Origin of the sequence: Yinghuangia sp. YIM S10712 (assembly GCF_051388935.1) — a bacterium.
Taxonomy (GTDB): Bacteria; Actinomycetota; Actinomycetes; order Streptomycetales; family Streptomycetaceae; genus Yinghuangia.
This window is the reverse complement of the sequence record NZ_JBPKBI010000027.1, coordinates 1-50451: the sequence shown is the minus strand read 5'-3', so window position 1 is coordinate 50451 and position 50451 is coordinate 1. Positions and strand designations below refer to the sequence as shown.

38 protein-coding genes and 3 pseudogenes are annotated in these 50451 nt (G+C 68.2%); 22 read left to right on the top strand and 19 right to left on the bottom strand.

Features of this window, described 5'->3' with window-relative positions; translation table 11 throughout:
- The 3 genes and pseudogenes from ACRX5W_RS30625 to ACRX5W_RS30615 form a co-directional block, all read right to left on the bottom strand.
- A pseudogene (locus tag ACRX5W_RS30625) lies at positions 1-580 on the bottom strand (hypothetical protein); the annotation flags it as partial.
- A 300-nt stretch (positions 581-880) separates the two neighbouring features.
- A complete protein-coding gene (locus ACRX5W_RS30620) occupies positions 881-2677 on the bottom strand; it encodes a hypothetical protein (protein WP_436791635.1) in 1797 nt (598 codons plus the stop codon).
- A gap of 154 nt (positions 2678-2831) precedes the next feature.
- Positions 2832-3458, bottom strand: coding sequence for a TIGR00730 family Rossman fold protein (locus ACRX5W_RS30615; RefSeq protein ID WP_436791637.1), 627 nt, complete (start codon positions 3456-3458; stop codon positions 2832-2834).
- A gap of 455 nt (positions 3459-3913) precedes the next feature.
- On the opposite strand from ACRX5W_RS30615, the gene ACRX5W_RS30610 reads away from it, so the two are divergent.
- The 3 genes from ACRX5W_RS30610 to ACRX5W_RS30600 all read left to right on the top strand — a co-directional run bounded on the left by ACRX5W_RS30610 (position 3914) and on the right by ACRX5W_RS30600 (position 6993).
- Positions 3914-4303, top strand: coding sequence for a VOC family protein (locus ACRX5W_RS30610; RefSeq protein WP_436791634.1), 390 nt, complete (start codon positions 3914-3916; stop codon positions 4301-4303).
- A gap of 614 nt (positions 4304-4917) precedes the next feature.
- Positions 4918-6111, top strand: coding sequence for a helix-turn-helix domain-containing protein (locus tag ACRX5W_RS30605; RefSeq protein WP_436791633.1), 1194 nt, complete (start codon positions 4918-4920; stop codon positions 6109-6111).
- A gap of 417 nt (positions 6112-6528) precedes the next feature.
- On the top strand, positions 6529-6993 hold the full coding sequence (locus ACRX5W_RS30600) for a very short patch repair endonuclease (protein ID WP_436791632.1): 465 nt from the start codon (positions 6529-6531) through the stop codon (positions 6991-6993).
- Between the two features lie 54 nt (positions 6994-7047).
- Here the strand turns inward: ACRX5W_RS30600 and drmB are convergent, their stop codons facing one another.
- Genes drmB through ACRX5W_RS30580 form a run of 4 tightly spaced genes read right to left on the bottom strand, consistent with a single transcriptional unit; the run spans position 7048 to position 18824 of the window.
- Positions 7048-8880 carry a DrmB family protein gene (gene drmB / locus ACRX5W_RS30595; RefSeq protein WP_436791631.1) on the bottom strand — a complete coding sequence of 611 codons (1833 nt, stop codon included), beginning with the start codon at positions 8878-8880 and terminating at the stop codon, positions 7048-7050.
- A gap of 10 nt (positions 8881-8890) precedes the next feature.
- A complete protein-coding gene (locus ACRX5W_RS30590; RefSeq protein WP_436791630.1) occupies positions 8891-12124 on the bottom strand; it encodes a helicase-related protein in 3234 nt (1077 codons plus the stop codon).
- Positions 12121-13995 (bottom strand): UvrD-helicase domain-containing protein, encoded by a 1875-nt coding sequence (locus ACRX5W_RS30585; RefSeq protein ID WP_436791629.1) that lies wholly within the window; start codon positions 13993-13995, stop codon positions 12121-12123. Before ACRX5W_RS30585 ends, ACRX5W_RS30590 begins: the two co-directional genes overlap by 4 nt.
- 29 nt (positions 13996-14024) lie before the next feature.
- Positions 14025-18824 carry a sacsin N-terminal ATP-binding-like domain-containing protein gene (locus tag ACRX5W_RS30580; RefSeq protein ID WP_436791628.1) on the bottom strand — a complete coding sequence of 1600 codons (4800 nt, stop codon included), beginning with the start codon at positions 18822-18824 and terminating at the stop codon, positions 14025-14027.
- 536 nt (positions 18825-19360) lie between these two features.
- On the opposite strand from ACRX5W_RS30580, the gene ACRX5W_RS30575 reads away from it, so the two are divergent.
- From ACRX5W_RS30575 to ACRX5W_RS30565, 3 genes are read left to right on the top strand one after another with little or no spacing between them, the layout of a single operon-like run.
- Positions 19361-21490: a helix-turn-helix transcriptional regulator gene (locus tag ACRX5W_RS30575; RefSeq protein WP_436791627.1), complete on the top strand. Its 2130-nt coding sequence runs from the start codon at positions 19361-19363 to the stop codon at positions 21488-21490.
- Complete coding sequence (locus ACRX5W_RS30570; RefSeq protein WP_436791626.1) at positions 21487-22467, top strand: hypothetical protein; 981 nt, start codon at positions 21487-21489, stop codon at positions 22465-22467. Before ACRX5W_RS30575 ends, ACRX5W_RS30570 begins: the two co-directional genes overlap by 4 nt.
- The gene (locus tag ACRX5W_RS30565; protein ID WP_436791625.1) at positions 22464-23339 is read left to right on the top strand and encodes a DUF6339 family protein; all 876 of its coding nucleotides are present in this window, start codon (positions 22464-22466) and stop codon (positions 23337-23339) included. Before ACRX5W_RS30570 ends, ACRX5W_RS30565 begins: the two co-directional genes overlap by 4 nt.
- A gap of 34 nt (positions 23340-23373) precedes the next feature.
- Here the strand turns inward: ACRX5W_RS30565 and ACRX5W_RS30560 are convergent, their stop codons facing one another.
- From ACRX5W_RS30560 to ACRX5W_RS30510, 11 genes and pseudogenes are all read right to left on the bottom strand, one after another.
- Positions 23374-24561: a DNA cytosine methyltransferase gene (locus tag ACRX5W_RS30560; RefSeq protein ID WP_436791624.1), complete on the bottom strand. Its 1188-nt coding sequence runs from the start codon at positions 24559-24561 to the stop codon at positions 23374-23376.
- Between the two features lie 17 nt (positions 24562-24578).
- The gene (locus ACRX5W_RS30555) at positions 24579-25559 is read right to left on the bottom strand and encodes a DNA cytosine methyltransferase (RefSeq protein WP_436791636.1); all 981 of its coding nucleotides are present in this window, start codon (positions 25557-25559) and stop codon (positions 24579-24581) included.
- 431 nt (positions 25560-25990) lie between these two features.
- Positions 25991-26242, bottom strand: coding sequence for a hypothetical protein (locus tag ACRX5W_RS30550; protein WP_436791623.1), 252 nt, complete (start codon positions 26240-26242; stop codon positions 25991-25993).
- Positions 26239-26589: a hypothetical protein gene (locus ACRX5W_RS30545; protein WP_436791622.1), complete on the bottom strand. Its 351-nt coding sequence runs from the start codon at positions 26587-26589 to the stop codon at positions 26239-26241. Before ACRX5W_RS30545 ends, ACRX5W_RS30550 begins: the two co-directional genes overlap by 4 nt.
- On the bottom strand, positions 26586-27017 hold the full coding sequence (locus ACRX5W_RS30540) for a hypothetical protein (protein ID WP_436791621.1): 432 nt from the start codon (positions 27015-27017) through the stop codon (positions 26586-26588). Before ACRX5W_RS30540 ends, ACRX5W_RS30545 begins: the two co-directional genes overlap by 4 nt.
- Before the next feature lie 309 nt (positions 27018-27326).
- A complete protein-coding gene (locus tag ACRX5W_RS30535; protein ID WP_436791620.1) occupies positions 27327-28391 on the bottom strand; it encodes a phosphotransferase family protein in 1065 nt (354 codons plus the stop codon).
- A gap of 77 nt (positions 28392-28468) precedes the next feature.
- Entirely contained in the window at positions 28469-30016 is a 1548-nt protein-coding gene (locus ACRX5W_RS30530; protein WP_436791619.1) for an acyl-CoA synthetase, read from the bottom strand.
- A gap of 225 nt (positions 30017-30241) precedes the next feature.
- The gene (locus ACRX5W_RS30525) at positions 30242-31333 is read right to left on the bottom strand and encodes a PucR family transcriptional regulator (protein ID WP_436791618.1); all 1092 of its coding nucleotides are present in this window, start codon (positions 31331-31333) and stop codon (positions 30242-30244) included.
- Between the two features lie 337 nt (positions 31334-31670).
- On the bottom strand, positions 31671-32873 hold the full coding sequence (locus ACRX5W_RS30520) for a cytochrome P450 (RefSeq protein WP_436791617.1): 1203 nt from the start codon (positions 32871-32873) through the stop codon (positions 31671-31673).
- 305 nt (positions 32874-33178) lie between these two features.
- Positions 33179-33478 carry an alpha/beta fold hydrolase gene (locus ACRX5W_RS30515; RefSeq protein ID WP_436791638.1) on the bottom strand — a complete coding sequence of 100 codons (300 nt, stop codon included), beginning with the start codon at positions 33476-33478 and terminating at the stop codon, positions 33179-33181.
- A gap of 1 nt (position 33479) precedes the next feature.
- Positions 33480-34067 (bottom strand): annotated as a pseudogene (locus tag ACRX5W_RS30510) (alpha/beta fold hydrolase); the annotation flags it as partial.
- A gap of 89 nt (positions 34068-34156) precedes the next feature.
- Here ACRX5W_RS30510 and ACRX5W_RS30505 point away from each other — a divergent pair.
- The 8 genes and pseudogenes from ACRX5W_RS30505 (at position 34157) to mftR (ending at position 40358) form a co-directional block, all read left to right on the top strand.
- Positions 34157-34768 (top strand): TetR/AcrR family transcriptional regulator, encoded by a 612-nt coding sequence (locus ACRX5W_RS30505; RefSeq protein ID WP_436791616.1) that lies wholly within the window; start codon positions 34157-34159, stop codon positions 34766-34768.
- Positions 34769-34849: 81 nt separating this feature from the next.
- Positions 34850-35326, top strand: a complete 477-nt coding sequence (locus ACRX5W_RS30500; protein WP_436791615.1) for a F0F1 ATP synthase subunit A — start codon at positions 34850-34852, stop codon at positions 35324-35326.
- Positions 35327-35329: 3 nt separating this feature from the next.
- Positions 35330-36598, top strand: a pseudogene (locus ACRX5W_RS30495) (RNA-guided endonuclease InsQ/TnpB family protein).
- A gap of 13 nt (positions 36599-36611) precedes the next feature.
- On the top strand, positions 36612-37070 hold the full coding sequence (locus ACRX5W_RS30490; RefSeq protein ID WP_436791614.1) for a F0F1 ATP synthase subunit A: 459 nt from the start codon (positions 36612-36614) through the stop codon (positions 37068-37070).
- 168 nt (positions 37071-37238) lie between these two features.
- Positions 37239-37631: an SCO5389 family protein gene (locus ACRX5W_RS30485; protein WP_436791613.1), complete on the top strand. Its 393-nt coding sequence runs from the start codon at positions 37239-37241 to the stop codon at positions 37629-37631.
- 204 nt (positions 37632-37835) lie between these two features.
- Entirely contained in the window at positions 37836-38657 is an 822-nt protein-coding gene (locus ACRX5W_RS30480; protein WP_436791612.1) for a nucleotidyltransferase domain-containing protein, read from the top strand.
- Positions 38658-38975: 318 nt separating this feature from the next.
- A complete protein-coding gene (thpR, locus tag ACRX5W_RS30475; protein WP_436791611.1) occupies positions 38976-39545 on the top strand; it encodes an RNA 2',3'-cyclic phosphodiesterase in 570 nt (189 codons plus the stop codon).
- Between the two features lie 168 nt (positions 39546-39713).
- Positions 39714-40358: a mycofactocin system transcriptional regulator gene (mftR, locus tag ACRX5W_RS30470; RefSeq protein WP_436791610.1), complete on the top strand. Its 645-nt coding sequence runs from the start codon at positions 39714-39716 to the stop codon at positions 40356-40358.
- Here the strand turns inward: mftR and mftG are convergent.
- The gene (gene mftG / locus ACRX5W_RS30465) at positions 40318-41865 is read right to left on the bottom strand and encodes a mycofactocin dehydrogenase MftG (RefSeq protein ID WP_436791609.1); all 1548 of its coding nucleotides are present in this window, start codon (positions 41863-41865) and stop codon (positions 40318-40320) included. The two genes, mftR and mftG, sit on opposite strands and share 41 nt — an antisense overlap.
- A gap of 96 nt (positions 41866-41961) precedes the next feature.
- Here mftG and mftA point away from each other — a divergent pair, with 96 nt between their 5' ends.
- From mftA to ACRX5W_RS30425, 8 genes are all read left to right on the top strand, one after another.
- Positions 41962-42135: a mycofactocin precursor MftA gene (gene mftA, locus ACRX5W_RS30460; RefSeq protein ID WP_436791608.1), complete on the top strand. Its 174-nt coding sequence runs from the start codon at positions 41962-41964 to the stop codon at positions 42133-42135.
- Positions 42135-42620 carry a mycofactocin biosynthesis chaperone MftB gene (gene mftB / locus ACRX5W_RS30455; RefSeq protein WP_436791607.1) on the top strand — a complete coding sequence of 162 codons (486 nt, stop codon included), beginning with the start codon at positions 42135-42137 and terminating at the stop codon, positions 42618-42620. The genes mftA and mftB overlap by 1 nt, the downstream gene beginning before the upstream one ends.
- A gap of 12 nt (positions 42621-42632) precedes the next feature.
- Positions 42633-43727, top strand: a complete 1095-nt coding sequence (locus ACRX5W_RS30450; protein WP_436791606.1) for an XdhC family protein — start codon at positions 42633-42635, stop codon at positions 43725-43727.
- A complete protein-coding gene (gene mftC / locus ACRX5W_RS30445) occupies positions 43724-44911 on the top strand; it encodes a mycofactocin radical SAM maturase (protein WP_436791605.1) in 1188 nt (395 codons plus the stop codon). Before ACRX5W_RS30450 ends, mftC begins: the two co-directional genes overlap by 4 nt.
- A 40-nt stretch (positions 44912-44951) precedes the next feature.
- A complete protein-coding gene (gene mftD / locus ACRX5W_RS30440) occupies positions 44952-46151 on the top strand; it encodes a pre-mycofactocin synthase MftD (RefSeq protein WP_436791604.1) in 1200 nt (399 codons plus the stop codon).
- A gap of 1 nt (position 46152) precedes the next feature.
- Positions 46153-46881 carry a mycofactocin biosynthesis peptidyl-dipeptidase MftE gene (gene mftE / locus ACRX5W_RS30435; RefSeq protein ID WP_436791603.1) on the top strand — a complete coding sequence of 243 codons (729 nt, stop codon included), beginning with the start codon at positions 46153-46155 and terminating at the stop codon, positions 46879-46881.
- Complete coding sequence (gene mftF, locus ACRX5W_RS30430; RefSeq protein ID WP_436791602.1) at positions 46878-48353, top strand: mycofactocin biosynthesis glycosyltransferase MftF; 1476 nt, start codon at positions 46878-46880, stop codon at positions 48351-48353. The genes mftE and mftF overlap by 4 nt, the downstream gene beginning before the upstream one ends.
- Positions 48354-48752: 399 nt before the next feature.
- Positions 48753-50045, top strand: coding sequence for an ABC transporter substrate-binding protein (locus ACRX5W_RS30425; RefSeq protein ID WP_436791601.1), 1293 nt, complete (start codon positions 48753-48755; stop codon positions 50043-50045).
- Positions 50046-50451 lie beyond the last annotated feature (406 nt).

The window sequence follows — 50451 nt, the reverse complement described above, 5'->3', positions numbered from 1 at the left end:
AATTACCTGTCCTTCCGAGTACCCCCAATTGTAGTTGGGGGCACTGTCCGGAAAGTCTTGGGCACCTCAGGCCGCCGGTTTGATGCCGCTCGGGAGGCATTGGGGGCATGGGTGGCTGCGGTGGTGATGGCCGAGCCATCAGTGCGGAGGCACCGGTGCTCGTACTCACCTCCACGTACATCTGCGGCGCTACTCCGGCTTCCGGGGCGGGCGGCGGATCCAGCTGCGGCCATATCTCCACCGCGCGCAGCGACGCCGCGCGCACGGTGGCGGCATCCAGTTCCGTCCACGTCTCCTCGACGCCCTGCTCCGGCCACTCGGTGACCAGCCGAAGCCTCCTGTCCGGCGGCAGGTGCGAAAGGTGCAGGTTGACCTTGTAGTGGTGGCCGCCGCCCATGCCGGGAAGCAGGGTGAGGGTCGGGCGCTTGGTGTGTCCCGGCGGCCAGGGCTCTGCGTCGAGTGTGGTGACACGCCGTCCGTCCGCGAACAGCAGCCCGAAGCGCAGGCCTTGGTATTGCGGGACAGGATGGAACGAATGCGTACTCGCCTTGCGGCGACTCAGATGAACACTCAGGCGCATCGTCGCCGAGTGACGCCACACTTTCCACCCGTTGAGCACGATTCGCGTTTCCGGCCCCCGCCCCACCTCGGCCGAACACTCCACCCACGCCGGCGCGAACCATTGTTCCGGCGCGAACTGTTCCCCGTACCCGTCGCCGGGCGGTGTGTACCGGGGCAAAAGCCGGTCCTGAGGCGGCGGTTCGGGCTCAGACTCCGGATGGGGGGTGACGAGTCCGTCGAAGAATCCCATGCCCCTAGCGTTCCAGGCGTCACCGACAACCATTTGGCTTACGGGACACCGGAATTGACACATTCGACTTCAGTCGGCAACGGCCGAGCAGACGACCAGGAGTTCATGGAGCGATCCGCCGAACTCCGGGAGAAGCTGGAAGAGTACGGCCCAGGCGTCCGCTCGGTGCCGACCGTTCAGGTACTTGTCGACCTGAGCGGCCAATGCTTCGTCCACGGCGTGGGCCCCTGCCAGGTGGGCGAGTTGATGCAACGCATGGACCGCGTGGTGTGCCGGGTTGACGTCATGGATGACCAGCTCGGGTGTCAGCTGTCCGGACTCCAGAGAAGCGGTGACGGCCATCTGTCGTTCCCAGTCCTGTTCCGATGCGTGGTACCCAGGCGCTGGTGCAGGCACCGTGGACGACGCCCGGACCGCCTTGCGTGAGTGCCGGTCCCGGGCCCCGTACAACGCCTGCGGGGAGTCCTCCGCGAGTGCAGTCTCGACAAGCCTCGCGACGGTCGTCCGGAACGCGTCCACCGGTACGCGACACAGGAGTTCCCCTCCACCGCGCTCCCAGACGGCGATCGCCACCGCGATGCGGTCGGCGACGCGGAGCCTCGGTCGGCCGGTAAGAGCACCCAATGCCAGGACAGGATCCCCACAGGCGATCAGCGTCTCCGGCTCGGCATACGCGTCGAGTTCCCGGAGGCCGGGGTCAATCGGCAGCCGTCCGTCGTCCGAACCATGCGGTATGCCGCAGAAGATTCGGTGCCGTACCGCAGCCGCGACGCGCCGATTGCCGGCCAACGCCCGATTGACGGCCGCGTCGTCGAGTCCGACGAGCCGCGCTGTCGCCTCCGGAGTGAGGGACGGGCGCTCCGCCAACCCGCACAGCAGATCCAAATCCCGTGTGGCAAAGGCGACGTCGGTCAGCAACTCGGCATCGTCGGCGACCGCGTCCCGCCCGAGCCGCCGTCGCACGCTTTGCGGCAAGGCGGGGAGCAGCGACGTGAGTTGGTCCCCAGGGAGGCGCAACAGCAGGAAACTCATCTCTCCCACGCGCTCGTCCGGAACGACCACCTGCTCTGCCGCCGAGTCCTTGTCGCCCAAGACGCCGATCAGTTCGGCGATCGTCCCGTCGAAAGACCCCAGTCGTGCCGCCAGTTCGCTCCATAGCCCGGGGTCGCTCCCGATCGCCTCCGTCAATCTTGGCGCAAGCAACACACGCAACTCGGCACTCAACCACGGCCTCCGGGCGACAACACCGGACAGGGCCGACAACGCGGAAGCTGCCGGGCGCATGTGCCCCACGATTTCGGCGAGCCCCAACCCGCCATCGGCAAGACCGAGACAGGAGATCTCTCCGGCTGTGAGAGAGCTGATCGGCCGACGGTCGCCCCGCAGGAAACGGACATACCCCGGATGTTGGTTGCGCACAACATAAGCCAAATGGGGAAAGCGCTCCAGCAACGCGTCGGCGAGATCATCGGGACACCGCTCGTCGAGCAGCGCCGCCTCCGCGGCTGCCGGGCCGGTGAGGGCCGAGAGCGACGGCAGCGGACGTGCCGGCGTGAAGGCGGAGTCCGCCCGACGGTTGGGGAAGAGCGCGTCAGCCACCTCGACATCGGGACCGCCGTGCCGAAGCACGCGACGAACCTGATCGGGTGTCAATTGACGACAACCGGCAAGAGCCCGACGCAACTTCGACTCTCCGGCAGCCAGCACACCGGCAACGAAGGCCTCCCCGGGCGCGGGGGCGTTGCGGACAACCTCCGCAACGGCATCGACGCCTTCGCTCGACACCAACCTGGCCAGCACCTCGGAGACCCCGTCCGCATCGAGGTGACGCAGCATCAGCGCTGTGCCGATGATGCCGTTGTCCACGGTGTATCTCCCCAAAGGCCGACGCCATGTCCGGCGGCAAGCGTCGATCCGAGGGGCAGAAACTGTCCGAATCAGCGAATGCCGTTGCCTGCAACTGAGGTTCGGACTGTAGGGGACGTGGACGACAACAACTGGAGGCGCCCGTCTGCTCGTTCTACTCCGACCGATCCCCGCCGGCACCCGCCTTACGCAGCCGACGCTCCGCCAAAATCTCGCTTACATGTTCGCGCGGATCAGGTGCGGGAGCATCACGCGCGACCCGAGCAAGGACCTCGTCGACCAACTGCCGCGGATCATCGCCCACAACCACCAGGTCTCCCGACCGCGCCGGCACAAAGCCAGCGTCGACAGCATCCCCGACGAACCGCAACAGCGGGTCGAAATACCCGCCAACGTTCAGCAACCCCATGGGTCTTCGGTGGATGCCGAGGTGCGCCCACGTCCATACCTCGAACATCTCCTCCAATGTCCCCAACCCACCGGGCAGAACCACGAACGCGTCCGACAACTCCGCCATCCGCGCCTTGCGTTCGTGCATCGTCGCCACCAACTCCAGGCGGGACAACCCGGGGTGCGCAACCTCCGCCACCGCCAACGCCTCGGGCAGCACGCCGACCACTTCGCCCCCCGCCGCCAGCGCCGTGTCCGCCACGACCCCCATCAATCCGACCGACGCACCTCCGTACACAACCCCCGCCCCCCGCCCCGCGATCGCCTCCGCCGTACGCCGCGCTGCCTCGACGTCGACCTCCCCACGACCGGTCGACGACCCGCAGAACACACACAACCGCAGCCGCCCGTCCCCAACCTCCCCATACACGGCCCGGGGCCCCCGCTCGTCAGCGGGGGAGGCGATCAACTCGACGGGCAGCGAAGGCTCACCTGCGATGTCGGACAAAATCCGGCCGTCCCTTCGTACACCTCGGTAGATGCATCACCAACCATGCCGAGAATACGTCCCCGCGAACATCTCCAATCGTCGCAAGGAGACAACGCGCGCCGCGTCCCGCCACGACAGAAGCCGACCGGGGGACTGGCTGACCCGCACCACAACCGCGTCGGCCCCGCGCACAAGCGCAGGGCCGACGGGAGAGGACGGCCGGTGAGCGGGTCGCCTCTCCGGGAGCACACCCGGCGACCTTTCGGGGGCCCACCCGAAACAACATTCCACTAGCAGAGAACGATATTCTCACCGGAATTGCCCCGCTGCCCGCCGACTCAGCTCAGGGAGCCCCCATGACCTTGCACCGCATCGAAATCGGCCTGGTCAGCGCCGACAAAACCCTCGCCGACTACTACGCCGCAGTCTTCGAGCTCGAAGAGCTCCCGGCCCTGGAATCCAGCTCCGGCACGGTCCACCGCCTCCAGGGCCCCGGCGCCGTCATCAAGGTCATGGTCCCCGCCCAGCCCCCCACCCCCGCCCAACCGGTCACCCCCTTCATCGCCGCCACCGGCCTCCGCTACCTCACCCTCGCCGTCACCGACCTCGACGCCACCCTCACCCGCGTCAAGTCCCACAACGGCACCGTCGACCTCGGCCCCCTCGAAATAGCCCCCGGCCTCCGCATAGCCATAACAAAGGACCCCGACGGCAACACCATCGAGATCGTCCACGAACCCGTCTGACCAGCAAGGCAAGTCGGCGTTGGCATCGTCGCTGCCTTGCTCCTGCCGAAGCAAGCGCAGTTACTTCGTCTGCTCTCATCGACGCCGTAAGCCGCAAGGAGCCGCTCAGGCAACTCCTCGCCGCAAACACCCGGTGGCGTTCTCCACAAGCGTGATCTGCGGTCGTGAGCATCCGACTTCGAGCCTGGCCTGCTTTGTCGTCAGGCCGGCATCAACCCGAAGTGCCGTCCTCACGCCCCAGTTCTCGCCGTGCGGCCGGTACGGGCATGCGGATACTCCGGCGTCGGACGTTCATCCGTACGGGGAATCATTGTGGCGATTCCTGGAATGCAACCACCTCTGCTGTCTTCGTACTGGCTGTGAGCCAGGGGATGCGCCCGCACCCCCGGCGGCAAACGCGTCTGGTGCGACATCGCGGTCGACAACGCGATCGGCGAGGACCCCTCGCCGGGGCGTCACCTGCCCCATCGCTTCGAGCGCAACCGACGATCGTTGGTGACCACCTCAGGAGCCCGCCGGCCGGCGCCTGCCGTGTACGCCGAGTACACGATAGGCGTTCCTGAAGCGGTCGTTCCCCCGTACCGTGACAACAGGAACCCGCACCTGGAGCACCTATGAGTGATCAGACGATGGGTCAGCGGCTCTACGACCTGCGCCGCAAACGCGGCATGAGCCGCCGCGAACTGGCCGCTGCAGTCGGAATTTCCGTTGATACACTCAAGAGCATCGAGCTCGGCCGCCGCCAACTCGACCGGTACAGCCTCATTCAAAGTTTCGCCGACGCGCTGAGCGTGGACGTCGCCGACCTCACCGGTCGGCCCGCCCACCAATCGGGAGCCGTCGGCCGCCACGGCGTCGACGCCATCCCGGCGATCCGCCGGGCTTTGCTGCGAGGACAATTGCCTGTACGACCAAGTGACCGCCCAACCGAAATCGGCACGCTGCGGGCCATGGTCGAACGAGCACATCACCACCGCCGACACGGTAACTACGGCGAGTTGGGGCTGTTGCTGCCGAAACTCCTGGACGAAGCTGCGGATACCGCGGCGGCGCTGGATCGTGACGAGGCATCCGAGGCGTACGTGCTCCTGGCCGAGGCACGCCATGATGCCGCGATGATGGCCAAGAAGCTGGGGCACGTCGATTTGGCATCGGTCGCGGCGAACCTGTCGCTTGCTGCGGCGACGGCATCGGGCGACACGCTGTGGATCACAGCAGCCGCATGGACCCAGGCAGAGGTCTACTTCACTGCCGGTGCGGTGCCGGAGGGCCTGCAACTGATTCAATCGACGTTGGACAGCATCGACGGAATGCTCGGGAACGACCCCGGCGCGTGGTCGATGTGGGGGACCTTGCACCTGCTGGCGGCGCTTGGCACCGCGCAGTGGAAGGAACGGCAGACGGCCCTGGCACATCTCGCCGAAGCCGACCGCGCAGCTGCCATCACCGGCGAACGCGATGATTGTCAGACCGTCTTCGGGCCGGCGAATACCGCCCTGAACCGATTGAGTGCTCACCTGGAACTTGGTGACGGTGTCGCAGCGTTGCGTGTGACGGACGGGGTGGACATGTCTGTGCTGCCGAAAGAGCGGCGCGCCCGTCACCTCATTGACGTAGGTCGCGCGTACATGACGGCCAAACGCGATGGCGACGCGATGGCTGCGCTCTTGCAGGCGAGCCGCCTGTCACCCGAGTACACCCACGCCCACTCGATGGTCCGCGACATGGTGACGACCGCCCTGAACCGCGAGCGAATGACCAGCCGCGAGCCGTTGCGCGCGATGGCACGCCGCATCGGTGCAAAATGACGCCACTTGCGGCGAATCCGGTAGCCGTGTACGGCGAGTACACGAAGAGTTGCCATACGCATCCGATGCTGGGCGTCAGTGAGGTGACACGACCTCGCGCTCAGCGAAGGAGCGGCCCAGTGGTTGTCGACGACGCCACCCCGGAACACCGGGTCAGCATGCTGCGATTGGACATCTACCAGGTCGGTGCCTCGGGCACGAGGCACATCCGGACGGTCTCGACTACGCACGGCCCTCCGCAACTGCCACCCCGGTCCCCGCTGAGATGGCCGCCGTGCGAGTGCCCCCGCCACACCGGCAGCGAGACCGAAGTCGCCGGGTGAGGTGCACAACGGCTGGTACGGCCGTTCGCCGGCGGTGCCGGGCGTGCTTGGCGATGCGTCGCGTACGGTCACCGCTGCGCGGGATGTCGGCCCGATGAACGAGAATTCCAACGTGAAGCCGTTGGAGTCGACGCCCCAGACGCGGGCACGGATGAGTCGCCAGAAGAGCCGGAACACACAAGTCGAGCTCGCGTTGCGGCGAGCTCTGCACGCGGCGGGCCTGCGATTCCGCGTGCACCGCAGACCGATTGTCGGGGTACGGAGGGAAGCCGACATCGTCTTCGGGCCGGCGAAAGTCGCGGTATTCGTCGACGGGTGTTTCTGGCACGGCTGCCCCGAGCACGCGACGTGGCCCCAGCGGAACGCGGAATTCTGGCGGAACAAGATCGAGGGGAATCAGCGGCGTGACGCCGACACGGACGCACGGCTGGCTGCCGCAGGCTGGCTGGCCGTGCGGGTATGGGAGCACGAATCCCCCACCACGGCGGCCGTACGGGTGCGTGATGTGGTGATGGAGCGTCGGCCGATCAAGCCGAACCAGTCGCCCCGATCCGAGTAGGCGGTGGTGGGCGCGACGGAAACCGTCGCGCCCACCGGTGAAGTGTGGGACGGTTCAGACGAGATCGGGGAAGTACCCGGTGACCGACCCGTCGGGTGCGCCGATCAGCAGCGCGCGGTCGAGGAAGCTGTTGCTCGTCTCGCAGCTTGTCTCGGGCAGCAGGACACACGCGTGACAGGCGGCAAGGTTGACGTTGTCGACGCCGACGGTTTCCGACTCCATGCACAGCGGATCGTTCGAGCACCACGCTGCTCGGGTGAGCGCCGCTTGCAAACTCTGGACGAGACGGTCGGGCTCACCCTGCGCGACGATGCCCCCGAGGCTGCCCGCCGAGTCGGTGGTGGCGGTGTACAACAGCACCCCCGCCATGTCGCCGCCGCTGTAGAGCCGCTCCCGTAGCGCGGAGGTGGGGTAACCACCGTCCAGGCTCCACTCGTTGATCAGTACGTGGGCGAGGGTATGGAGGAGCAAATACCTCGGTGTGACCGGGGAGTCGATGGGCTGACCAGTGGGCGTGGTCGCACCGCGACGCCGCAGCAGGGCGAGGTGGCTCTCACGTATGCGTTGTGCACGTGCGACGACCACCGGATCGTTCTCCCAGGTCTGCAGCCGATCCGAGTCAAGACGCAGGAACACGCCCTCGCCCATGACCTCGATGGCCGGCAGCCAGTTGATGTCGCCGGACAGCTTCAGGGGGGCCTTTCGCTGCTCCGGGTCGGCTTCCGATGGCAGGTCGCCCCGTACGAAGGACGTCAGCACCCGCACCTCACGCAGGCGTTTCACGAGCATTGTGTTCCGGAGGCCCCAGGGCTGCAGCACCGCAGCGGATCCCTGGGGGGCCTCACAGACGAACGGCTGCCAGTCGGCGGTGAAGCGTTCCGGGTTGCCCATGACGAGGCGTCGGTATTCCTCCTGCCTGAGCGCGGAATACGCCTGAGCTTGTGGTACGTCTTGGTCGGCGGATTGCGGGTCCTGTTCCTCAAGCGCGTGGGACAAGTGCAGGAGGTCCTCGACGGATGCGTTCACACCCCTCAATTGGGCGGGTTGGCTTCGAGCGAACCAGCGAATGACATTGTCCTCCGCGCCGATCAACCTGTTTCGTTCCATCAGCGCGTACAGCCCCTCACCCCACGGCGGGATCGAAAGCGCACTGGCCACCAAGGGGTGCCATACGGTCGACGAGCCGCGTTGCATCGTGCGGGGCGGCAGATCGCATGGCTCGTTCGGTGCGTCCTTGAGCCACGGTCGCTCGCCGCCGCATCGGATGCCGAGTCTCTGGAGCTCCCGGCCGCGAAAAGCGCCTTCCATCGACACCTCCCGTACGCCGCAGGTACAGGCGATGACGACCGAACGAAGGGACGCGGTACTGCCGTTCGTACGCAGCGACAGGTCGCCGCCGCACCGACCACCCGTGTGCCCGCTGTCGCGGTGCAGCCAACGCCAGTAAGGGAAGTCGGAAATGTGACCACGATTGCAGGCCAGGACGAAGCGCGACGGGACGAGGTCTTCCTCGCAGTTGCCGCAACGAGCCTTGCCGGCAGGTGAATTGAACCCACGGAATTTCTGGAGCACTTTGCAACCGGGGCAGGTGTACATCTCCGGGAAGCGGCGTACGTGCACGCCGTCGGTCGCGGTGTCGGCCTCCGGGGCGGGCGGTTGACGGAATGACTCGACCCCCAGAATGCGGGCCAGGCGTCGTTCCCACACGTCCGGCGCCTGGTCGATGTTCCAGGTATCGAGGCCCGACACGATGAAGGACTCGTTGTCCACGGCGATCATCGCGCCGACGCCGTACGTGGTCACCACCTGGCTTCTGCGTACACCGCCGACTCTGCGCAGTGACACGGCGGTGGGTCCCGTTCGGCGCGACCGGCGGGGGCGGGACATGGGCATAGGGTCAGTGCTCCAGGAAAAGGGAGGACTCGGCGTCGACGTCACGCAGACTGCGAAGAGTCGGCCATCCGACGGGGGCGGAGGAATCGTCATCGAAGTCGGCGAGCAGGGCTTGTCGGCGCTTGTCGGAGTAGAGGAGTGAAGCGTTTGCCGCGGCCATGTTGCGCCAGTCCTCGATGAACTGATCGAAGGACTGGGCGGTGGCGGTGTGCTCCTGCTGATTCACCGCGCCGACTCGGCTCAGGACGAGGGGCCGGATCAAGGCGTTGACGTCCTCGACGAAATCCTCGATCTCCGCTGCCGCCTCATTGTGACGGGCGGCCCGCACCAGTATCCGGGTGAGCGCGACGATGACGGCATGCAGACCCCGGTCTCGGGCGCGTGACGAGAAAGGCGTGACGCTGGTCGATTCCACGTCGCGATACAGCGCCGAGTGGAACGCGGGGAAGCTCTCGTAGTGTGAACGGTCACGGGAACGCGCGGAGTTGAACATCACCGCGACGAGCCCGGGGTGCCGGCGACCGACGCGGCTCGTCGCCTGGATGTACTCCGCGGTCGTCTGAGGTTGACCCATCACCGCCATCAGGCCCAACCGACCGATGTCGACGCCGACGGCGATCATGTTCGTGGCGAGAAGGACATCGAGCGTGTCCGGATCGGGCAACTCCCGTTCCAGCTGGCGCAGATGACGCGGGATGGCGCTGGAGTCGGCGCGGCTGCTGAGTTCGATGAGCGCGTCCGCCTTGCGCGGCTCCGTGCCCTCACGTATGGCGAGCATCTCCAGCCGGTCCTGCACGTCGTCCAGCACCTGGAGCTCGGCTGCCGACAGCAGGCGCAGGCTGTTGAAGTAGCCGACGAGAGTCCAGTACGCGTCCCGAACGTCCTCGTCGGCGTCCCCACACGAGGCGGCATGCAGCAACGCGGCATACGTACGCACCAACAAGGTCGCCTGGCTGGTGCTGGGCGTCAACAGGCCCACATACCGCCGCGACGCTTTGTCGCGGCGTGGCGTCTCCACCGCGAACCACGAGTCGCGTGCGTCGAGTCCGGCCGGTGGGAACTGGGCCACCTGACGATCGAACAGCGCGCCGACCTGGTCGGAAGCCCGGCGAATGGTCGCGGTGGACGCGACCACCTTGGGCCGATCCGCGAGGACGTCGACAGCGGTCTCGTACAAGCCGGTCAGGGTACCGAGCGGGCCGGAGATCAAGTGAAGCTCGTCCTGAACGATCAGCTCCGGGGGACGAGGGCCCTCATGACCGTCGGGAGCATCACGGTTGAAAAGGGCGGCGGTATCCGGGTCGCGCGGTAGCGCGGCGAACTTGTCGACCGTGGCGATGACGAGCGTCGGGTGGGCGTCGTAAATCGCTTCGTCGATCAGGTGCACAGGCAGCCCGTCGCCGGACGCGAAGTCGCAGTCGGAGCCGGGACAGCGGACGATCATGCGGCATGTGCTCTGACGTACCTCGTAATCGGCCGCGGTGAGCGGTTCCCCACACCAAGGGCACTTCTCCAACTGGACCGGGTTCTCCCGCTGCAACGACTTGCCCGGTTGCCGGCGGAGTTCCGCGAGACGAGCGTCGGCCCGCTCCAGCTTGTTGGGCGTCGACGACTGCCCCACCCACATACCGATGGAGATGGGTTCACGACCCAACTCGTCAACGTTCTCGACGCGCAGGCGGTCCATCGCGCATATCAGGGCGGCGGCCCGCTCGAACTGCTGAAGCGTCAGCAGACGCAGGGTGTAGCGCATCAGGACGGTCACGCCGCCACCGAAGCGACCGTCACGCAGCCGGCGCAGGAAGGTCGTGAAGGCGACGAGTCCGAGGTACGCCTCGGTCTTGCCGCCACCGGTGGGAAACCACAGGAGATCCGCCACGTTGCGGTCCTCGTGGTCCGGATCGACGATCCCCTCCAGGCACTGAAGCAGGAAAGCGATCTGGAACGGTCGCCAAGTGCCGACTTCGTGCTGTGGCTCGCCGCTCCTGCCCTGACTGATCCACTCGGTTCTGGCGCGTTGGCGCGCCATCGCCTGATTGGCCAGGCGGAAGGCGCGCAGCACGTGGGGTTGGCGACCGTCCCCCAACAGCGCCAGGCCACGCCGCATGCGTGCCAACGCCGCACGGCACAGCTCCAGTTGCTGTTTCGCGGTCTCCTCGTGCTGCGTCCCGGTGAGGCCACGTGCATCCTCGACTCGGGCCTCGATCCACTCCTCGTACCCGGAGAGGAGGTGCCCGAGAGCCGCCATGATCTGGTCGGCGCTGCCCTGTCCGAGGCCCGACATTGTCAATGCCCCGGCGTCGATGTCCGGATTGGAGTCCGTCAGGAGCACATCGTGTGTGGGCACGAAGTCGGTACGGAGGGCCGCAACGGCCGGGCGTGTGGGCATCGGGGCGTGCATCGGCGGCGCGTCCCAGTCCCACGCCACAGATACGCCGTGGCCCGTCGCGAAGACCGGTGCGTGCCGGTGCAGCAGACGGCTGAGCGCCAGTTCCTCGTCGACGGCGCCGAGCCGGGACGGTCGTTCGATGAACGGCCGGGTGTCTGGCAGCCCGCGTACCTCCAGCTCGGGTTGAAAGAAGCAATAGGCGTCCTGCAGGTCGTACTCGCCGGCTGTGAGGACATTGACCACGGTCACGGTGACCGTCACGGTTCCGTCCGGCGCGGCGGAGCGGACCAGTGCCCGCCACTCCAGGCCGTCGCACAACAGACCACGTCCCGAGTTCGCCGTGCGCACGTTGAAATCGACCGACTTGCCGACGACTTGCACGCGACGCCAGCGTTCCCTTTGCTGCTCCACGCTGCGCGCCGCGCTGCGACGCGGTTCGACGGGCTCGCCGCTCGCGTTCTCGGGCGCGTAGCGAGCCGCCTGCACCGTGAGCGTGAGCAAAGGGCTCTCGACCGGGTCGACCGTGAAAGTCAGGCCCATGGACGACGGCTTCCTGAGGTTGGTCAACGCCACCCCGGCGTCGGCGGTGCCCTCCTCGCCGTCGTCGCCGGACACTACATCGGGCGGGGTACCTGTACCGTCTTGGTCGGCGAACACCGGCGTCGCCTCGGGGGTTTCCCTGTCTGCCGACGCCTGTGGGAAGAGCACCCCGATCGGGTAGGCGGTGACCGGAGCGTCGTCGGTCAGGACTTCGTCCGGGCCATCGTGCGGGCCGAGGAGATCGCGGCGCAGCGCCGTGCGGAGTTCGGTACGCAGGGCGTAGTGCGCTGCGTGCGGATCCGAGGTCACGGGTGGCGGTGTCCTTCCGGAAGAGAAGTGGCGTGCGTCCAATCGAAGCGCCCGAGTCCGCTCAGGCGCGGAGCGAGCCACACACCTCGATCGCCCAGGCCGAGGCGTTCGGTGAGGTTGCGAGGGCCGGCGACGGTCTCCAGGGTGTCGATACGTACGTCGGTGATGCGGCAGGGCCAACGTTGAACGTTATAGGTGCGGTTGAGTTTGAGAACGTGCCACAGCGACCGGCGGAATTGCTCCGAGGCGACACCGATCGACCGGCCGGCATGGAAGATGCCGTATGGCGGGGTTTCCGTGTCCGTAGCAGGCAGGTCGTGCAGTCGGTGCAGTTCCACGGCGTCGCCGATGTGAACGTTGATCCGGAGATACTGCTGGGTCCCTTCGTGGGCAGCGACGGACTCCCCGGATCCAGGCGGGATTTCGTGGCACACGTCGCGGTCGTCGAGTTCGATGCCATTGCGTGCCCAGTTCTGCGCGCCCTTGGTGTACCAGCGGTCGGTCTGCTTGTGCTTGCGCAGGTTCCACGTCTCAGGACGCGCGAATTTGTAGATATCGTCTCGTGCACGGGTCATCGCCACGTACAGAAGACGAGCCTCATCGGGCACGTCGACGTCGGGTCGGTCGGACAACGCCTGGGGCTCGACGATCAAAACGCGATCGAACTCGAGTCCCTTCGCTCGGTGAACCGTGGAAATGAGCAACCGATGTGCCGGCGCGGCCGTGAGCTCGTCGGGGAGCGCGTGGTTTGTCAGAGCGCGGTGCAGTGCCTCAAGATCCAAGCTGCCGCGCGGCCCTGCGGCGCAGCGTCGCAACGCAGTCCACACACGGTTCGAATCGAAATTGCCGGGCACCACGCCCAAGCTGTCGAAGCGTTCGTGCGTCAGCCCCGCGGCGCTCGTCGAGAGCAGCAGATCCGCGATCCAAGACGGTGCCGGTCGGGCCGTCGGCGATTGCTGCATGCGATGCTCCACACCCTGCGCGTGCAGACACTGCGAGAGATACAGGACCTGCCCGTTGTCACGACACAGGATCGCCGACGTGCCGTCGAATTCTCGCAACGATGCCAAGGTGAAATCGTCCGTGAGACTCCCGAAATACTCGGTTCCCGCCAGGGTGGCGCACAGCTCGGTGTGAATTGCCTGTGCCTGCTTGGCAGCCTCACCGCTGTCACCCGGGAGGTTCTGCAGAGCGGCGCCGAAAGGCAGTGCTATTCGGGACAGGGGTGTGCGAGTCCGGAAATTGTCGCTGAGAGTCACTTCGGTCAGCTCGTCGCCGAAGGAATTGCGTACCCAGCAGATGAAGCGGTTCACCTCGCCGGCTCGCTCGCTCGGGTCTTCCACCTGGAAGCCGTAGATTGATTGCGCGGCGTCGCCGACGATCGTGAACCCGCAGTTGTCCCTGTGCTGGTCAAGAAGCGTCTCGACCATCTCGCGTCGCACACCGACGAGGTCTTGGACTTCGTCGATGATCACGTGGGCGGGAACGCCGAACTCGGATGCCTCCAGAACGTCTGCCGCGATGGCGTTTGTCGCCATGGTGATGCGATCGGCGTAGCTCGTCCCGGCCAAGGCGTCCCGCTGCGGATTCTCCAGGCGAAGAACCGACAAAGCCCAACTGTCGAAGGTCTGGGCCCGCACCCGGCGGGCCGATTCGGCATCGCGGTCGATGCGCTCGCGCAGTTCACGGGTCGCCGCCCGTGAGAAGGTCAGGACCAGGATTTCGGCCGCCTTCAGCTCCTCCGTACCCGTCAGGTATTCCAGGCGGTGGATGAGCGTCGTGGTCTTGCCTGCACCCGCACCTGCCGTGATCAGTGTCCTGGCACCCCAGGGTTGGCTGACGGCAAGACGCTGGGCCGGGGTGAGTTCCACGCCCCCGATAGGCGAGAAGGTCACCGGTATCACACTCGATTCCACAGGTATTCGAACTCGGTGAACGCCAGTTCTTTGTCGTAGTTCGTGATGTTGTCGCGCACGTTGAGAATCAGACAGGTGTCCTTGCCGCCGTTGCGGGGACCACGCAGGCCGCGGCCGACCATCTGCTGATAGAGGTTCGGGCTGTAGACGGGGCGGGCGATGATGACGGCGCGCGTCGCGGGAGCATCGAATCCCTGCGTGAGAACGCCGTAATTGGTGATGACGCGGATGCCGCCCTTGCGGAAGGCATCGATGCACTTTCGGCGGTCGGCGGTGGGCATCATCGCGTCGATGGCCCTGGCGCGGATGTCGAGATCACCGAGTTTGGCTGCCAGGAATTTCGCGTGAGCCACGGATGTAGCGAAGACAAGGATCGGCCAGTCTTTGGGCAATTTGGTGATCTCGTCGATTAGCATTTGGTTGCGGATTTCGTCCTCCGCGAGGCGCTGTTCGGCGCCCTTGGGAAGATAACCGCTGAATCGTTCGACCTTCATCAATTCCTCGTGGTCGAGGTAGGTCTTGGCGCCCTGAAGTTCACGGTGCTCGACCTGCGACAGAACCCCCAAGGACTGTAGGTAAGGGATCGGGTCGCCCGGGAAAATCCCGTCGTCCAGGCGACGGTCGCCGAAGCGCTGGACCAGCAGTCGGGTACGCTCTGTGTCCTTGACGAAAGGTGTGGCGGTGAGGCCCACCAAGTGACGTTCGGTGTGCCAGTGGGTCAGGCCCAAGTTCCGTAGGAGTTCGGTGTACTGGGGGGCGTTGGCAACGTGCGCTTCGTCGATGATGACCAAAGACGCCTGGCGCAGCCATGCATAAGATTCCGTGTTCAAATGGATGCGCAGTTTCGCATCCATCGCCACGACCAAGTGCGGACGCCCTGACACCGGTGTCGCGGAGTTGGAGCTCCACAGCCGGTCGATCACGAGTGGCTGATCGGCCCCTACTTTCTCCCAGACGAATTTCCACGACTGCACCGCCTGTTCGCACAGCTCCTCGGTCTGTGCGATCCAGAGGATTGGCCCAGAAGGTATGCCTTGTGCGCGTACCCACCGGATCACGCCTTCTGCCGTCACGCGAGTCTTGCCGGCGCCAGTGGGGAGACTCAGCATTGCACGCTGCGGAGTGGGGCGCATCAACATTGCGGTGAGGTTTGATGCCAACAACTCCTGATACTGGTGCAGAGCCGGGAACTCTGTCGGTCCGAGTACCTCGATGCGCTCTGCGGGAGAGGGGGCACGGCTTCCGGCAAAGGAATCGGGGAAGCCCAAGTCGGCCACGAACTGGAGAGCCTGGCGACTACCGTTGAAATGTTGTGGCGCAAGTGGGAATTGCGCCGCTATATCCTTGGCATAGTGGTGGAGAATGCGCTCGTCGTGCGCGTTGTATGCCATTTCCGCGAGTCGCCGCGCGTCCGGTTCCCTGCCTGTCTCGGAGATCTCGCTGGCCAGGTATCCAGAGGGCAGCCCCCGCCGCAGATCCTCCTCGTCGATCATCATGGCGATCTTGTCGATCACGCTTTCAGAGCGGCGAATGCCGTCGAGCCGCGCTTGGTAGGCGCGATCCGCCTGCTGCTGCCGGTGACGTTCGATGAGTGTGCGACAGCCGGCCGGGCCCAGCCCCCAGCCGAACTCGCGGTCGGCGATGACGAGGGCTTCCTCGGAAGACGCGTCGGCCTTGACCAGGACCGTGTTCTCCTGCTTCGTGCCGTCGATAGGCGTCTCCCGCGTGCCGTTGGGGGTTCGCACGATCTCCTGGATATCCGAACAGCGTTGAAGGGAGAGCCCGTTGGCGCGATTGCCCAGGCGTTGCCGCAGTGGCGGGTACTCGTCGACCAGCGAGACAGCCTCGCCCACCGGAACCGCGTTCACACGCTTCTCGACCACGTCGGAGACCCGGCGCATGCCCCACTGGGTGATCATGTGTTCGGCTTGCTCGCGGTCTCCCGCGGCATCGACAAGCAGGGCGGGGTGCTTCTCGCGGATCAGCTCCTGATATTCGTCCTGGGTCATGGCAACGGCGATGTCACCGTCGGGGCGCATCTCCCATGTGTTGCCGACTCGGCACCGGACGGTCGGCTCCGCCTCCACGAGTTCCAGGGCAACGCGGATGAGCGTCGCGTATGCGAAGCCCACAAGCTTGTCGTCCGTGCTGCTCTTGGCGAGCTCCAAGAGCTCCGACCACGCACTTGGCTCGACCTCATCCACCGAGGCCGGCAACCGCAACCGGCGTGCCTTTTCGGGGGCGAGGCGCGTCGCCACGGGCAACACATTCGAGTATGCGGCGAGTTGCGGGCCGACAGCTTCGGACAAGGGACGAATTCCCTTGGACGTATGAACCGTTCCTTGTGTCCGCAGCAGCCAGCGGATCGGGGACTCGACGGCCACCCGGGTGCCGGCGTTGCGGCCGATCTGTCGTACCCATGTCTCGACGATGCCTTCGGTCGGCGTGGCCTCCAGGAAAGCGGCCTTCCCCTCGGCACTCAGGTGGGGGAACAGATGAAGCGGACCGGCTGTCGGGGAACCCTCCAGGCGCACAGTGGTCTTCATGATGCGGGACTCGGTGGTTTCGAGGCTTTCGAGGTACTCCTCGTGCACCGCGCCGTGGTAGTCGTCGAACCACGAATCCCGCTCGGGACGATGGCTGATGCCGGGCCGATCCCGCACGCCGAGTTGCTGCAGCACCGCCCGGTCGTGGAAACCGAGATCGGCGGCGATATCCGCGTCCCGCGAGCCGTCACCGGGGACCACCGGTCCGGGCAACAGGCAGTCCTTGAGCGGGTGGAACGCCCCTCCCATGGTTCGCACGCGCAGAACCTCGGCGAAGTTCGGGACTTTTTCGCGGACGGCGGGCACTTGGGTCGTTCCGCCCGCACTGCTCAACAGCTCCCAGAAGCGGGCCCACGAGTCGGAGGAGTAGCGCTCGAAGCCTTGGTCGAGCACGCTGTGGAAGCGGCCGCGCGTGTCCGCGTCGCGAATACCGAGCCGGTCGAGGTGCCTCAGCATCGACGGCTCGTCGGAGATGCGCCCGTCGACGTAGACCAAATCGTCGCGAAGTCCGTCCCCGTCCGTGTAGCGGCGGAACACCTTTCCGGCGACGGCGGCGACGAATCCGTGGTCCGCCGTCAACACGATGCGGGCCTGCCGGGCTTCCGCCAGGTCGCTTGTCGAAAGCTCGTCGAGGAGATGCGAGAGCAGGCGGATCGCGGCTGCGGATGCCTCGTGCGAACCGTCCTCGACCAAGGCCTCCAGCCAGGCGCGGATGCCCTGGATCTCCTGCTTGGCAGCACCGAGGATGTGATTGGTCTTGCCCCGGCGGTTCTTGGTGGCGTCGATGGAGTGGTGGACCCAATCACGGGGTCGTTTGTCGTACATCCTCCACAGATTCAGCGCGACCGTGCTCAGACCGTCGGGGTGTACGCGGATTTGGCTCGGCGTCCGCAGCACGCCGTCCTGGTCGGGAAGGGACGGACGAACCGCCGCACGGGCCCACACGAGATCGGTCAGCCGGGCGCAAGCCCAGTTCGGCGACTCCTTGGTGCGTCCCGGAAGCAGGGGGAGATACGCACCCGGGTCGTCGGCCTCGACCAATGGGGGGAGCGAGTCGACGATCAAGTCGGCGGCGACGCGCAGCAGTTCCTCATTGAGCGGGCTGCCGGTCAGCAGGTTTTGGCGGTCCTCGTTCGTCTTCCACGCGGCGTTGAGGGCGCCGCTGAGGGTCGTCTCGTACTTGGTCGGGAAGAAGGACCAAAACCTGCCACGCTCGTTGGGCACACCCAGGATCTCGGAGTCGGGCCTCTTTTCGTATTCCGGAACGGCCCAGGAGACGTCGATCCGGACACGGTCGTGCAGCTCGCCCGCCGTGCCTCTGGCTTCGTCGGTCACGGCGTGCGACACCGAGAAGACGCGGAACTTCCTCTCATTGAGGTGTGCGCCTCCGCGTGACTCGCGCACCGTGTGACGGATGTCGTGGTGTTCGACCGTGATCTCGCGGCGGAGCTTGGGCAACGACCGGATGTCCTCAAGGACGACGGTGCCCACGTGGTGGGAGAAGAGCGGGAACTGCACGGGGAATTCCTCGCGGTCCCCATCGAGGCGAGGCGTCTTCCTCGGCTGATGGATGTCGCCCCCGAGCAGCTTTGCGGCTCCTGGCAACAGGGGCAGCCGGACCACGGTGGTCGCCCATTCCAGCAGCTCGCGCAGGTAGGGGTCACGCGCGCATTCGGCTTCGACGTCCAACGGTCGAGCCAGGCGCAGCACGGGTGTCTCCCCGACCGTCGTGAGCGGAGGCTCACCGCGATCCGCGCGACCTTTGTTGACGGCCGCGAGGATCTCGACCGCCGACCAGGAGGCGTCAAAGCCGAAGGAACCGGAGGTGCTGAAGAACTGCGGGGTACGGGTCACGGAGAGGACGGACTTGATGCCGACCCCGAACCGGCCGATCTGGCCGCCACGCTTTCGGGAGACACCCATGCGCAGGATCGTGTCCGCGCCTTCGGGGGTCACTGGCGTTCCTTCGTTCGCGCAGTACAGATGCTCCTCGGTGAGGATCACGTGAATGCGTCCGCCGTCGTGGTCACGCAACTCGTCGGCTGCGTTCTGGACCAACTCGAAGAGCTGGCGGTCGCCGTAGCCGCCCTGGTGGATGCGGCGCTCGCCGTTGGCGTCCTCTTCCACCCGGTCGGGATTGAACGCGTAGGTGCCCCGGGCTCGTTCGGTGAGTTCGGCGATCTTGCGCAGAACCGGCCCGTTGGGAAGGCCCGGTCGCGTGAAGGCTGTGAAGACCAACGCTGTTCTCCTGAGATCGGTGTGCGGGCAGAGCAGTCGCTTGATTCGCGGCCATGGTCAAGCCCCGCAAGACCGCGTGGATCGGGTCTCGCGAGATTGAGTGAAGCCGGACTTTGTGCTAAACGCGCACACGCGGGCTTGGCCAAGTGCTGTGGCCGAGTGGCAACTGAGAGTGACGATGGTGGTCGTGCGCGAGCGAGCCCCCCAAGGCTGCTTGTCGCCGCGTCGACGAACGGTGAGCCACAGCCCCCAGCTGCGGTCGGTCACCGGACCCCCGATGGGCGACGAGAGTACTGATCGAACTTGGGCTTGTCCAGAGGCAGTTCCATCGGCGGTTCGAGCGATTCGCTTACGACGAGAGCGAGTTCGCGCCGTGATCGTGGGAGGCGCAGCGTGAGGAGGGGTGCCGTCTCTCTATGGGATCCGTTCACCGCGTTCGATGACAACGATTTTTGACACATGAAGAAGCGTCAAAAGTGCCTGGTAGCATGCCGTTTGCAGTCCCGCAATCCGCCCGTACGGAGCAGGGTGATGGGATGGTCGAGTACGACGGGATGAGGATGACGACAGAGCCAAAAGGAGAACCGTTCGGCCCGTGGTTGGGCCGGCAGCTTCGGCGGGCGGGGATCACCCAGGCGCAACTGGCGCTTGAGCTCGGGAAGACACGGGCCGCGGTCTCGGCGTGGATCACGGGTCGCGCGGAACCGCGCGAGGACACCAAGGTCGAGATCGCGAGGATCCTCGGAACGGACATCACGTCGCTCGTGACCCGGACCGCCGACATCGCGACCGTCCCCCTGACCTGGCGGCATCGCCCGGCACACAGCGACGGCGGCCGTGAGTACGGCAACGTCGCGGCGTTCGCGTTCGACGCGGATCTGTCCGTTCTCGCCCGTGAGGCCACCCAGAATTCCCTCGACGAGCGGCGCGATCCCGCGGCTCCGGTACGCGTCCACTACTCGCTGCACGAGTTGAGCGGGCAACACCTTGACGCATTCCTGACGGCCGTGCGGTGGCAGGAACTTGCTCCGCACTACGAGGAGGCCGCCGCAGGGGACCAGAAAGTCTCCCGGAGCCTTCGCTGGGCTCTCGACGAACTCGCCCAGACTCGCACGATGTTGCTCCTTCGTGTGGACGACTACAACGCCTCGGGTCTGACCGGACCCGAGTACGGCGACGGGCGGTTCGCGGCGGTCGTTCGCCGCACGTTGGATTCACACAAGGCCAACCGCGGGCGGGCCGGCGGGTCTTACGGGTTGGGCAAGGCAACTCTCTGGGCGACAAGCCGTTTTGGTCTCGTGCTGATGAACTCGACGTTGTCCGAGCCTCACGAAGGGCGTATGCATCGACGCGTCATCGGCCGACTCGACCTGCCCTGGCACGCCGTCGACGGCGAGGCGTTCGCGGGGCCGGCCTGGCTCGGGGAGCCGGACACCGACCCCACTCACAAGGGCGTCGTCCGATCATGGTGGGCCGACGAACAGGCTGTCCACGACCTGCACTTGGGCCGCGTAGGCGACGATTCCGGGACATCTTTCCTCGTCGTCGGTGCCCACGACGCCTCCGGCGACGCCGAGGAACTGCAGGAGATGCACGATAAGCTCGTCCGTTCACTCGCCGACGGGTTCTGGGCCGCGATGGTTTCCGGACAGGCCGCCGGGCCGCTGTTGGACGCGCGGGTCACCACCCTGCGCAACGGTCAGGTGGTCATCCCGGAGGAGCGCGTCGACCCGCACGCGCATCATGCCGCCCTTTCCCGAGCCCTCCAGGCGTACCTGGACGGAGCGACCGTGGAGGGCATCACGGCCGGCGATCAAGTCGCCCGGGTCGAGGTGCCGCTTGTCGTCACGCCGCTCAAGGGCACAGGCCGCTCCCGGGACAAGGGACGAGAACACTGTGCCGTTCTGCTGCTCACCCCCGCCGACGACGGGGACGAGCGCTTCAACCGTGTGGTGTGCATGCGCGGCAACCGCATGACCGTCACGGAACACCGCCCCCGCGACCTTCCCTTGGGCACCATGCCTTTTCAGGCGGTTCTTCTCGCCGGTCACGCCACCGGCTGTGCCGGCGAAGACGTCGACGCGGCCGAGGCCTTCCTGCGTGCGTCGGAACCTCCCGAGCACGACCGGTGGGATCGTACCGAGGAGCTGACGACAGCGTACGAACGTGGTGCGTTGAGCCGCATCAAGGAGTTCCGCCAAGAGATCGACAAGGCCGTGCGAGCGCTCGCCGTCCGTCGAGAGGAGAGCAGCAGCCGTAAAGGCCCCGCCGTACTGCGCGAACTCCTGACCCTGGACGGCGGAGTCGGCACGGAAGCAGCCGGCCGCCGCACGGGTTTCCCGACTGTGCGAGCGATCAACGCCCACATCGAGGACGACGGGGCATGGAACGTCACGGTCTCGTTGAAGGTGCCCGCCGCGGACGATCCGTGGCTGCTCACCCCCGTCGCCAAGTTCGACGTCCGCTCGGGAGGACGACCGACCGTGGAGTGGTCGCTTCTAGTCGGTTCGGACAGCTGCCGTGCCGAAGGAGGCAACATCGTTGTCTCTCCGGGGGTTCGCACCGCCGTTTTCACCGGGATCACCAATCCCGCCACTCATCCGGTGCGCAGCGGCTTCGCCCGCCTCACCGTCGACGTCCTCAAGGCTCGTGGAGGTCACGAGTGAAGCCGGTCTTCCCTTATCCGACACTCTTCGGCGACATCGCCGTCGAGGTCCTGTCCGTCTCCGTGGACGGTTCCCCTCTCCCGTACGCTCAAGTGTCCACCGCCGAACGCACGGTCGCGCTGCATCGGTCCGGCCGCGAGTCGTGGGCGCAGGCCGATCTGCGCGTCAGAGTGCGACTCCCGGAAGCGGAACTGGCCGAGCAACGATGGTCGGACGTGGTCTGCCTCGCGGTGCTGACCGAGAAGACGACGAACGCCCGTACCACCGCCCGGCTTTCCCGAGACGAAACCGGTGACTGGCAGGGCACTGTCGAACTGCATCGTGCGCACCACCTGCGCCGTGCGTCTCTGGGGGTGAGCGTGGTCGCCACCGTCGACGGGATCGCCGGACGACTCATCGGCACGGCCGAAGACGACTGGTACGTCGACCTCATGGAGTCCACGCCCACTCGTCGACGTGAGATCGAGATCGTCGAAATCGATTTCCGCGACGGACCGCACGCGTGGCTGCGGCCGTTCCAGGACTCTCCGTGGATTGTCGAGACCAGCGACGACACACCCAAGGTGTACCTGAACACCGCGGGCGTCGAAGGCCTGATCGATGTGTTGCACAGCGGTGGTGCGACCTCGCAGGCAAGCCTCGTACGGGATATGGCGGCGAGTCAGATTGCCCAGGACGCATGGATCGCGATGTTCCACACAGCGATCAGCGATCTCGACGTGGACGAGGACGGGACACCCGTCATGCCCACGGGCTGGCGCGAATCCGTCGTCCGGACGATGCTTCCCGACGTCCTTCCGGACCGCCAACTCACCGATGCTCTCTACGAGATCAACGAACGCCGCACCAGTGGCGCCGGCTGGTCCCAACTCCAGACAGGTATTCAGTTCGCGGCCGGCAAACGCAGCCGCATCGCCAGGAAGCTGACCCAGGCCGTGCGTACTGCCGGACGCGGGACGAGCGGAGCCGCCCGATGACCACGACAGCACCCCACGACATCCCGCCCGTGCTGGGCCTGCTTTCGGACGCGGTGGCGGCCAAGCACCTCAGCCGCGGCATGCAGAGCGGGCAGGAGAGGCCACCGCAAGTCGCCTTGCGCAAAGTCGCACAACCGCTGCCCTGGGCGGAGAAGCGCGGACGCACCGCCCCGATACGGGAGTTGATCGACGAGGCGATGCACCGTTTCGCGGACCGACGCACCGCGGCCGACGGGTGGCTCGCCCCCAGACTGCACGCGACGCTGCGCATGACCCGTGCCGAGGCCGCCGACCGCCGTCTCTGGAATCACATGGCCATGCTTATCGCACCGGACTATGTGGTGTGGCGCCACAAAGGAAAGGAGATCGCCGAAGCCTCGCGCTTCAGCGGTATTCACTACACCCAGGCGTTCTCGCGTCTGTGGTGGGTGGCGGAGCTCTTCCGTGACGGCCCGGATTACAAGCCTGTGGTGACCGCCTGTCAGGTTCAGGACCTCCTCAACACCACCCTGCGCCTCGACGTGATCGATCATCGCCCCACGGCACTTGCGATCGTTCGCGTATTGCAGGACCTGCCGGCCGACGCGACACGGCTCGGAGACCGGATCAACGCTTTGTCGGCGGCCGTCAACGCGGCCGGCAGCACATTGATCTACGACGTCCTGGCGCCGGACGCCCCGGCGGACACCGAGGCATTGCTCGACTGGATCGCCGACGCCGAACACGATCCCGACGTGCCGTGGGAACGCCTGCCGGACGGACCCGACGACGGCCGTGTGGACGCCCATGCCGTGAAGAGACTTGCGGAATTCTTTGCAGGGCTTCTTGCCGAGGCGCCAGTTCGCGAACGAGGCAAGAAGGAGAATCCGTAAGGAGCTTCCCACGTCGGTTCCGAGAGGAACCGCGTCATCCGTCCTTGCGCTCGGGCGGCAGCCACTCGCGCAGTCGCTTCCACACGTCTTCCGTGGGCGGTTGCAGTCCGAGTGCGGCGCTGAGGATGTGCACGCCCAAACGCGGCGGGACGGCGTTGCCGATCTGCTGGGCAAGCCCTTTGCCGCGCCACGGGTACGCGCGCGGGAACGTCTGGAGACACCCGGCCTCGGCGTCGGTGAAGCGACCGAGATCGTTGCCGGCGCTGTCGACCAGCCGGTTGCGAGAGATCTTCCCGGTGACCGTGGCGGACGGCAGCGACGAATCGCGGCGCCCGCGGGCCCGGGGATCGCCTCCGCTGCCGTAGTTCGAGACGACCACGAACTTGTCCGTGCGATCGAGAGCCTGGCCCATGGAGACATAGGGATGGAGCTCCGAAGGCCCAGCCTGCGGCTTGACGCCCTTGTGGTAGCGCTGATGTGTCGGAGCGGGAAAACGGGGTGTCGATCCCAGACGGGCGATCAGGACGGCCCGGCGACGTGTCTGCGGGACGCCGTACTCCTCTGTGCGAAACACGAACGCGCGTGGTTCGGAGCGTGGTTCGGTCATTGCCAGAGGAAGGTGCAAGTCGTCGTCCCGATCCGTGGATTGCTCAGAACCCGGCCGCGACCGGACGGGGAACCGGTATCCGATGCGTTCGAGGATTTCGCCCATCGCCTCCCACACGGGGAGCACCGCCGGAACCTGCTCCAGGACGATGGCCTCATAGGGGCGACCCAGAAAGTGCGCGTGAAGAGCCCATTTCAAGGGCTGCAGAACGAGTGCTGTGCGTTCGTCGTCGAACGCCTCGGCCTCCTTCAGGACGAGATCCAGGTCATCCGGGTCGGTGGCCTCGCCGAGCTTCGTCACGAGCGCCAAAACGTCGTACAGCGCCCGTCGTCCGGCTCCTGAGCCGGCCACGGTGAACGTCTGGCAGGGCGGGCCGCCGGTGAGGACGGTCGCGTCCTGGAAGGGAGCGACTTCGGGGTTGTAATCGCGAACATCACCGTGCACGGTCTGCAATCCGGCGGCCGCGCGGGTGAGACAGGCGTCGTCGTCCCATTCGATCCCGACGGCGGGAACGTCCAGAACCTGGGCAGCGACATCGAGACCCCCCGGACCGGCGAACAGATCCACGATCCGGGAACGCGCAGGTGCGGGCCGATCGGACGGAGATTCGGCCATGGGCGTCGAGTCTAGCGTCACGATGCGTGACCCAGGGCAGGGGTGCCATCACACGTAAGTACTCGATGGATGGACCGCCCCAGTGCCTCCGCGAGGGGTGGGGGAGTGGCATGCCCGACCTGACGATACCGGGACGTCTTCCGTCCCACGAAGCCCCAACTCGTCGGGAAGCCTTGCAGCACCGCCACCTGTTCCACCGTGAGCGCCATCATGCCCGCGCGACCGCGCTCCGGATCCCACACGAAGTCCGGGCCCGGTACGGCGTCTGCCACAGTGCCACCGTCAACGCCCATGCGCGCCCACACCCTCTTCGACCCCTTCGGGCCGAGGTCGGCGCCCCCTCGATTGAGGGATCCGCCGACAATGGTCGGCGCGATGCGGTCGGCCTGCGCGGCCCACACAGCCGCGCCGGGCCACCCGCCGGCGGCCATGGAGTCGCTTAACGCCGCGCCGACCGTGACAGGCGGATCCAACACGCGCTCCGGGAGGGTAAATTCGTCCATCGCGTCACCCTTGAAAGCGATCAAGAATCCGACCGGGCGATCCTGCGGGACACGGTAATCGGCGGCGTTGAGGATGAACCACTCATGCCGATAACCGAGATGCTCCAACTCTTCCTTGACGAATCGCCGGAGGGGTTCGTACGACTCTTTCGTCACGATATGCGGCAGATTCTCGAAAAGCACCGCGCGAGGCTGGACGCCGTACACCAACTCGACCGCCGCACGAAAGACTTGGACCGAAGTGTCCTTGTTTTCTGCTCGGTGAACCGCAGCGGTGCCCTTGACACGAGGAAGACCGCCGGCCAGCAAATCCACGTCATACACCTGCTGATGATCGACGGGATCGAAGCGGAGGAGATCATCCTCGCGTACATCCCATGCCGGCCGATTGATATGCAACGTCGCGCACGCATCCGGCCATTGATCGAGTAACAAGATGGGATCGAAACCCGCCCGCTCCAACCCCAGAGACAGACCTCCCGCACCCGCACAGATTTCGAACGAGCGAAGACGCCTGCCCTCAACGGTTCCGCGCGGTGAGGGGACCGATGCCAGGTTTACGTCGATGGGCGCGTAGGCGTGCGGCCCGAGGCCGAGAGAAAGTTGGTCCGTACTCCTCACAGCCACGCCCCACCGGTCGTGGCTTGCGGCGTATTGACAGATGTGCCAGGCGGGTTCGCCGTCGGCGGTGTCATGGCGACCGCTGTCAGGAGCCGGACCCGCCAGTTTGCTGTTGTCATACCCCGCCCCGGAACGCGCGCCCACAACCAACCCAGCAGACCTTAGCGCCCGATCGCCCGGGAGATGGGCGAAGCGACACTTTGCCTCGACGGGGGCCGTGCGCGCGGGAGGCGGGGGCTGTTCAACGGCACTTCCACCGCGTGCAACTCACCCTACGGCTCCGGCAAGTTGCTCATTCAGGCCGGTCACCACGCGGTGACTTGGAGAATGTAGACGCGTTCGTGGCGGGGGATCGTCTGGTAGACGAACATGCCATCTGTCACGAGTGCGGTTCCTCCGGGCGGGGAGGTGCTTTCGTACGCTGCGCCGTGGACGTACAGTGCTTCGGCAGCGCGGACCAGCTCGCCGGCCTTCTCCTCAACCTGCAGGATCAGTGTCGGCGGGGCGCCGGCGGTGACGTGCTCCTCGCTCGGATCGTATTCCCACGCCCAACTCACGCCGTGGCCTCGCGGGCTTCGGCCAGCACCGTGAGCAGTGCCTCACGCGCTGCCGCCCACGCGGGATCCCGGCGGTCGAGGGTCTGCAGGGCGTGCTCGGCTTCGCGTCGGCGCGCAAGGAGGTCGGGTCGCCGCTCGATCTCTACTTCGCCGGCCCAAATCGTCAGCCATCCGCGGATCGGCCCGAGGCTGCCTGCTTGGGCGGCCAGCTGGAATGCCTCGTTCTTCTGCCGTTCCATCTCGGCCAGACGATGTGGTGCCAGACGTGCCAGCGCCAGGCGCAGCGCGTCCGGAGACCGCTCCGGCCGGGGCAGTTCGCCTTCGTGGTGTCCCGCCGAGGCGCTCATGCGACCGCTCCTTTCCGCATCCCGGTTGTCCCCGGGATGACGCCGCCGGTCACGGTCAGGGTGACCGAGACATGCCCGTCCACGAAGCCGCGGAGCAGCAGTTCGCACAGCACCGGCATCGACTTCACGCCCGCGCGGCGCCGTGCCACATCAGCGCGTTCCCACACTGTGTCGGGCAACGGCCCCGTTCTACAGCCCGCCCGTCCCACTCCGTTCCGGGTCGGCCCCAGAGCGCCCTGCGGCGGCGCCTCGATGCTCAGTCGGCCTTCGGTGAAGGCCGACAGCAGCGCCCCCAGGACTCCCGTCCGATCCAGGCCGTACTCGCCGGCCCGCAAGCGCGCCTGCCGCCACAGGGTGGTGTCCATCCACACCAGACGCTCGCGCGCTGTCGACGCCTCATGGCCACTGGGACGGGAAGGAGTGGACACCACGCGACGCCTTTCGTGGTAGTCGAGCCGAACGTCNCGACGACATCGACTACTACCTCATCCTCGCCAAGTGGAAGCTCGCCATCGTCCTCGAACAAGGCTTCCAACGCGCCGGCAACAACCCCACCCTCCAAATGTTCGGCCCCATGGTCCTCGACCTGATGAAGGAATCCGCCGACCTCGCCGCAACAACGGACTACCGGCACTGAGCACCTGAGTTGCCTCAGATGCCTCGTCGAGATCGCGAAATCCCGCGCACGTGCGCGGGATTTCGCGATCTCGACGAGGCATCTGAGGCAACTCAGGTGCTCAGTGCCGGTAGTCCGTTGTTGCGGCGAGGTCGGCGGATTCCTTCATCAGGTCGAGGACCATGGGGCCGAACATTTGGAGGGTGGGGTTGTTGCCGGCGCGTTGGAAGCCTTGTTCGAGGACGATGGCGAGCTTCCACTTGGCGAGGATGAGGTAGTAGTCGATGTCGTCGACCTGGCGGCCGGAGACCTCGGCGTAGTGGGCGATGATGGTCGAGCGGGAGGGCATGCCGGTCATGTCGACGTAGCTGCAGGTGGCGGCTTCCGGGGCGCTGGTGTCCTCGGGCCAGCGTTCCAGGAGCCAGGCGAGGTCGATTTTGGGGTCGCCGACGGTGCCCATTTCCCAGTCGACGATGGCGGCCAGGCGGGCCGGGGCGTCGTGGGCGTACATGACGTTGGCGAACTGGTAGTCGCCGTGCATGAGTCCGGGGACGAAGTCGATCGGGCGGTGGGCGCGGAGCCACGCGGAGGCCTCGTCGAAGCCGGGGATCTCGCGGCCCTTGATGCGGTCGAGGAAGGCCGTCCAGCGGTCGACCTGGCGTTCGTGGAAGCCCTCGGGACGGCCGAGGTCGGCGAGGCCCTTGGCTTTCCAGTCGACCTTGGACAACAGGGCTGCGCCCTCGGCGAGTTGGTAGCCCAGGCCGGCGCGAGCCTCGGCGTCCTTGTCGAACGGCTCGGCCCAGCGCGGTCCGCCGGGCAGGCTCATCGGTGACCAGCCGTCGACGAAGCCCATGAGGTAGAAGGTGCGGCCGAGGACGGACTTGTCGTCGCAGACCGCGACGGCGTCGGTGTGCGGTACGTCGGTGCCGTTGAGCGCCTCGATGATGCGCCACTCGCGGAGGATGCCCTTGTCGCGGTCGGCCGGGGCGGTGGAGGGCGGGATGCGCATCGCGCATCGGAAGTCGCCGCGCGTGACTTCGTAGATCTCGTTCTGCGCGCCCCCGGAGATGAAGCGGGACTCCAGCGGCGCTCCGGCCCCGGCCAGTCCGGCGGCATCCATCCACGCCGCGAGCCGGGCGGTCTGCTCGGCGTCCAGCGTCGGGACGGTCTTCTCGGATGCAGTCACAGGTTCCCCATTTCGTGCTCAAGGTGGTTCGTGTACGCGGTCCCGATACCGCGGGGTGAGTCGGCCGTGGCCGAGTGTCAGATCACCCGTGATTCGTGTCCGTCCCAATAGCGTTCGCGCAGCAGCCGCTTGTAGAGCTTGCCGTTCGGGTCGCGTGGGAGTTCGTCGACGAAGTCGATGCTGCGCGGGCATTTGTACGTGGCCAACTCCGCCCGGCAGTAGGCCAGAAGGTCCGCTGCCAGCTCGGGCCCGGGAACCGCGTCCGCGACCTGGACGACGGCTTTGACGGCCTCGCCCATCTCCGGATCGGGTACCCCGATCACCGCGACGTCCGCGATCGCGGGGTGTCCGGCAAGGACGTTCTCGGCTTCCTGCGGGTAGATGTTCACGCCGCCCGAGATGATCATGTGCGCCTGGCGGTCGGTCAGGTAGAGGTAGCCGTCCTCGTCCAGGTAGCCGATGTCGCCGAGCGTCTGCCACCCGTGCTTGTCGCGTACGGATGCCGTCTTGTCGGGGTCGTTGTGGTACTCGAACGACCTGCCGCCTTCGAAGTACACGACGCCCTGCTGCCCGACCGGCACCTCCTCGCCGTCGTCGCCGACGATGTGGCACACCTGAAGCGGGCGGCCCACCGACCCGGGATGGGCGAGCCATTCGGTGGGGGAGATGTACGTGCTGCCGACGTCCTCGGTGCCGCTGTAGTACTCGTGGATGATCGGCCCCCACCAGTCGATCATCCGGCGCTTGACGGCGACGGGGCAGGGCGCGGCGCCGTGCATCACGAACTTCAGGCTCGACAGGTCGTAGCGCTCGCGCTCGGCGCGGGGCAGGCGGAGCAGGCGTACGAACATCGTCGGCACGAACTGTGCATGGGTCACCCGGTGGCGTTCGATGAGTTCGAGGCACAGGCGTGCGTCGAACCGCTCCATCACGACGACCGTCGCGCCGAGGCGTTGCAGCGACATGGAGAAGACGAGCGGCGCCGAGTGGTACATCGGGGCGGGGGAGAGGTACACGTCCGGGACGCCGCCGTTCACGCGGATGCCCTCGGCCACCTGCACGGGGACCGACGACGGATCGCCGAACGGCTTGTCGGACAGCTCCTTGCGTATCCCTTTCGGCCACCCCGTGGTGCCGGACGAGTAGATCATCTCCCGGCCCTCGCGCTCGTCCGCCGGCGGCCCCGGGGGCGTGGCGGCCAGCACGTCGTCGTAACGCTCGAAGCCGGGCAGATCACCGGCCGCGGAGACGCGCACCGTGATCCGCGACAGGTCGAGCCCGGCGACGACCGAGGCCATCGACTCCGACGCGATGAGCGCGGTCGCCCCACAGTCGTCGAGGACGTACTGCACCTCTGCCGGGCGCAGGTGGTTGTTGATCGCGGTGTAGCGCAACCCCGAGCGCTGGCCGGCCCAGGCGATCTCCAGGTACTGGCGGTTGTTCTCCATGAGGATCGCGATCTGCCCGCCGGCCGCCACGCCCCGGTTGCGCAGCGCTCGCGCGAACCGGGTGGATCGCTCTTCGAGCTCGGCGTACGTGGTGACTTCCCCGCTCGCCCCCATGATGAGGGCTGCCGCGTCGGGCGTGTGTTCGGCATGCCACGTCGGTGTCATCGGCAGCGTCACGTCAGCGTTCCACCCCTCGGCCCTGGCCGCCGCGCCGGCGGTGCGGCGTGAACGTTGTCTGCGCGGGGGGAGAATATCATTCTGTCCTGCGAGAACAAGGCTTTGGGAAAGTTTCCTGACGAATTATGGGCCAAGAGTCATCTCGGCCGGTTTTCGCGAAAACTGCTTGCCAGGGGCCGGGAACGGCGTTCCCTCGGGAGGCGCCGTCCCGCCGTCATGGCGCGGTCACAGGTCCCGGGCCGGCCAGTCGAGGAGCTTCGCTCCGATCACCGCCGTGTGCAGCATGTAGCGCTGGAGCGGGTCGGCCGGGTCCGCGCCGGTGAGGGTCTTGATGCGTTCCAGGCGGTACGTGAGCGCACGTACGCTCAGCCGCAGCCGCCGCGCCGCCTCGGTGGACACGCAGCCGGCCTCGAAGTACACCCACAGCGTTTCCAGCAGCGGTTCCGCGCCCCCGCGTGCGGAGCGCAGCGGGCCGAGCTTCGTGCGCACCAGATCGGCCATCGCCTGGCGGTCCCGGGTCAATACGGGGAAGACCAGCAGGTCCGCCGCGCGCAGGATGGGGTTGCCGAGCGGCATCCGGGCCGCCAAGTCGAGTGCGCCGAGTGCTTCTTCGTAGGAGTGCACGACACCGCCGGGCCCGCGGTGGGCGCGGCCGATCGCCACCGAACCGCCGCCCGCGGCCGCGCGCGCCTGCTCCGCGAAACAGGTCACCATGTCGTCGCGAGAGCCGGGTGCGATGCACACCAGGCGGCCGTCCTTGGTGGTCAGGAGGATGCGCCGGTCCCCGAACCGGGCGGTCAGCGCGCTCTCGACCTGCCGCGTGACGCGGTGGGTGTCACCGTACGGCTCCGGCCCGACGGCCACGGCCACCACGTGGTCGTGGGCCAGCCGCAACCCGAATCGTTCGGCCCGTTCGGCAAGTCGCCCCAGGTCGCTGCGGCCGTACAGCAGGTCGTCGACGAACTCCCGTCGCGCGGCTACCTCCTGACGCACCGCCAACACCTGGGCGCGCGAGTGGCCCGCGCAGACCGCCTCCACCGCCTGTCCGAGCGCGTCGAGCACGCTCTCCGCAACCACCGTGACATCACGGGCCGTTGCGCCCTGCCGGACGCCGGGCAGACCGGACCACGCCTCACGCGCGGCCGTGACGTACGCGGAGACGACCTGCCGCTGGCTGACCCCGTCCTCGGCCGCCCGCTCGCCCAACTCGCCGCGCTGGTCCAGCTCTTGCCGCGTCATGCGGCGCCCGGTGCGGGAGACCTCCGCGAGGATCGCGTCGAAGCCGTCGAGATACTCCTCCGCGGCGACTCTCCGCATCCTCGAAACTCCCGTCTGCCGCAGCGTTCATGACACTCGCTCAGGCACGCACGACGCACCGCCGGTCGCCGAGGGGCGGGGGCGGGCGGGCATGCGGGGCCGCGTCAATACTGCCGGACTTCGGCAATGTGCGGGACGCCGAGACCACGCGATGATCGCCACAGCGGGGATACGGAACACCCCCGCCGCCGAAAGACACCGGAGTCCCCATCCCGGCGGCGGGGGCCCGCCCACCGAGCCAAGTCACGGCACGGGTGGCGCGGGCGGGCCGTAACGGAAGCACGCGTAGGCAGCGTGTATCCGCCTGCGCCGGCCGCCCGGCGCGCAGGCGGACGGCTCAGATACGGATCGGCAGCCGCTCGTACCCGCGCACCGTGCTGGTGTGCAGCCGGACCGCACGGTCGTGGTCCACGTCCCAGTCCGGGAACCGCTTCAGCGTCTCCTCCAGCGCCACACGCCCCTCCAACCGGGCCAGCGCCGCGCCGAGGCAGAAGTGGACGCCGTGGCCGAAGGAGACGTGACCGTCGAAGCGCCGTCGGACGTCGTAGCGGTCGGGGTCGTCGTACATCGCCGGGTCGCGGTTGGCCGAGGCGGTGAGCAGCAGGACCTTCGAACGCTCCGGGATCACCGTCCCGTGCAGTTCCACATCCCGGGTCACGACGCGGCCCTGCACCGGTGACGGCGCCTCGTACCGCAGGGTCTCCTCGACCGCGTTCTTGATCAGCGACGGATCCGACGCCAGCAGCGCCCGCTGGTCGGGATGGGCGTCGAGCAGTGTGCACGCCCACCCGAGGAGGCGCACGACCGTCTCGGTCCCCGCGGCGACCATCTCGTTGATGATCGTCGCGGCCTCGTCGGTGTTCAGCCGGCGCGTGCCCTCCTCCGTCGCCACCTCGGCGTCGACGAGGCCGGTCATCATGTCGTCGCGCGGCGACCGGCGCCGGATGTCGATCTGCTCGGTGAAGTACGTGTGCAGCTTCACCTGGGCCGCGAACGACACATCGTTGACCATGCCCGCGCCCGGCTCGATGTGGAAGGTCTGGTCGATGGTCTTCCGGACCTCCTCGCGATCCGCCGGGTCCACACCGATCAGCTCGGAGATGACCTCCGAGGGCAGCCGCGCCGCGAAGTCCTGCACATAGTCGAAGCCGCCCGTCCCGACCCGGGGTTCGAGCATCTCGACGCAGAGCGCGCGGATGTACTCCTCCAACGCGGCCACGCGGCGCACGGTGAACGCCCGGGACACCAGCGCCCGCAGCGTCTTGTGCCCCGGCGGGTCGGAGAAGATCATCATCTGCACCGGCAGGGGCTCCGGCGACATGATCTCCAGCACCGTGCCGTGCGCGGAGCTGTACGTTCCCGTGTCGCGGTGCGCCGCCTCTACGTCCGCGAACCGGGACAGCGCGTAGAAGTCGAACTTGTCGTTGCGGTAGACCGGTTGCTCCTCCCGCATGCGCTTCCACACCGGGTACGGGTCGACGTCGATCTCCTTGTCGATCGGGTCCCAGTACAGTTCCTTCGCCTCGCTGACGTTGCTCACGGTGCCGACCTCCATGGTGGTTGCGGTGCCGATTCGATCGGTCGTACGCGAGATCCCCGTTCCGAGCGGGTCGCTCGCCCGCCGTACTCGGAACCGACGCCCGAACGACGCCCGCACCGGACGCCGGCCTGCCCTGAGTCCCCCGACCGCCGAACATGTCATTCTCGTCTGGAGGAACGTAACTTCTCCCCAGCCGAGTATCAACAAAACCAGGCCACCTCGCGGAAATCCCGTTTCAGCCCCGCCGCGCTACCCCCGCGATCCCCAGCCGCGCCACCGCGGGCGCAGTCGGCCACGGCCCGCGCTCAGCCAAGATCGCGGCCTTCGACGAACTTCAGAATCCGCTCGTTGACCAGGTCGGGTGCTTCCAAGGGCAGACCGTGTCCGGCGCCGGGGACGATCTCAACCTCGGCGTGCGGGACCAAAGTCAGCACTCTGTCCCTGGCGCGTTCCGGGTGAAGGAGCACGCTGCGCCCGGCCAACAGAACGAGCATCGGGACGCTTGCCCGCCGTAGTTCGGTGTCGGTGAACGGCCTCGCCGCGCTGCGCTGCGGACCGAACGACCGGGCGCCGATCATGACCGGTTCCAGCAGTTCGCGCGGCATGACGAGCGCGTGGTTGGCGAGCTTGTCGGCGAACCAAGGGTGGGTCCGTCGCGGTGCCAGGGTGGCGAGCGCGCCGCCGAGCGTGCTCGCGTAGAAGCGGAGGCGGGCCCCCGGGGTCGAGCAAGGTCACGGTGGCCAAACGCTCTGAGGCGTACACGGCCTGATTGAGCGCCAGCCATCCTCCGTAGGAAAGGCCGACCAGGTGCGCACGTTCGGTGCCGAGGCCGGCAAGCACCTCGTCGAGCCAGGCTGCGGCATCCGTCGAGCCGGTGACCGGCGCGGTCTGCACACTGCCGCCGGGGTCGTCGATGGTGTCGACCGCGTACACCGGTCGTTCCGCGCCGAGCGCGGCGACCTGCGGTGCCCACGTCGACGCGTTGGCGCCGTGGCCGTGCAGGAGCACGAACGGGTCCCCGGTGTCCGGGCCGTAGTGGGTGACGTGCGTCGTGCCGAAGGCGGTCGGGATGTCGAGGCACCTGCGCGGACCGGGCCATGCCGCGAACGCCGCCCGGTAGGCCGCCAGGAACCGCTCCCGCGTAGCCGGCCTGCGGAACCGGCCGACCGACTTCCGGGTGCCACCGTCGCCCATGGGCCCTTCCCTCCAAGGAGAGTTTATTCCACAACCGTATCATGATGTCACAATGGGTTGCCGTAATGTCGAGGAAAGAGGGGCGCGCGGTGCCGAAACGGGTGGACCACGAGGAGCGGCGGCGGCAGATTGCGCAGGCGCTCGTCGCGGTGGCGGCCAGGCAGGGACTACATGCGGTGGGGATGCGCGAGGTCGCGGCCGAGGCGGGAGTGTCCGTCCGGCTGGTCCAGTACTACTTCGCCTCCAAGGACCGCCTGTTCTTCTACGCCTACCGGTACCTCGGCGAACAGCTCGGCCTGCGGATCCAGGCCCGGGTCCGTGCCGCGGGAAGCCGCCCGGGGCCGCGCGAGGTGCTGGAGGCCACGCTTTTCGAAGGCCTGCCGGACGACGAGGCGAGCCGGAACATGCACATCGTCTACACCGCGTATGCCACCCTCGCGCTCACCGATCCGTCGATGGCGGGGCACGCGTTCGTCGAGGGGCCCGATGTGCTGGAGAACCACCTCGTCGGGCAATTGCGCGCTGCGCAGGATGCCGGCGAGGTCCCCGGCGACCTTGACGCGGCGGCCGAGGTGGCCGGGCTGTTGGCGATCTCGGCGGGTCTCGGGACGAGCGTGTTGGTGGGGCAACGCGACGCGGCGGCGGCGAAGCGCGTGGTGACCTACCACCTCGATCGCATTTTCGGCCCACGGTCCGGTTGACCGGTTCGGTCGGAGCCGGGGGAGAGCGCCATCTCCGCTATTTGGTACGGTCGTACCATCAACTCAGGGGGAGGAGTCCTGGTGACCGCGCTTGCAATCGACTGCCACCTGTTCGACCCGGGGTGTGGGTTTCCGGCGCCCGGTCCGGGGGTCTTCGAGTTCCCGCCCGTGTTCACCATCGCCGGGTTCGGCGTCACCAAGCCGATGCTGCTGTGTCTGCTCTGCGCGTTCCTGGTGCTCGGCTTCTTCACCGTCGCGTTCGCGCGCCCCAAGATGGTGCCCCGCGGGGTCCAGAACGCGGGCGAGATCGCCTACTTGTTCGTACGCGACCACATCGCCCGCGAAACGATCGGGAGGCGGGGAGACGCGTACGTTCCTTTCCTGTTCTCGATCTTCTTCTTCATCGGATTCCTCCGTGGATACCCCGGCCTTCAGGCCGGGAGGAAACGGGCCCCTGCGGAGCAGGTCAGGGGCAGCCGAACCGCCGCCGGGCGGTTCGGCGTTGAGCACAGCGCAACGCGAACACGCGTGCCTCACAGGGGAACTGGTATGATGTGAGGTGTGACACAGCAGGTGAAGCGGGCGTTCAAGTACCGCTTCCATCCCACGGACGAGCAGGCGGCGGAGCTGTCGCGCACGTTCGGGTGTGTCCGTCTCGTCTACAGCAAGGCCCTCGAGGAACGCACCCGCGCCTGGTACGGCGAGCAGCGCCGCGTCTCCTACGTCCAGTCGTCCGCCGCACTCACGGCGTGGAAGAAGACCGACGAACTGGCGTTTCTGGCCGAGGTGTCGAGCGTTCCGCTCCAGCAGGCTTTGCGGCACCTCCAGAAGGCGTTCGCGAACTTTTTCGCCCGCCGTGCGAGGTACCCGCGTTTCAAGTCGCGGAAGAGGTCCCGCGCGTCGGCCGGAGTACACCCGCTCCGCGTTCACGTGGCGCGACGGCGGGTTGACGTTGGCGAGAATGTCCGCCCCGTTGGACATCCGCTGGTCCCGTCCCCTGCCCGAGGGGGCGGTGCCGTCGACGGTGACGGTGTCCCGCGACGCGGCGGGGCGCTGGTTCGTGTCGCTGCTGTGCGACGACACCGTCACCCCCGCGCCCGCCTCCGGCACCGCCGTCGGCGTCGACGCGGGGATCACATCGCTGGTGACGCTGTCCACCGGGGAGAAGGTCGCCAACCCGAAGCACGAGCGCCGCGACCGCGGACGCCTCGCCAAGGCGCAGCGGGAACTCGCCCGGAAGGCGAAGGGCTCGAACAACCGCGCCAAGGCCCGCCGGAGGGTCGCCCGCGTCCACGCGCGGATCACCGACCGGCGGCGGGACTTCCTGCACAAGCTCACGACTCGGATCGTCCACGAGAACCAAGTGGTCGCGATCGAGGACCTGACCGTCCGCAGCATGGTCAAAAACCATTCCCTCTCGCGCGCGATCTCCGATGCGGCGTGGCGGGACATGCGGGAGATGCTGGAGTACAAGTGCGCGTGGTACGGCCGCGAACTCGTCGTGGTCGACCGCTGGTTCCCCTCCTCGAAGCTGTGCTCCGACTGCGGGACCATCCGGAAGAACCTGCCGCTGGACGTCCGCGTGTGGACGTGCGACTGCGGCGCGGAGCATGACCGCGACGTGAACGCGGCGAAGAACATCCTGGCCGCCGGGCTGGCGGTTGCCGCCTGTGGAGACGGTGTAAGACCTCAACGGGAGACTTCCCGGGCGGGCGACGGTCGCTGAAGCAGGAAACATCCCAACCGACGCGTGAATGCGCGGCGGCTCGGCCGCGAGGCCGAGGGGAATCCCCCTCGTTCACGAGGGGGAGGAGGTCAACTGGGCGATGAACCTGATGTCCCGATGTCCGTGGTGCCGCTTGCGCAGTTTCCCGTGACGTCGCGCATCGCCTACCCGGCGGTGGTCGTCGGGCTGGTCTGGCTGACCTACATGTACCTCGGCATGAGGAACCAGGGCCCTTGGGGCTTCTTCCGCACCCTGATGTTCCCGCCGGGACTGCCGAAGTGGATCTACGTCCTGGTCGCGCCGCTGGAGCTCGTCCACATCGTCGTCACGCGGCCGTTCACGCTGGCGGTGCGGCTGTTCGCGAACATGTTCGCCGGCCACATGCTGCTCGTTACCTTCTCGATCGCGTCGTGGTACCTGCTGGGGCCCACGGTCGGCGCCTTGTTCGCGGGTACGTCGTTCGTCATCGTTGTCACCCTGCTCGCGTTCGAGCTCTTCATCCAGGGGTTGCAGGCGTACATCTTCACGCTGCTCGCGGCGTCTTATATCGCCGGGGCGCTTGAGGCGGAGCACTGAGCCGCGTCGCGAGATCTCTCACCAGGTTGAAGATGACAATCGTTACCGATAACTTCTTCGCGTGGCCCAGGTCGGCCCCGGGATGCCTGGCGGACGACCGCGCACACCTCCGCGCCACGACCCGAACCACCGGAACGGCCAACGCCGTTGCGGCGAAAGGACGGCACCATGTCCCTCGACGTACCCACCGCGCTGCTGGCGAAGGCCGAGCAAGGCGACGTGAAAGAAGCCGAGTTCGTCGCCTGCGTACGCGATTCCCTTCCATACGCCTGGAACCTCGTCGCTTCCCTGGTGACGCAACTGCGGGTCGACGGCGGCCCGTTCGCCGACAACCAGGTGCCGCCCGCCACCGAGGCCGAACGCGGCCAACTTCTCCGCGCGCTCGCCTCCGACGCCATCCGCGGCTCCATGGAGCGCCACTTCGGCGTCCGCCTCGCCTTCCAGAACTGCCACCGCGTCGCCGTCTTCCCGGCGGAATCCCTCGACACCGAGCGTTATGCCGCATTCACTTCGATCCGCGGCCAACTACTCAACCAGTCACCGACGTTGCGGGACTGCTGAAGGCGGCCCAAGACGTCAGCGCGGCCTTCGAGCAGCCCCGGCCGCCTCACTCGGTCGGTACGTCACGACCTGCGGCGCCTGAGCACTGCCGAGGGCCGCGCGGCGTCGGAACCCACGATCAGCAGCACCAGGCCCGAGATCGCCTCCGCCAAGCGGCGGGGAAATCCAGTCGCGCGTGGACCGGGCCCTTTGCAAGATCTCTGCATGGATGAGGACCGTTTGGTGGAGATCGCAGGTCGGCTGGCGCAGGTCGGGGGCATCCTCGGTGTATGTCTGGGGGGAAGCCGTGCGAGAGGCACGCATCGGCCCGATTCCGACTTCGACCTGGGGCTGTACTACCGGCAGCCCTTGGACACGGCCGCGCTGCGGGGGCTTGCGGCCGAGTTGACCGGTGAGGTGACCGAGGTCACCGAGCCGGGCGGTTGGGGGCCGTGGGTGGACGGCGGCGGGTGGTTGACGGTTGCCGGCCACCGGGTGGACTGGATCTACCGCGACCTGGACCGTGTGCGGCGCATCTGGCGGGAGTGCCAGGCGGGGAAGTTCGAGGTCGGAGTGCAGGCGGGGCATCCCCTGGGGGTGTACTCGCATTCCTATGTCGGCGAGTTGGCCGTGGGGCGCATCCTGGCTGATCCCGGAGATGAACTGCGCGAATTGCAGGCGGAATTGCGGCACTATCCGGAGCCGCTGCGCGAGGCACTCGTCGGCAACGCGCGGTGGGAGGTGCCGTTCACCTTGTCCGTGGCCCGCAAGGGCGCGTCGCGGGGTGACGCGTTTTATGTCGCGGGCTGTCTCTTCCGCGCGGTTGGACTCCTCCTCCAGGCCCAGTACGCCGACGCGCGTGTGTGGGTGTTCAACGAAAAGGGCGCAGTCCAGGGAGTGGACGAACTTCCCACGGAACAGAAGAATTTCGCGGTGCGTGCGCAGGCCCTGTTCGCCGCGTTGGGAACCACCTCGGACTCGCTCGCGGCCGTACTCGACGATGCGGAGGAGTGGGCTGCGGAAGTCGTCGGGGGGTTCGCGAATTGACGCGTGACGCCTTTCGGTTGAGGGCCGATGCGGTCACCGCCCGTAACAGCGGGTGGAGGCACCGTGGGATATCGAGGCGAATGCGTGGTCGTCTTTCCGGTGGCCGCCGCGGCGTGAGACGGGAACCGCGGGATGCGGAACAGACGGTGACGGCCGAGGATCGGGCATAGGGGCGAGGGGACGGATCGAGGTGAACGAGCGGATGCCTTTCGACGGGGTGATCGACGGAGAACACGCTCATGCTCGCTGCGAACCGGATCCTCGACAACCGTGTCCGGCGTCGGGCGTGCGCGCCGGTCGGCGCTGATTGGGGTCAGGATGCGATTGTTCGTGGCGCTGACTCCGCCGACGGAAGCGGTCGCGGAATTGGAGCGCGCCGTGGAACGCGCGCGCGGCCGGTACGCGCAACTGCGCTGGACCGACTCCGGGGGCTGGCATCTGACTCTGGTGTTCCTCGGGGAGGTCGACGCCGACGTCCGGGCCGTGCTCGCGCAACGCCTCGCGCGCGTCGCGTCGCGGCATCCGGCGCAGTCGCTGCGCTTGGCCGGTGGCGGCCGGTTCGGGTACCGCGTCCTGTGGGCCGGGATCGACGGTGACAAACGTGCGCTGTCGGCACTTGCCGCCGGAGCCCGCCGTGCGGCGGTCAAGAGCGGCATTTCCGTCGACGACCGGCCGTGGCACGGCCACCTGACCCTGGCACGCGTACCCCGGTTGCCGGAGCCCGAGGCGCGAGCGGCGGCGTTCGCGCTCCGGGATTCGGTCGCCGACCTCTCGGGGTTCACCGGCACTCGGTGGACAGCGGACCGCCTCCATCTCGTGCAGAGCATCACGGGGTCCGGGCCCACGCGCTATCAGGACGTCGACTCCTGGCCGCTGACGGGCAGGTGAGCCGGGGAGGGGAGACGGGGTACGAGGCGAGTACGCGTGCCCCCGCCGGGGCCGCACGCCTGTGAACGCGACGGAACCCCTCTCCTTCCCCAGACACGGCCTTCCGTGGTGCGAGAGTAAGGTTCTGCTCAGTTGGGAGACGTCGACTCGCCGCGAGGAGTGGCCGTCATGGAAGCCACCGGCACCGCGCGCGGTCGGAGCAAGCAGGGCAGGCCGCCTGCCACGTCCCGCGCCTCGTTGGAACGCCTCGGTTTCGAGCTCTTCGCACGCAACGGCTTCGACGACACCACGATCGACGACATCGCGGCGGCGGCCGGGATCGCCCGCCGTACGTTCTTCCGGTACTTCGCTTCCAAGAACGACCTCGTGTGGGGCGATTTCGAGGAACACCTCGGCAGGCTGAGGGAGTTGCTTGCCGCCTCCGCCGCGGACGCACCCGTCATGGATGTCCTGCGCGAGGCGATCATGGAGTTCAACCGCTTCGATGTCGCCGACGTGCCGTGGCACCGGCAGCGGATGCGGCTGATCCTGCGGGTGCCCACCCTTCAGGGCGACGCGACCGTCCGCTACGCCACGTGGCGCGGCATCATCACCGATTTCGCGGCGGAACGCACGGGTCTGCCTCCCGACGCCCTGGTGCCCCGGCTTATTGGACACGCCTCGTTGGCCGCCGCGTTGTCGGCGTACGAAAGCTGGCTTGACGACGACGAAGCCGACCTGCCCGAGTTCCTCGACCAGGCCCTGCGGCACATCGCCACCGGCCTCGACGCGGTCACCGGCGCAACAGAGAGTCTGCGGCAAGTTCCCCGATGAGAACGGCTGTTGCCGCAGGACCGCGCAGCGGAGCCGTCGGCAGCACGGACGTGTCGGCCACCCGCAGCCCGGGCAGCCCGTGCACCCGACCGTGCGCGTCGACGGCACCTGAAGGACCCATGGGAACGGTGCCGCACGTGTGCTGCGAGGTGCCGAGCCGTACGCGGATCCACGCGTCGAGGGCGCGGTCGTCGTCCAGGACGGCCGGAACCGGGTCGGACAAGGGATGCGCGATCTCGGCGAACGCCGCTGTGCCGACGACAGCCGCCGCCGCCCGCACGGCCTCGCGCAGGAGCCTGCGGTCGGCGGCGCCGGCCAGGTAGTCGTAGTCGATGCGCGGCGGCGTCGCCGGGTCAGCCGAGACGGTGCGCAGACTGCCGGCGCGGCGCGGTGTCTGCACGGACACGAGGAAGGACAGCGGCCGACCGACGTCGACAGCGGTGGTTCCGCCGGTCAGCGCGGCCATCGGCAGGAGTGACTGGAGGATTTCCAGGTCCCCGGCGGCTTCCCCGCCCTGCGAGGCCAGGTGCAGCGCGGCGCCGAGCCACGATCCTTCCGGCGCGGGCGGCCGACGCCGGGGCGTCCAGTCGACGGCCACCTGCGGGTGGTCGCTGAGTGCCGCCCCCACCGCGGGGAGGTCGCATACGACGCGGATGCCCGCATCGGCGAGCAGCGCCGACGGCCCGACGCCGGACAGGTGCAGCAGGTGCGCGCTGCCGAACGCCCCTGCGCAGATGACGACTTCGCCCGCCGGAAGAACTTCGTGGCGCCCGCCCTCCGCGACAGACACGCCGACCGCACGGCCGTGCTCGAAGACGACGGAGAGCACGGTGCATCCGCCGCGCACGGTCAGATTCGGCCGATGCGCCGCCCCGCGCAGGTAGGCGAGTCCCGCGTTGACCCGCAGGCCGTCGCGGGTGTTCGTCGGAACGGCGCCGACTCCGGGGGAGGCCTGCGCGTTCTTGTCCGGTTCCGAGGCGTGGCCGAGCTCGCGCGCGGCGTCCATGAACGCCGTCGCGGCGGGGTGGTCCCGGTTGGGGCGGTGCACGGGAACCGGGCCGTCGCCGCCGTGGTCGGGCGAATCGGGGTCGTCGAGGTCGGTCTCCAGGGCGCGCAGGAACGGCAACACCCTTGGGTAGGACCAGCGTTCGTCCCGCGCAACGGACGCCCAACGGTCGAAGTCCGTACGCCGGGCGCGGATGAAGTAGCCGCCGTTGACCGTGGTGGAACCGCCGAGGACCCGGCCGCGCGGAGCGCCGTACGGGCGTTCGGGGAAGAGTTGGGCGGGCCAGGGCCGGACGTACGCGTGACCGGCCGCCCGGGCGCCGGGAACGAGCCGGGCGTCGAGAGCGTGTTCGGGAAAGCCGTCGCGGGGGACGGGGCCGGCCTCGACGAGCATGACGTGCACGTCGCGTTCTTCGCTCAGCCGGGCGGCCAGCGCGCAGCCGGCGGCGCCGGCGCCGACCACCAGTACGTCGGGAATGCGCACGCCGTTCAAGGTTCGCACGTGTGAGGACTTCCTTTTGGCACTCGATGCAAATAACATTCTCGCACTGCAAGAACAGCAGATCCCGCAACAGCAGACCAGCACGAGGAGGCACGCATGAACGCCGTTGTCGTCGAAGCCGAGGTCCTGGACGCCGCAAGCCCGGCCGCCGAGACCGCCCGGACTGCCGAGACCCCCGACACGTCCGCGGCGGACGCCGCAGCGGAGGAGACCCTGGCCGAGTCGCTGATCGAAGACGTCTCGATCGACGGCATGTGCGGCGTCTACTGATGCCGGAGAGGCCGAACGAGCACTCCGCGGGACCGGACGCCGTGTACGGGCCGGGCGGCCCGGAGAGGCCCGAGTCCCGCGAGAGGTCCGGCGCGTCCCGGGGGCCCGGTGCCCCCGGGGACGCAGCCGGGCCGCCTCGGCACCACGGGAGCACGGACCGGCAGCAGGACGGCGACGGTCGGGCGAAGCCCAACGGGGACGTGCCGCCCGCGCGGACGGCGATCGACCTCGACCGCCCGTGGGCCCTGCACCCGCAGGTCTCCATGCGGCCCGAGCCGTTCGGGGCGCTGCTCTACCACTTCGGCACACGCCGCCTGTCGTTCCTGAAGGACCGTCGGCTGGTCGAGGTCATACGCCGTCTCCCCGACGCGCCCTCCGCACGCGCCGCATGCGACGGCTGCGGCATTTCCACCGACGAACTGCCCCGATTCCGCGCCGCGTTGACCACTTTGGCGAGATCGGCCATGCTCGTCGAAACCACTTGAGGAGCCCGCATCATGCGTGAGGTCGCCGAACGCCTCGCCGCGTGGCACCGAGCCGGCATCCGCTACGCGCTGGCCACCGTGATATCGGTGGCCGGAAGCGCCCCGCGCGAGCCCGGAGCGGTGATGGCCGTCGCCGAGAACGGCGAAGCGGTCGGCAGTGTGTCCGGTGGCTGCGTCGAAGGCGCGGTCTACGAGCTGTGCGGGCAGGTCATCGAAACCGGCACCGCGGTGCGCGAAAGCTTCGGCTACTCCGACGAAACCGCGTTCGAAGTGGGCCTGACCTGCGGCGGCACCATCGAGGTGTTCGTCCAGCCCGCACCCGCGATCGACGTGGTCCGCGCGGTCGAGGGCACCACACCCGTGGCGGTGGCGCACCTCCTCGACGGGGCCGGTCCGACCCTCGCCGTCCGCCCGGACGGCCACCACGGCACGACCGGCTCGGCGGACGTCGACGCCGTCGTGGTCACCGAGGCGAGAGCCATGCTCGACAGCGGCCTGAGCGGGATACTCTCGGTCCGCTGCCGTCCGGGCCTGGAGGTGTTCATCGCCTCCTACGCCACCAAGCCCCGGCTGCTGGTCTTCGGCGCCACCGACTACGCCCGATCGGTCGCCTCCATCGGCAAGTTCCTCGGCTACCGCGTGACGGTGTGCGACGCCCGGCCGGTGTTCGCCACACCCGCGCGGTTCCCGGACGCGGACGAGGTGGTGGTCGACTGGCCGCACCGCTACCTCGCCGCGACGGAGATCGACGCGCGCACCGCCGTCGTCGTCCTCACCCACGAAGCGAAGTTCGACGTACCGCTGTTGGAGGTCGCGCTGCGGCTGCCCGTGGCGTACGTCGGCGCCATGGGGTCCCGCCGCACGCACGCCGAACGCCTCGACAGGCTGCGCGAAGTCGGCGTCTCGGAAGCCGAGTTGACGCGTCTGCGGGCGCCGATCGGGCTCGATGTCGGGGCCCGGACGCTCGAAGAGACCGCGGTGTCGATCGCCGCCGAGCTCATCGCCACCCGGCGCGGCGGCACCGCACTGCCGCTGACAACGACCGAAGGCCCCATCCACCACCGGAGCCACCACCAGCCACGACCCGAAGGACCGGGTGCCGCATGACCGTTCACGCCACCGAGCCGCGGCGGCTGACCGACCTCTTCGAGGCCGGTCTCGACGCGCCGATATGCCTGACCTGGGAGCTGACGTACGCCTGCAACCTCGCCTGCGCGCACTGCCTGTCCAGCTCCGGGCGCCGCGACCCGCGCGAGCTCAGCACCGCCGAGGCGAAGGCCGTCATCGACGAACTCGAGGCGATGCAGGTCTTCTACGTCAACATCGGCGGCGGGGAACCCACCGTCCGCCCGGACTTCTGGGAACTGCTCGACTACGCCACCGCCCACCACGTCGGCGTGAAGTTCTCCACCAACGGGGTCCGCATCACCCCCGACGCCGCCCGGCGCCTCGCCGCGAACGACTACGTCGACGTCCAGATCTCCCTCGACGGCGCCACCGCGGACGTCAACGACGCGCTGCGCGGGGAGGGTTCGTACGCCACCGCGATCCGGGCCATGGCAAACCTCGCCGACGCCGGCATGAAGAACTTCAAGCTGTCCGTCGTGTGCACACGCCGGAACATCCCGCAGATCGGCAGGTTCAAGGAACTCGCCGACCACTACGGCGCTCAACTGCGCCTGACCCGGCTGCGTCCCTCCGGGCGCGGCGTGGACGTCTGGGACGACCTGCACCCCACCGCGGCCCAACAGCGGGAACTCTACGAGTGGTTGCTCGCCCACGGAGACCAAGTCCTCACCGGCGACTCCTTCTTCCATCTGTCGGCCTACGGCAAATCCCTGCCCGGACTCAACCTGTGCGGTGCCGGGCGGGTCGTGTGCCTGATCGACCCCGTCGGCGACGTCTACGCCTGCCCGTTCGCCATCCACGACGAGTTCCTGGCGGGGAACGTCCGTGACACCGGCGGCTTCTCGGGCGTGTGGCGTACATCCGAGCTCTTCCGCGAGCTGCGCGAGCCGCAGACCGGAGGCGCCTGTGCGTCCTGCTCGTTCTACGACACCTGCAAAGGCGGCTGCATGGCCGCGAAGTTCTTCACCGGCCTGCCGCTCGACGGCCCCGACCCCGAGTGCGTACGCGGCTTCGGCGAACAACTCCTCGCCGAACGCCCCGACGACCGCACCCACTTGCCGCGCCCGGGCGCCGACCACTCCCGTGCGGTCCCGGTCACGATCGCCCGCCGTCCGCCCGTGTCCGCCTGCGACGAGAACCCCGTCGCCGGGCTCGCGCTGTGACCAGCCGACTGAAGCACTCAACCGTGAGGAGTCATCCCGCATGATGAGGAACCCCTGGTTCGAGACGGTCGCCGAGGCCCAGCGCCGGGCGAAGAAGCGCCTGCCCGCAAGCGTCTACAGCGCCTTGCTGGCCGGGTCCGAGCGCGGCCGAACGATCGGCGACAACAGCGCCGCGTTCGCCGACCTCGGCTTCTCTCCCAAGGTGGCCGGGCACCACGCCGAACGCGACCTCTCCACCACCGTGCTCGGCGTGGAAACCTCGATGCCGGTGGTCATCTCGCCGACCGGTGTCCAGGCCGTCGACCCCGACGGCGAACTCGCCGTCGCCCGCGCCGCCGCCAACCGGGGCGTGATCATGGGCCTCAGCTCGTTCGCCAGCAAGCCCGTCGAAGAGGTCTGCGCGGCCAACCCGAACGTCTTCCACCAGGTCTACTGGACCGGTGACCGGGACGCGATGCTGTACCGCCTCGAACGCGCCCGCGAAGCCGGGGCCAAGGCACTCATCCTCACCCTCGACTGGTCGTTCTCGCACGGCCGCGACTGGGGCAGCCCCGTCATCCCCGAAAAGGTCGACCTGCGCACGATGGTGCGCATGGCACCCGAGGTCGTGCCCCGGCCGGGGTGGCTGTGGCGGTTCGCGCGCAGCGGCGGGTTCCCCGACCTCACGGCTCCCAACATGCGTCCGCCGCACGGGGAGGCCCCGACGTTCTTCGGCGCCTACGGCGAGTGGATGCAGACGCCGCCGCCCAGCTGGGACGACGTGAAGTGGATGCGTACCGAGTGGGGGGACCGGCCCTTCCTGCTCAAGGGTGTGGCCCGTGTCGACGACGCCCGCCGCGCGGTCGACGCCGGCGTCAGCGCCATTTCCGTCTCCAACCACGGCGGCAACAACCTCGACACCACGCCCGCCACGATCCGCCTGCTGCCCGCCATCGCGGACGCCGTCGGCCACGAGATCGAGATTCTCCTCGACGGCGGCGTCAGACGCGGCGGCGACGTCGCCAAGGCCCTCGCGCTCGGCGCCCGCGCCGTGCTCATCGGCCGCGCCTACCTGTGGGGGCTCGCCGCGAACGGCCAGGCCGGCGTCGAGAACGTCCTCGACATCATGCGCAGCGGACTCGACTCGGCCGTGCTCGGTCTCGGGCACAACTCGGTCCGCGACCTGTCGCCGGACGACCTGTACATCCCGCCGGGCTTCCCCGTGACCCTCGGCGGCGGAACCTTGGGCCCAGCCACCTGAGATGACCCCGCGACTCGCCGACACCACCTGGACCGACCTGGCCGGGCCGGACAACCGGCACGGCCGGGTCGACAGGCCTGCCGTTCTCGTGCCCCTTGGCTCCACCGAGCAGCACGGACCGCACCTGCCGTTGTCCACGGACACCGTGATCGCCACCGCCGTGGCCAACCACGCGGCGACGGCCCTGCCGGGAACTCCGCTGGTGGCACCGGCAGTCGCCTACGGCGCGAGCGGCGAGCACGCGGGTTTCCCCGGCACCGTCTCGATCGGCCACGAAGCCCTGCACAGCCTGCTCGTCGAACAAGTGCGCTCCCTCACGCTGTGGGCCTCGCGGGTCGTCTTCGTCAACGGCCACGGCGGCAACACCGCCACGCTCGGCGCGGTGGTCCGCCAACTCCGCGACGAGGGCCACGACATCGCCGGCGTGGCCTGCGAAGTCCCGGGCGGCGACGCGCACGCGGGATTCACCGAGACGTCGGTCATGCTGCATCTCGCGCCCGAGCAGGTGCGGATGCGGCATGCCGCCCCCGGAGAGCGTCGGCCGATCGCCGCGATCATGCCCGAACTCCGGGCGCACGGCGTGCGGTTCGTCGCACCGAACGGCGTCCTCGGCGACCCGACGGGAGCCACCTCCGAGGACGGACGGCGGATCCTCGACGCGATGGTGTCCGACGTCGTCCGGCGGATCAACGGATGGCAGGTCGGGGCGCACGGAAGGCTGCTGCCGTGACCCGGCCGCTGCCGCCCGGACTGCCAGTCGCGCTCGACGACAATGTCTCCCTGTGGGCCGGTGGACGCGTGGCGACCGGCGGCTCCCCCTGGCGGCTCGCCCGGTTCAAGGACGCCGCCCTGCCCCACCTCTCCGCCCTGCGCCGCGCCGGACGCCGGGGCCTCGCCCCCGGTTCACCGCTGGGCCGAGCCCTGGCCCGGCAACTCCTCGACCGCGGCCTCGCGCACCCCGTGCCCGCCCCGAGGCCCGGCCCGCACCCGGTCACGGTGGTGGTTCCCGCGTACCGGCGTGCCGACGAACTCGGCCGCTGCCTCACGGCGTTGGCCGGGCTGCCGGTCATCGTCGTCGACGACGGCTCACCCAACCCCACCGCGCTGCGCGACGTCGCCGACGCCCACGGAGCCGTGCTGGTACGGCACTCCGCCAACCGCGGCCCCGCCGCCGCCCGCAACACCGGGCTGGCGCTGGCGCGGAGCCCCTTCGTGGCTTTCGTCGACTCCGACTGCCGCCCCGAGGCGGGATGGCTCGACACGCTCATCCCGTACTTCGACGACCCCCGGGTCGCCGCCGTCGCACCGCGCGTCGTTCCTGACTGCGCCGACAACCTCACGCAGGCCGGTACCAAAGCCGACTCGAACGCGTGCGCGACCGGCGCACTGGCCCGTTACGAACGCGCCCGCTCGTCCCTCGACATGGGCACGGCGCCCGCTCTCGTCCGCCCGGGCGGGAAGGTCGGCTTCGTCCCGACCGCGACCCTGATCGTGCGCCGCGACGCGGTCGACGACCGGGCGTTCGACGAGGACATGCGGCTGGGAGAGGACGTCGACTTCGTCTGGCGGCTCGACGACAGCGGCCACCACGTCCGCTACCAGCCCCAGGCACGCGTCGCACACACCCCGCGCCTGGCCTGGACCGCCTGGGCCCGGCGTCGGCACGAATACGGGACCTCCGCCGCGGCCCTCGCCGCCCGCCACCCCGGCCGACTTGCTCCGGTCCGCGCGTCCGGATGGAATCTCGTCACCCTCGCGCTGCTGACCCGGCGCAAGTTCGTGCCGGCAGCCGGAAGCGCGGTTTTCGCCGCCGCTCTGCTGCGCCGCGGACTCGCCGGAACCCCCTCCGCGACAGCGTTGAGCGCCACCGTCGTCGCCAAGGGCCTGAGCGCCGACGCGATCGCCGTGGGCCACGCGCTGCGCCGGGAATGGTGGCCGGTCGGCCTGCTGTGCCTCGCGGCGTCGGGCCGCAGCGCGACCGCCCGAGCCGCGGCCGCGACCATGCTGGGACCGGTGGTCGCGGACTGGCTGACCCGCCGCCCCGCGCCGGGATTGGACGTCGTCCGGTGGAGCGTCCTGAGGCTCGCCGACGACCTGTGCTACGGCACGGGCGTCACCGCGTCCGCCTGGCGCAACCGGTCCCTGGCGCCACTGCTGCCGGACGTGAGCTTCCCGCTCCCGCAACGCCGACCTGCGACCTGAAACGGGCCCCGGCGCCGCGTTCCGAGAAGGCTCACCCGAGTCGGCGCACGGGCACCGCACCCTGACCCGCACTTGACCCCGGGCCTTGACCCGAGTCCTGGCCCCGGGCCTTGACTCGGGCCTTGACCCGGCCCTGACTTCACGACCCGGTGACCGCCACGCACGGCTTTCTTCTGCGGACACAACGGGTCGCATTCGCGGAAATCACGTTCGCGCATCAAAAGAACGTGCGGGGCGACAACAAGTGGCAATCGATGGCCGTCCGGCCTCTCCCGGCACTGTGATGCTCCTCACTGCACCGGCTTCGACACACCCCCGAGCCCTGCCAGGGGTCGTGGGGCGCGGTACGAGGCTTTCACCGGGGACCCGCATCTCCAGGCCAGGAGGGACCACCCGCATATGACGCCGCTCCGTTCGAGACGCCGCATCGCGGCCGTACTCGCCACCGCCGCCGCGCTCGTCGCCGCCGGCTGTGCCGCCGAAGACAAGGACGACACGAGCAACGCCGCGTCCGGCGCTCCGTCGATTGCCGCCGTCGCCCCGGGGGTGACCGCGGACACCGTCAAAATCGGCGTCGTCTACCCGGACCTGACCGCGGTGAAGCACATCCTCAAGTCCGACCACGGCGACTACGAGGCGACGTACAGGGCCCTGATCAAGAAGATCAACGACGCGGGCGGCATCAGCGGCCGCAAGATCGAACCGGTTTTCGGCGCGATCAACGTCGCCTCGCCGGCGGCGGCGCAGGAGACCTGCGTGAAGCTCACGCAGGACGAGAAGGTCTTCGCGGTGATCGGCACGCTCAATGCCAACGAGCCGCTGTGCTACGTGCAGACGAACAAGACCGCGGTCATCGGCGGTCCGCTCACCGCGAAGAACTACGGGCAGGCGCAGGCCCCGTGGTTCTCCGACCAGCGCGGTGGCGACGAAGTCGGCCCGGGAATCGACCTGTTCAAGGAAGCCTTGGCCGGCAAGAAGGTCGCGGTCGTCGGAGTGGTGAACGAACAGTCGCTGGTGCAGGACATCGTCGTCCCCGCCCTCCGGAAGCTCGGCGTCACCCCCGTGGAAACAGGGATCTTGGACGCGAACTTCCGCGACGCGGCCGCGGTCGCCCAGCAGACCGGCGTGTTCATCCAGAAGTTCGAGGCGTCCGGTGCCGACACGGTGGTCGTGGTCGGTGGCATGGCGGCTTCCCTGCCCAAGGAGTTGGAGAAGACCGACTACCGCCCGCGCCTGCTGTTCACCAACACCAACACGATCGGCGCGTACATCAACGACACGGCGCAGCACGACTACACCACGATGACGAACGCCATCGCGATCGCGCCGAACCTGGACTGGAACGAGCCGCAGCTCCAGGAGTGCATCGCCACCGTCGAGGCAGCCATCCCCGACCTCAAGGGCAAGCTCACCGACCCGAACCTGCTTCCCGCGGGCACCACGCCGACACCGCAGGTCTCCCTGGACGGCGCGTGCCGCAACGTGGCGTTGTTCAAGGCCATCGCCGCGAAGGCCGGCAAGGACCTCAACCACCAGACGTTCCAGCAGGCGGGCTTCTCGCTCGGCGCGTTCCCGCTGCCGCGCTTCGTCGACAAGGCGAACTACAGCAAGGACGCACCGCACGGCGCTATCCCGCCGGTGCTGTGGAAGTACGAGCCGACGACCAGGAAGTTCGTCCTCGCGAACGGGTAGCGAACGGGCCGGATCGAGTGATCCGGCCGGAACGAACCCGGCGAGACGGCGCGGGCGCCGGTGCCGCACCTCGGCACCGCAGCCCGCGCCGTTGTCATGTCGCGGGCGGCGTGCCCGCCGAATCGGGCGGATGTACGAACAGCGGCGGTCGAGGACGCATCGTCCGCCCGGGCGCTCGCGTCTCGCCGGAGGACGTGTCGAGCTCTTGCGGTCCGCGGTTGGCGGAGCCGTCCCCCCCGAACCCGCCGCTGCCGCGCTGTCAGACATCCCATGGCGTTAGGCGTCAAGCCGCGGTGAGGTTCGCGTGGTGGGCCCAGGCGGTGGCCTCGTTATAAAAGGTTCGGGTCTTCAGGCAGCCGTGGAGGATGCCGACGAGTCGGTTGCCCAGTTGTCGCAGGGCGGGGTT

What these genes read in the sequence shown, in the direction of transcription:
- mftD (WP_436791604.1), top strand. Translation starts at nt 44,952, where the DNA reads ATGATGAGGAACCCCTGGTTCGAGACGGTCGCCGAGGCCCAGCGCCGG.
- ACRX5W_RS30490 (WP_436791614.1), top strand. Translation starts at nt 36,612, where the DNA reads ATGTCCGTGGTGCCGCTTGCGCAGTTTCCCGTGACGTCGCGCATCGCC.
- ACRX5W_RS30545 (WP_436791622.1), bottom strand. Translation starts at nt 26,589, where the DNA reads ATGAGCGCCTCGGCGGGACACCACGAAGGCGAACTGCCCCGGCCGGAG.
- ACRX5W_RS30515 (WP_436791638.1), bottom strand. Translation starts at nt 33,478, where the DNA reads ATGCCGCGCGAACTGCTGGAACCGGTCATGATCGGCGCCCGGTCGTTC.
- ACRX5W_RS30450 (WP_436791606.1), top strand. Translation starts at nt 42,633, where the DNA reads ATGCGTGAGGTCGCCGAACGCCTCGCCGCGTGGCACCGAGCCGGCATC.
- mftA (WP_436791608.1), top strand. Translation starts at nt 41,962, where the DNA reads ATGAACGCCGTTGTCGTCGAAGCCGAGGTCCTGGACGCCGCAAGCCCG.
- ACRX5W_RS30605 (WP_436791633.1), top strand. Translation starts at nt 4,918, where the DNA reads ATGAGTGATCAGACGATGGGTCAGCGGCTCTACGACCTGCGCCGCAAA.
- ACRX5W_RS30565 (WP_436791625.1), top strand. Translation starts at nt 22,464, where the DNA reads ATGACCACGACAGCACCCCACGACATCCCGCCCGTGCTGGGCCTGCTT.
- drmB (WP_436791631.1), bottom strand. Translation starts at nt 8,880, where the DNA reads ATGTCCCGCCCCCGCCGGTCGCGCCGAACGGGACCCACCGCCGTGTCA.
- mftR (WP_436791610.1), top strand. Translation starts at nt 39,714, where the DNA reads ATGGAAGCCACCGGCACCGCGCGCGGTCGGAGCAAGCAGGGCAGGCCG.
- thpR (WP_436791611.1), top strand. Translation starts at nt 38,976, where the DNA reads ATGCGATTGTTCGTGGCGCTGACTCCGCCGACGGAAGCGGTCGCGGAA.
- ACRX5W_RS30600 (WP_436791632.1), top strand. Translation starts at nt 6,529, where the DNA reads ATGAACGAGAATTCCAACGTGAAGCCGTTGGAGTCGACGCCCCAGACG.
- ACRX5W_RS30485 (WP_436791613.1), top strand. Translation starts at nt 37,239, where the DNA reads ATGTCCCTCGACGTACCCACCGCGCTGCTGGCGAAGGCCGAGCAAGGC.
- mftB (WP_436791607.1), top strand. Translation starts at nt 42,135, where the DNA reads ATGCCGGAGAGGCCGAACGAGCACTCCGCGGGACCGGACGCCGTGTAC.
- ACRX5W_RS30425 (WP_436791601.1), top strand. Translation starts at nt 48,753, where the DNA reads ATGACGCCGCTCCGTTCGAGACGCCGCATCGCGGCCGTACTCGCCACC.
- ACRX5W_RS30610 (WP_436791634.1), top strand. Translation starts at nt 3,914, where the DNA reads ATGACCTTGCACCGCATCGAAATCGGCCTGGTCAGCGCCGACAAAACC.
- ACRX5W_RS30560 (WP_436791624.1), bottom strand. Translation starts at nt 24,561, where the DNA reads ATGGCCGAATCTCCGTCCGATCGGCCCGCACCTGCGCGTTCCCGGATC.
- mftE (WP_436791603.1), top strand. Translation starts at nt 46,153, where the DNA reads ATGACCCCGCGACTCGCCGACACCACCTGGACCGACCTGGCCGGGCCG.
- ACRX5W_RS30480 (WP_436791612.1), top strand. Translation starts at nt 37,836, where the DNA reads ATGGATGAGGACCGTTTGGTGGAGATCGCAGGTCGGCTGGCGCAGGTC.
- ACRX5W_RS30525 (WP_436791618.1), bottom strand. Translation starts at nt 31,333, where the DNA reads ATGCGGAGAGTCGCCGCGGAGGAGTATCTCGACGGCTTCGACGCGATC.
- ACRX5W_RS30575 (WP_436791627.1), top strand. Translation starts at nt 19,361, where the DNA reads ATGGTCGAGTACGACGGGATGAGGATGACGACAGAGCCAAAAGGAGAA.
- mftC (WP_436791605.1), top strand. Translation starts at nt 43,724, where the DNA reads ATGACCGTTCACGCCACCGAGCCGCGGCGGCTGACCGACCTCTTCGAG.